The sequence below is a fragment of the Ruegeria sp. CF3 genome (assembly GCF_056537365.1).
Genome location: NZ_JBQFRK010000003.1, coordinates 230,687 through 284,761 on the forward strand (window position 1 = coordinate 230,687; position 54,075 = coordinate 284,761).

Consider the following 54,075-nt stretch of genomic DNA (forward strand, 5'->3'; position numbering starts at 1 on the left):
CATCTCGATATCTTCATCGGTCACGACTTTGCGCAAGTGCCGTGACATGCCCATTTCGATGTCTTCGATGCAAATCGTTCCGCGCGGAAGGTTGTCCAACATGCTGCCCTCATTCGAGATCGAAAGAGCAACAAAAGACCATCATCTGCCGCTCGTCGGCAACTTTATTACTTCGCAGTTGCAGAAAATCAAGTCTTTTTTGCTATCTCAGGCGACCAATCGAATAGGTTGGATTGATCTGTTCCTTCTCGTTATGAGCTTTCAACGCGTCTTCGTCTGGATGATGTGATGTTTTGGTTTCTGCGGCTGCCAAACCGCCGGTGATGAAGAGGGTATCAATGCCTTCCCCCATGCCTCCAGCGATATCTGTTTGCGGCCCGTCCCCTATGGCAAGTATTTCAGAATCCGACACATCAACCCCAATCGCCTGCAACCTGCGCCGGGCCAGATCGTAGATCGGCGGGTGTGGCTTACCGAAATATAGGCTTTCACCACCCATCTCGGTATAAAGTCGGGCCAAAGCACCTGCGCACCATTCGCGCGTTTCGCCTCGGTCCACCACGATGTCCGGATTTGCGCAGAGCAGTTTCATCCCTTTCTGCTTGGCATAAAGAAAGTCGGGCCGGTTCACATCTGGGTCCGCCATCGGGTCGAACGGGCCGCAACACACGATGCCTTCGGCCGCGTCCAGCGGAACGCGTTCAATGTGGATCGGATGATCCAGCAGTTTCAGGGGTTCAAAAAAACCGGCATCCCGCTGCCATTCCCCCATGAAGTAGACTTTTTCGCCAATCGCCCCGCGAAACATCGCTGAACGCGCCGAATCACCGCTGGTTGCAATCGTGTCATAGGAATCTGCCGGCACATTGAAATGTAAAAGCTGCTCGGCAACCCCGGCCCGAGGCTTGGGGGAATTGGTTACAAGAACCACCGTGCCACCACGTTGACGATAAGCTTGCAGCGCCGCTACCGCCTCTGGGTAGGCTGTGATCCCGTTGTGGACGCATCCCCACAAATCAACGAATAACGCTTTGTAGCGGTCAGAGATTTCAGCGAGTGAAGAAACGATCTGGGTCATGGCGCGCCTCGTGCAGCAGGGAATGCGAGATGTCAAAGCCTATGGCAGAGCGCGGGGGGATTGGCCAGAGGTGCAGCCCAAGGCGGAGCGGCCGAAATCAACCCCCCTTGTTCATCTGGCCAAAAATATCTCGGAGCGCGAGGCAGAGCCTCGCAAAAAAAAAGCGCCCGGTTTCGGGCGCCTTTGACAATCTAAATTCAAACCTTGAGGTTCGGAATGATCTGCTTTTTCCGGCTCATCACGCCGGGCAACACAACCGCGTCACCGTCCACGGTTGCGCCAAAGCTCTTCTCAGCGACACCTTTGACCAGATCATTTGGAACCAGCAGCGTTGCCTCTTCGTTCAGAATGTCGACCACGAACAGCAACACCTGATCAACGCCGTCTTCCTTGGCCACATCAGCCATCGAGCTTACGATGCTGTCCTTCCGATCCAGCACGACACCGGGGGCTGTGGTTTCCAGAACCGAGACCCGGAACTTGGTGCCGTCTACTTCGTATTCTTTGCTGTCCATGCGGATCAGTTCGGCGTCCGAGAATGACGATACATCCGATTTTGCTGCAAACATGTCGGCGGCGTAGGCCGAGATATCCAGACCAAGTTCAGCCGCCAGTTTCTCAGCCACGGCGCGGTCGTGTGCGGTGGTTGTGGGTGAGCGGAATTCCAGTGTGTCCGACAGGATGCAGGTCAGCGCGGCACCTTTGATCGCGTCGGGCATCTTGGCGGCGTCGTCACCCATTAGATCGACCATGATGGTTGCCGTGCAGGCCAGCGGGCGCACAGTGATGTCGATGGGGCCTTTGGTTTCAAGCCCGCCAACCAGTTTGTGGTGGTCGATTATGGCGCGGATATCTGCGCTGTTGATGCTGGCGGGCAGCTCGGCCGGATTGTTGGTGTCGACGATGACAACCGGTGCATCCTCGGCCACGTCCTCGATGATTTGCGGCTTGGGCAGGTCCCAACGCTCAAGCATAAAGGCGGCTTCGGTGTTGGGTTCGCCTAGCAAAACGGGCTGTGCCTGTTCACCTTTTACTTCGTTCAGATACCATGACCACAGGATCGGAGAGCCGGTGGAATCGGTGTCGGGAGATTTGTGGCCAAAAACTAGCGTTGTCATGTCTCGTGTCCTGAAGAATATGGATTTGCGCGCCTTATAGGGTGGTCAAACACGGTTGTCACCCGGAAGCAAACTTGCTGCGACCCTTGGTCTGAAAACCTAGAATTCAGCGCGTTCCAGTGTATATCCGGCTTGATGTAGCTGGTTCAGTAAGCCGTAGTCGTTGCTCAGATGTCCGGCCCCGACAGCGATCACCGCGGTCTGATCCTTCAGGTCCAGAATCTTCTCCATCCAGCTTGCATTGCGCTGCACCAGAAGCTGATCTTCGAAGCCTTTCCATTCGGCTTCAAACTCTTCTGGCGTCATCCCCGAGGCCTCAAGCCCTTGAAGCTTGGCAAGCTCAATGATCGCGGCGTGCTGCTCTTCGATATAGGCGTTGGCCATTGTGATCATCTGGTCGTCCCCAGCCTGCAGCGCCCCGGACAGACGGGTCAGAGAGGCCACTTGTTCTTCCAGCGGATGGCTGTCGAACATCGCGATCAAATCCTCGATCCGCTCTAGCGAGTACTGGGGTATCCCGTGTTGTTCGGCCAGTTCCGTCAGGCGCGTGTCCATGCCGCGATCAAAATCAGGGGTATTCATCAGGCAAGGCGGAATACCCAGCATCATACTGAGAAACCAGGGGCGCATCTTGGCCGCCATCCAGCCAGGAATGCCACGCTCGGCCAGAGTCGCGGACAGCGCTGTCCAATCTTCTTCCGACATCAGGTCAATCAAAGTGGGGCCAGACGTAATCAGGACCGGGCTGAAATCATCGGCCAGATCTTTTTCGAATGCGTCCATTTCGTCCTGTGTGACCTCGAAGAAAAACGCGTCGGCCTGACTCAGAACTGGCTCCAAGCGCTCGACCACGGGTGCCATGCGGGGGTCGCTGGTGTGGAGGGTGCCGATCAGGTGCAAGACGGTCCCGTCTTTTGTCGCGATCCAGTGGTTGCCCTCCGGAAACGGAATGTCACTGATTGTCTTCTCGAGATCAGCTTGACTTTCGGCCGACAGGTCAAGCCTAAGATCTCTCCCTTCGCAGGCCGCATGGGCGGTAATCGGAAGCAAAAGGCCGAGACAAAAGCTGAGCAAGCGCATATGGAACCTTCCGGAAATGGCGAATATGACTAAGACGTACTCCTGCCTTCTTGTCAGTTGCAATGTAGTTTGTCTTCAAACCGTGGCTGGCAATCCGCGCGAAACTACATAGCATAGCGTTATGAAGCTCGAGCAGGACCTTTACCCACCCATCAAAGCCTTGTTGGAACGTCAGGGTTATACCGTGAAAGGTGAAGTTGGCGCCGCCGACATTGTTGCTCTGCGAGACGGGCAGGAGCCGGTGATCGTTGAACTCAAGCTTCGCTTCAGCCTCGCGCTGTTTCACCAGGCCATCACTCGTCTGAAAATAACCGATCAGGTCTACATTGGGGTCTGTAAACCAAAAGGCCGAGCAGCGCGACGGGCGTTGAGGGATAATCTGGCGTTGTGCCGTCGCCTGGGGTTGGGTCTGATCACCGTGCGCTCTGATGGAACGGTCGAGGTTCAATGCGATCCCGGCCCATATGCGCCGCGCAAGGATAAGGTCAGGGCCAAACGGTTGCTGCGCGAGTTTGAACGGTTGCAAGGTGATCCCAATTCGGGTGGTGCAACCCGCCATGGGATCGTAACGGCCTATCGGCAAGATGCACTAAAATGCGCGGCCCATCTGGCAGAGAACGGAGCGGGCAAGGGGGCCGATGTCGCAAAGGCCACTGGCGTAAGTGCGGCGACACGTTTGATGTACGACAATCACTACGGCTGGTTCGAAAAAGTGGAAAAGGGCGTCTACGCGTTGTCTGAGGCTGGGCAAGAAGGTCTGAAACACTGGGCGTACAGCTGGGATCAGCCAGACTAGCTGCCTTGTTCTTGCCTGCTTATCGCGCCGGGCAAAAAAATCTTTCACATATTGTTGACTCGCTTCCTGCAACTCCCTAGCTATGCGTCGTTATCACTCATGAGACCCGAGTGCTAACGCCTCGTCAGTCGGCGAGGGGAGGATAACAAACTTTGAGCCCAAGGAGCTGCAAAGATGGCATTGAAACCGCTTCATGACCGTGTGCTGGTTCGTCGCGTAGAAAGCGAAGAGAAAACCGCAGGCGGACTGATCATTCCCGACAGCGCAAAAGAAAAGCCCAGCGAAGGCGAAGTCGTTGCAACCGGCGAAGGCGCGCGCAAGGACAGCGGCGAACTGATCGCGATGGCTGTAAAAGCTGGCGACAAGATCCTGTTCGGCAAATGGTCGGGCACCGAGGTTCAGGTCAACGGCGAAGAGCTGCTGATGATGAAAGAAAGCGACATCATGGGGATCATCGAGTAAGCGCACCTGCTTTCTCTGATCTTCATTTCAACAGATATTCTCAAGGAGAGACAACATGTCTGCAAAGGACGTCAAGTTTGACACCGATGCCCGTAACCGCATGCTGGCCGGTGTAAATGTTCTGGCCGATGCTGTTAAAGTGACCCTGGGCCCGAAAGGCCGCAACGTGGTTCTGGACAAATCCTTTGGCGCGCCGCGCATCACCAAAGACGGTGTTTCGGTTGCCAAGGAAATCGAACTGGAAGACAAGTTCGAAAACATGGGCGCGCAGATGGTGAAAGAAGTCGCCAGCCGCACCAATGACGAAGCCGGCGACGGCACCACCACCGCAACCGTTCTAGCCCAAGCCATCGTTCGCGAAGGTCTGAAGCAGGTTGCTGCTGGCCTGAACCCGATGGACCTGAAGCGCGGCATCGACCTGGCAACTGCCAAGGTTGTCGAAGGCATCAAAGACGCTTCGCGTGAAGTCAAAGACTCGGCAGAAGTTGCTCAGGTTGGCACCATCTCGGCCAACGGCGAAGCCGAAATCGGCCAGCAGATCGCAGACGCGATGCAGAAAGTTGGCAACGAAGGCGTTATCACCGTCGAAGAAAACAAAGGTCTGGAAACCGAGACCGATGTTGTCGAAGGTATGCAGTTCGACCGTGGCTACCTGTCGCCTTACTTCGTCACCAACGCAGACAAGATGATCGCAGAACTCGACGACTGCATGATCCTGCTGCACGAAAAGAAACTGTCCTCGCTGCAGCCGATGGTTCCGCTGCTCGAGCAGGTGATCCAGTCGCAAAAGCCGCTGCTGATCATTGCTGAGGATGTTGAAGGCGAAGCGCTGGCAACTCTGGTGGTCAACAAACTGCGCGGCGGCCTGAAAATTGCTGCTGTCAAAGCACCGGGCTTCGGCGATCGCCGCAAGGCCATGCTGCAGGACATCGCGATCCTGACCGGTGGTCAGGTCATCAGCGAAGATCTTGGCATGAAGCTCGAGTCCGTCACCATGGACATGCTGGGCACCGCCAAGAAAATCGAAATCACCAAAGACGAAACCACCATCGTCGACGGTGCTGGCGAGAAAGCCGAGATCGAGGCACGTGTTGCTCAGATCCGCACTCAGATCGAAGAAACTTCGTCGGACTACGACCGTGAGAAGCTGCAAGAGCGCGTTGCCAAACTGGCAGGCGGTGTTGCTGTTATCCGCGTCGGCGGCATGACCGAAGTTGAAGTGAAAGAGCGTAAGGACCGTGTCGACGATGCTCTGAACGCGACCCGCGCTGCCGTTCAGGAAGGCGTTGTTGTCGGCGGTGGTGTTGCTCTGGTTCAGGCCGGTAAAGCACTGGAAACTCTGGAAGGTGCAAACGCTGACCAGAACGCAGGTATCAACATCGTTCGTAAGGCAATCGAAGCGCCTTTACGCCAGATCGCCGAGAACGCTGGTGTCGACGGTGCGGTTGTTGCTGGCAAAGTTCGCGAAAGCGACGACGCAGCATTCGGCTTCAACGCCCAGACCGAAGAATATGGCGACATGTTCTCGTTCGGTGTGATCGACCCGGCCAAAGTTGTCCGTACCGCTCTGGAAGATGCGGCATCGGTTGCTGGCCTGCTGGTCACCACCGAAGCAATGGTTGCCGACAAGCCCGCCAAAGAAGGCGCGGCACCTGCCGGCGGCATGCCCGACATGGGCGGCATGGGCGGCATGATGTAAGCTGCTTTAGCCTTAGTGCTTAATAGCGGGGTCGCCTTTGGGCGGCCCCGGTTTTGTTTGGAATGTCTGTTGTGCATTCGTATCATTGGCGCTGGTAGGCTCTGGTCCGAGGAGGGTCGGGATTGGCTCGGCAATCGGGAATGTGAGTGTGCAAATCCCTTTGAAACGGCTATGCGGTTGATATGCGACTGTTTCTTCTGACCGCTTTAACCATGTGCGCCTTCGCCGCGAATTCGATCCTGAACCGCCTTGCTATCGACAGCGGCGCAAGTGATCCGGCGAGATTTGCCATCATCCGAGTTTTGGCTGGTGCCTTGGTTTTAACTGTATTGGTGGCGCTTCGGGGCAGCTCGATCCCTGTTTTTAATCGTCGACGTGTTGTTGGGGCCGGGTCACTGTCGCTTTATATGATCGGGTTTTCAGTAGCGTATCTGACGCTTGATGCAGGGCTCGGTGCGCTGATCCTGTTTGGGGTTGTGCAAATTACCATGTTTGCGATTGGTGCTATGACCGGTTCTGCACCCACTTTGAGACAGATATTGGGTGCCAGTATTGCGCTTGGTGGGCTGGCTTTTGTTCTTTGGCCTGCTGGGACGGTTCAGGTCGACCCGACAGGAGCCGGCTTAATGACGGCTGCCGGGGTCGGGTGGGCCATATATTCCATCGCGGGCCGGTCCGAACCAGATGCATTGTCGGGAACTGCAGCAAATTTCATCATGGCGTTGCCCGTCACGGGATTTGCCCTGTTCCTGCTGGGAAGCAATTGGCAAGTGTCTCCGCTTGGCTATGGGCTGGCTGCGCTTTCCGGAGGCGTCACGTCCGGTCTCGGCTATGCGCTATGGTACCGTGTCGTGCCACAGCTTTCACCGGCGGTGGCCGCGATCGTGCAACTCAGCGTTCCAGTTATCGCAATTGCTGCCGGGGTCATCCTGTTAGCCGAGATGGCAAGTCTAAGGCTTCTACTCGGCGCCGGATTTGTACTCGGCGGCATCGCACTGGCGGTGCTGCGCCGGAACCGTGGCTAGGGGTTCCCTCGGCCTGGGTTAGGCCTTATCTGGCGTGTATGAAATTTCTTGCTGTTCTCCTCTTGTGCCTTATGCCTGCGGTGGCCAATGCGAAATGCGTGGTCCTTCTGCACGGCCTCGCGCGCACAGAGGCCTCGTTTACCGTCATGGAGCAGCTTTTTCATGCGCATGGTTACACTGTGGTTCGTCCCGGTTACCCTTCGACAGACCTACCAATACCAGACCTCGCCAACCAGACTTTACCAGCTGCGTTCGCCGCCTGCGGGGAGGATACGGTTAACGTTGTAGCGCATTCGATGGGGGGCATTCTGCTGCGCTATTGGTTGCAGGACAATGACCCCGAGAATCTGGGACGCGTTGTCATGCTCGGACCTCCTAATCAGGGCAGCCAACTGGTGGACGAGCTTGGCGCCTGGGAGGTTTTCGGCTTTCTGAATGGCCCTGCAGGGCTTGCGTTGGGAACCGGACCAGAGGGTATTCCACGCCGCCTGCCGCCCGTGGACTTCGATTTGGGGGTGATTGCAGGCGAGAACTCATTGAACCCAGTGTTCTCGTCTCTGATCGATGGTCCAGATGACGGCAAGGTATCGATCGAAACCACAAAGGTTGAGGGTATGGCTGATCACATCGTTTTGCCGGTGACGCATACGTTCATGATGAACAACCCACGGGTCATGGCGCAGACCCTGCATTTCATCGAATTCGGACAGTTCGATCCACAAATCACCTGGCTTGACGGGGTGATGGATATCATCGACCAGATCTGCCTTGGGGAAGATTGCTCGGAACCGGACTCGGAGCCCACTCAATGAACTCATTGGAACTGACATTGACCGGCGCGAATGTTCTGTTGCCCGGCGAAGGGGTGTCGCGTGCTGAACTGACGATCGCCGAAGGTACCATTCAATCCGATATGGCAGGGCGGCAGATTGATTTGTCAGGATACCTCATCCTGCCTGGCATCATTGATTTGCATGGCGACGGTTTTGAACGTCACATCGCGCCCCGGCGCGGTGCCATGAAGCAGATGGCAGAGGGCATTTTATCGGTTGAAGCGGAACTAGCCGCGAATGGAATAACCACAGCTGTTCTGGCGCAGTTCCACAGTTGGGAAGGCGGCGTGCGCGGGCCCGAGTTTGCTGGTCAGGTTTTTGACGCCATCGCTGCGGTTCGGGATGATGTTGTAACCCAACTGATCCCTCAACTGCGCTTCGAAACCCATATGCTGGACGACTATGACGGGCTGCCCGAACGCATCGCGGATTGGCAGGTGCCTTATGTGGTTCTGAATGATCATCTACCTCATGACCGGCTGGCTGAGGGGCGAAAACCACCCCGCTTGACAGGGCAGGCACTGAAGGCGGGACGGAATCCCGAAGTGCATTTTGAGATGCTGAAGGCAATGCACAACCGCAGCGCCGAGGTGCCAGCAGCACTGGACAGCCTTTGCACTGTCCTTGCGAACCGAGGAATTCGGCTCGGCAGCCATGATGATACAACGCCGCAGGATCGTGCTGAGTGGCGCGAGCGCGGGGTGATGATCTCGGAATTTCCGGAAACGCTGGAAGCCGCCGAATGTGCCCGGGCGGGCGGAGATCACATCATCCTCGGCTCACCCAATGTTGTGCGGGGCGGCTCACATAAGGGAAATGCCAGCGCGGTGGATCTGATCTCGATGGGTTTGTGTGATGCATTGGCATCGGATTACCACTACCCCAGCCCGCGCCGCGCTGCGCTGATGTTGGTAAAATCTGGCCTGCTGGATATTGCGGGCGCCTGGGCGCTTGTCTCGTCCGGTCCCGCGCGGGTTTTAGGCCTGAAGGATCGCGGAACGCTACAGCCCGAATATCGTGCTGATCTGGTGATACTCGATGCGACAACCCACAAAGTGGCTGCCACACTGTCAGGCGGGTGTGTCAGCTATATGTCCGGTAGTATCGCAACACGTTTCTTGAGCTGATCCCGGCTTCATCTGGCTAAAAATACCTCCGCCGGAGGCATCGCGCGTAAGCGCGATTACCTCATCGCGAAATCCGGTTGAAATGCCCCATCTTGCGGCCGGCCTTGACCTCGGCCTTGCCATAGAGATGCAGTGCTACGTCCCGTTCGCGTGAAAGCTCGGGTACGCGGTCCATGTCATGCCCGATCAAATTCTCCATCACGACGTCCGAGTGGCGCTGACCGTCGCCCAAAGGCCAACCGGCCACGGCGCGAATATGTTGTTCAAACTGATCCACGGCGCAGCCGTTCTGGGTCCAGTGACCCGAGTTATGAACGCGCGGCGCGATTTCATTCACGATCAATCCTTGTGGCGTCACAAACAATTCGACACCCATGACGCCGACATAATCCAGCGCGTTGAGAATGTTGGCGGCCAGCAATACCGCATCTGTCCGCTGCGCCGGAGACAGGCGTGCCGGTATTGTGGTCGTGTGCAATATGCCATCGCGATGGACATTCTCGCCCGGATCGAAACAGGCAACTTGCCCGTCCAGACCGCGTGCTGCGATGACCGAAACCTCGTGGCTGAAGTCCACAAACCCTTCCAGTATGGACGGCGCGCCCGCCATATCAGCCAGTGCCGCCCCGGCATCTTCGGGTGCGCGCAGCCGGGCCTGACCTTTGCCGTCATAGCCGAAGCGTCGGGTTTTCAGGATAGCGGGGGTGCCAATGTCATCAATTGCGGCGCGCAGGCTGTCCAAATCGGAGATGTCTGCAAAGGGCGCGGTTTGCAGGCCTAAGCCTTGTAGAAATGTCTTTTCGGTCAAGCGGTCCTGACTGACCCGCAACGCCTCTCGACCCGGGTGAATGGGGCGGTGTGCCTCAAGCAGATCCAGCGCCTGGGTGGGGATGTTTTCAAACTCGTAGGTGATCACGTCGACCGACTCAGCAAAGGCCTTCAATGCGTCGGCGTCATCATAGGCTGCGGTCGTGACCTGATTTGCAACTTGACCGGCCGGAGGATTTGCGCCCGGCTCGAATATGTGGGACTTGAACCCCAACCGTGCAGCCGCGGTCGAGAGCATCCTGCCCAGTTGACCGCCCCCCAATATCCCGATTGTCGCACCGGGCGCAAGCATATCTGACATCGTCATGTCTCCAATCTCTTGCCAATGGCACTCAGTGCAGCACGCAAGGCATCATGCGCGCCCTCGGATTGCAAAATATCCGTCATCTGAAGGCTCAGTGTGCCCTCGGTCGCAAGCGCGTCACGCTCGGCTGCCAGTTGGCCCGCATGCTCTTTGTGCATTGATGTCAGAAACCCTGACACAAGCTGCGTGGTGTAGAATTCGGCCCGGTCTTTGTCACCGGTCTGATCAGCCAACCAGTCGGTGCCTGTTGCCATAAGGTCCAGGATACCTGGCACCATGGCGCAGATGGCAAAGTGGGCGTTCAACGCGGCCTCACTGGCAACTTTGACCACAGGATTTTCGGGCTCGAACAAATCTGCCAAGAGGCGATCGTTGCCGTAAGCGGCCAACGGGCAACCTCCTGTCTGAAGGAAACCCAGCGGAATCGTTTGCACAAAATCCGATGCCGGCGCGCACAGGCCGGATAGCTGCTCCTCAGAGACGGCGGCCATCACCGAAACAATCTTCTGATCTGCGCGAAAGCTTAGCGGGGCCAGAACGTCCTCGGCCACATGGGGGCGCAGGCAGAGAAACACGATCTCGGACGCATCAATCACGTCTTGCGGAGTGCCAACTTGGACCCCAAGTTCGGCCTGCAGGGCCGAGGATACCTGGGCATTGCGTTCTGTGACGTGAAGATCATGACCTTTTGCAGCCATCAGCCGCGCGATTGGCGCAGCGATGTGGCCTGTGCCGATGAAACCGATACGGCTCATTGCTGAGGTTCTTCCGGGATCGAAGCAGAGAGGGCCTCGCGCCAGGCGTCCAGCCGTTCCGCAAGCGCGGCATCCTGCAGCGCCAGAATGCCCGCGGCCATCAGGCCCGCATTGGCCCCGCCGGCCGAACCGATAGCCATGGTCGCAACCGGAAAACCTTTGGGCATCTGCACAATGGAATAGAGCGAATCTACGCCCGACAACGCGCGGGTTTGCACCGGAACGCCAATCACGGGCACACGTGTTTTCGACGCCATCATTCCGGGCAAATGCGCCGCGCCACCCGCGCCCGCGATAATGACCTGCAAGCCGCGCGACACGGCGGTTTTACCATAATCCCAGAGGCGATCCGGCGTGCGGTGGGCCGAGACGATCCGCGCCTCATAAGCGATGCCCAGCTCATCCAGAATATCGGCGGCCTCTTTCATCGTAGGCCAGTCCGACTGGCTGCCCATGATGATCCCTACTTTCACATCGCTCATCCGCTTACGCCCCTGCCATCGGAAAGAGCGCGCACTATAGCCAAATCCGCATATGTGGCAATGCGGTACGCGCGTCTCAGGCGATGATATCGGGGGTCAATCTGTCTTCGATCACACGGATGATGTCTTTCAGGCGCAGTTTCTGCTTTTTTAGCCGCTTGATCGTCAATTGGTCCGAGGTCCCCTTGGCCTGCAAGGCCTCGATCGCTTCGTCCAAATCACGGTGCTGGCGTCGAAAGACCTCTAATTCCACCCGCAGGACTTCATCGGTTTTCATCGAAAGATCGGTGGGTGCGTTCATGGACGACTCAGTGTTTCAAGTGGTGCTTCTAACACAAGATAGTGTGTCAGGGTTTATCCGGCCAGACCTTGTGGACATCCCTGTATCTTCCCATATTCTATATCACGCGGTTGCCGACATCGGGACCGCAGAATACGTCGCTTTGACAATGAAGGACGAAAATACGTGTCGAAACTTACCTTAGGCTCATACCCGCATCTTTTGGGGTTCGAGCAGTTGGAACGCCTTCTGGAACGGTCTGCAAAGGCCGGAAATGAAGGATACCCGCCCTATAATATCGAGCAGACCTCGGATTTTTCCTATCGCATCACCTTGGCAGTGGCCGGGTTCGCGGAAGAGGACCTGTCGATTACCATCGAGGATCGCCAGTTGGTGATCCGGGGCCGTCAGCGCGACGACAGCGAGGGGCGCATATTCCTGCACCGTGGCATCGCGGCGCGTCAATTCCAGCGCATGTTTGTGCTGGCTGACGGGGTCGAGGTGGGCGAGGCGATCATGGAAAACGGTCTGCTGCATGTGGACCTGACCCGCGCCGTGCCTGAAACCGTGGTTCAGACAATCAACATCAAGAAGGGGTAAGAGCAATGAATACACCGATTGAGATCAACGCCGAAGGCAATCGGATTGTCTATGTAAAGGCCGTTGATGTGGCAGACCTTCCGCAGGATCTGCGCGAGCAGGCAGGCGATCTGGATCAGCTGTATGCTGTCCACGATTCCGATGGGCAGCAACTGGCATTGGTGGCCGATCGCAAGCTGGCCTTTGTACTGGCACGCGAACATGACCTGTCCCCGGTGGCCGTTCACTAGGCCAGCAAACATTCCGCCGAATTGACGTGACATTTTCTGCCTCAGCGGTGATCGTGCCGCTGAATGAAACGCAGGAGTGCGCGATGAGCTGGTATGATTTCGATTGGGTGGATGCGTTCAGCGATCAGGCCTTTGGTGGCAACGGCTGCGCAGTTGTGCATGAGGGTGCAAGGCTGTCGGACGCGGTTTGCATGGCATATGTGCGCGAGACTTCTCTTGTTGAATGCACTTTTACCGGGCCATCCGATATCGCTGATATCCGGGTCCGGTACTTCCTGGCCAGCCGGGAAATCCCATTTGCCGGGCACCCGACCATAGCAACCGTTGCAGCGATGCGATCACGGGGGTTGTTTCAGGGTGATGCTCTGACGCTTGAGACCGGAGCAGGGATTGTATCGATCAAACTGAAAGGTGATGACATCGAAATGACGCAGGTCGCCCCGCAATTCGGCGATCATGTGCCCGCAGATCTGGTTGCCGCCGCCATCAGCCTGCCGGAAGAGGTGGTAATTTCTCCACCGCAGTTCGTTTCAACCGGTCTGCCCTTTTGCATTACGGTCCTGCGCGATCACGAGGCGCTGCGCGCTGCCAAGCTGGATGTTGCTTTGCTCAGTCATATTACCGAAAAGGCCGGTTTCTCGGGGTCGGACATGGCTGAACCGTTTCTTGTAGCACTGAAAGGCGCAACGACTACGGGCGACACATTCTCGCGCCTGATGATGGCGCCCCCCAGCCCGCCCGAGGACCCGTTCACCGGATCGGCCACCGGTGCGATGGCGGCCTATCTCTGGAAACACGGACTGATGGACAAAGAGACATTCATCGCCGAACAGGGCCATGACATGGGCCGCCCCGGTCAGGCGACCGTGACACGCGTTGGACCTTCGGATGCGATGACGGGGATCAAAGTTGCCGGGCGCGGCCATGTCCTGATGCGCGGGCAGGTGAATTTGCCCGACTGAACCAGACCCGCACCTGCGAAAAAGGCCCTCAGAAATCTGAGGGCCTTTGATGTATTTTTTCGTCTTAAGTGATCAGGATGCTGCAATCAGCCCCATGCTTTCCAGCTTAAGCAGAACCTGATGTGCGCAGTTGTCAACCTCGACATTCTCGGTCTCGACGCGCAGCTCTGGGTCTTCAGGGGCGTCGTAAGGGTCGGAAATCCCCGTGAACTCTTTGATCTTGCCCTCACGTGCCAGTTTGTACAGACCCTTGCGGTCTCGGCGCTCGCATTCTTCAATGCTGGTCGCGACATGCACCTCGCAAAATGCACCGAATTGTTCGATTTCTTCACGCACAGCACGACGGGTAGTTGCGTAAGGCGCGATAGGAGCACAGATGGCAATACCGCCGTTCTTGGTTATCTCAGACGCGACATAACCGATGCGGCGGATGTTCAGATCGCGATGTTCCTTCGAAAAGCCCAGTTCAGAAGACAGGTTCTTACGCACGATATCCCCGTCCAGCAAGGTAACCGGACGATCCCCGGTCTCCATCAGCTTGACCATCAAGGCGTTGGCAATGGTGGATTTGCCCGAGCCTGAAAAACCGGTGAAAAATACGGTGAATCCCTGTTGCGAGCGCGGCGGGAAGCGGTTGCGCAGTTCCTGAACAACTTCGGGGAACGAAAACCAATCCGGAATCTCCAGCCCTTCGCGCAGACGGCGGCGCAGTTCAGTTCCCGAGATGTTGAGGATCGTGACGTTGTCCTTGTCCAGGATCTCGTCATTCGGCTCGTATTGCGCGCGTTCCTGCACGTAGACCATATGTTTGAAATCGACCATCTCGACGCCGATTTCGTCCTGATATTTTCGGAACAAGTCTTGCGCATCATAGGGGCCGTAGAAATCCTCACCGGCAGAGTTTTTGCCCGGACCTGCGTGGTCACGACCGACGATGAAATGGGTGCAGCCGTGGTTTGCGCGGATCAACCCGTGCCAGACTGCCTCGCGCGGGCCAGCCATGCGCATCGCAAGGTTCAACAGCGACATCGACGTAGTCGAGGCCGGATATTTATCCAACACGGCTTCGTAGCAACGCACGCGGGTGAAATGATCCACATCGCCCGGTTTGGTCATGCCAACCACGGGATGGATCAGCAAGTTGGCCTGTGCTTCTTTTGCGGCACGGAAGGTCAATTCCTGATGCGCGCGATGCAAAGGATTGCGGGTCTGGAATGCCACGATACGGCGCCAGCCCACTTTGCGGAAATAGGCGCGCAACTCGTTCGGCGTGTCGCGGCGGGCTTTGAAATCGTAATGCACGGGCTGCTGGATGCCAGTGACCGGGCCGCCCAGATAAACTTTGCCCGCTACATTGTGCAGGTAATTCACAGCCGGGTGCGCATCATCATCAGCACCAAAGACCTTTTCCGCCTCACGCGCCTTGTCTGGTGTCCAGCGGTCGGTCACGGTCATGGTGCCGAGGATCACGCCTTCCTGATCGCGCAGGGCAATGTCCTGCCCCAGCTCGATCGATGCGGCAAAATCCTCGTCAACATCCAAGGTGATCGGCATTGGCCAAAGTGTTCCATCGGCGAGGCGCATGTTTTCGACCACGTTGTCATAGTCCGCTTCGCTCAGGAAACCTTTGAGCGGATTGAACCCGCCGTTCATAAGCAGTTCCAGATCGCAAATCTGCCGGGGCTTAAGATCCCAGCTGGTCAGATCAGCGGCTTCTATCTTCAGTTTCTGCGCAGACTCGTAGGAAACATACAGTTCAGAGATAGGGGCCAGATTGCTTAACATCGTCATCGGAAAACTCTTATCGCAGTTCTGTTTGCATTTGTTTCAAGGGTGTTTGCAGGGCATGTGCCTCGGCCTGAGGGTGAAGTCCATAGACTTGCAAAAACTAAGGATGAAATGCGTGGTTTTTTCTCGAAATGGAACGGTTTTCTGTTTTTTGTTTCATGTTATTGAAAAAATCCCGCCGCTCAGGCTCATTAGGCGCATTCTCAGGCAATCTGTTCCAGCGGTGAGGTTTGCGACTCAAGGTCGGCTGCGTGCCTGACGGGCAGGGCAGGGACGGGTTCAGAGACACCGCGCAGGCTGAATTCCCGCAGATCGCGGGGATCACATTGTAACCCAGCCGCGTCCAAAACCTTGTCCGATACAAGGAGCTCAACCCCCAGTGCTTTGGTTTCAGCCTCCAAACGGCTGGCAACATTTACAGCGTCTCCGATGATCGTGCGTGGCGCGTGTTTAGCCGCTCCGATTTCGCCCAGCACAAGATCACCAAGATGTAGACCCATACCAATGCGCACAGGTTGGCTGCCTTCTGCTTGGAGCTGCTGGTTGAAACGCTCCAATGCGTGTCCGATCCCAGCCGCCGCCCTCAGACCGGCACTTGCCGAACTTGCGGCGTTGGCTGTTTCGAACATCGCCAGCAACCCATCGCCCATGTATTTGTCGACAACCCCGCCTTGTGCCGTGATTGCTGGGACAATTGCGTCAAAGAAACGATTCAACAGAAAAACGATATCATACGGCAATTGCCCCGTTGTGCGGGCGGTGAACCCGCGCATGTCCAGAAACAGAACCGCCAGCTGCCGTTCTTGCCCCTGGCTCGCATGCGCACGATCACGCGCGCCGTCGGGGCGGAAAACACGAAATACAGTGAGCGGGTCGGACGGCCGCATCTGGCAGGCCAGGCGGGTCCCCTCTGGCGCGCTGATCGCTTTCAGGCTGCGGGCTTCAACTTCGGTTGGTGGGTGCAACTGATCGGCGCCATCTTCAACCACAACGCGACAGGTCGTGCAGCGCCCCTTGCCGCCACACAGCGCGGTATGTGGGATGCCGTTTGCGCGCGACATCTCCAAAAGGGTCATGCCTTTCTCCGAAACAACTTCTGGACCGTTGACATAGCGCACCCGCACCGAATGCCGCCGCCGCCAAAGCTTGCGCCCGAGATAGACCAAGCCTGTTAGTGCAAGCGCGGCCCAGAATACCCACTGCGCATAGTCTGTGACGGAAAACAAAGACTGAAACTCTTCTTGCGAAGGCCAGTTATAGTATTCGACATACTGTTCTCGTAGATCGGGGTCGGCAAAATCGGCCCAGATACGCCGCCCCTCGGTCAGAAGGCCTGCGAAGGCGAAGCCCGGTACAAAGACGGCGAGACCGATCAGATATGGAACCATCGCGCGCCACCATGTGGTCAACCGTAACCACATGTGTAGCCCAATACATCCGTGGACCCACACCAGCAGAAGTAATAGGCTTTGGAACCAGATCGCGGTGCTGGGCCACATCAGAATGATGATGTAACCCATTTCATCATTCACCCCAAAAATCTCATGCGCGTATCGGGTCTGAACCAAATGTGAGATAAGCTGCAGCGGGATCAACAGGCCAAGAATAACCTGAAGCGCGACGCTGAAAGGCATTCTGAGCGTCCGGCGCTGCGCGAGTGAGATAAGCGCCAGTCCCATGTGCATCAGCAATGCGCCATATATCACGACGCTGCCGATCTCATTACGGCTGACAGCTTTACGTCCGCCCTGCATCCCGTGCAGCAAATCAGTGTGAAACAGACCAAGGCCGATATTGATGAAATGAAAGAACGCAAAGACAAACAGCACGAGGCCGCTTGCGATTCTGAGCCGGCTCATCCATCCGCCGCGCCAAAGAACGTTTTCCAAAAGCTCACCTGTTCTTCGCGTTACTATGGTTGATCCTGATACGGTGCCGGGTGCCGGTCAAGATAGGCGCGGTCACCTTTCGGGGAACCAGTCGCAGGGGGCACCTGCGGTTTGTATCATCTGGTGTTCTGCGTTGAACAACACCAAATGGCTCAGTTTAGGACGCGAGCGCGAACTGTATAGCAGTCCATCCGCGCCGTATGTGCGGGCCCTGTCCGAAAATCGCCATGTTGGAGAGGGTATGCCGGTTGCCCGCATGTCTTGCCAGACGATCGAGGCAGAAGGTTGCCCCCGCAAATCCAATACTTGCGCCTTGGATATTTTCAAGCGATGGATCGTCCGTGGAGGGTCGCACTGCGAGACATAGCGCCGAATGGCGATCCCGGCCCCTTCAGCGCTAAGCGACGCATAAAGCGCGAATTGGCCAGAATGATGAAACCGTCCTTCGGGGGCACGGGCCGATGAAAGCGGGTCACCCGATTGGGTGCGGAGCAGAATTCTCCAGACGAGGCCGGAGAATTCTGTAATCATCTTAGTCGTTCTCCGCCAAGAATCGTTCTGCATCCAGCGCGGCCATGCAGCCCATACCGGCGCTTGTCACAGCCTGACGGTATACGTGGTCGGTCAGGTCTCCGGCAGCAAAAACTCCCGGAACCGAAGTTTGCGTCGTGCCCGGCTTGGTCACGACGTAGCCACCCATGTGGGTTTCCAGCGTATCTTTGACCAGCTCATTTGCCGGAGCGTGGCCGATAGCGACAAATACGCCTTTGCACGGAATCTCCGTGATTTCGCCGGTCTTTACATTCTTGACCTTGACGCCTTCCACACCCAGTGGGGCATCGGTTCCGATCACCTCATCCAGTTCGTGAAACCAAAGCGGCTCGATCTTTTCGTTCTTGAACAGCCGATCCTGAAGGATCTTTTCAGCTCGCAACTCATCGCGGCGGTGGATCAGAGTGACTTTGCTTGCGAAGTTGGTCAGGAACAGCGCTTCTTCTACGGCAGTATTTCCGCCGCCGATCACAACGATTTCCTGACCGCGATAGAAGAAGCCGTCACAGGTGGCACAGGCTGATACGCCAAACCCTTTAAATTTCTCTTCCGAGGGAATGCCTAACCACTTGGCTCGTGCGCCCGTTGCCAGAATCACCGCGTCAGCGGTGTAGACGGTGCCACTGTCGCCTTTGGCTGTGAAGGGACGCTCGCTTAGATCGAGATCGCTGATGATATCGCCGATCACTTCGCATCCCATTGCCTTGGCGTGGTCCTGCATCCGAACCATCAGGTCTGGACCCTGAACCTCGGTGTCACCCGGCCAGTTTTCCACCTCGGTTGTGGTGGTCAGCTGCCCACCGGGTTCGATACCCTGCACCAGGATCGGTTCCAACATGGCCCGGCTTGCATAAACGCCCGCGGTGTATCCTGCAGGTCCCGACCCGATGATCAGAACCTTGGTGTGTCGTGTTTCGGCCATGGTATCCTCACTCAAACTGCCTCGGCGGACATGTTGTCCGGTGCGGATCGATATAGCGACCGCAGGGCAGGGCTTAAAGCCCCTTCATATTGCAGGTCCGTGATGTGCCTAATGATTGGCTTTGCGGCCAATTATGTATCTGAAATAACGAAAATTGCGTGGCTGTGAAATATTATTGCGCCTCCCGGGGCTGCTGATATAACAACTGAAAAACTCAGGAGCATTCGATGGTCACGACCCGGTTGGATGAAATCGACCGCAAAATTCTTGCGGAACTGCAGGCCGATGGCCGTATGACCAATGTTGAGCTTGCCAAGCGCGTAGGAATATCCGCTCCTCCTTGCCTGCGACGGGTGCGGACGCTGGAAGATTCGGGGTACATTCGCGGCTATCATGCCGAGGTGAACGCCCGCGAGCTTGGGTTTGAAGTGCAGGTCTTTGCCATGGTCGGACTTGAAAGTCAGGCCGAATCCGAACTCAGCGCCTTTGAAGACCGGTGTCGGGAATGGCCATTGGTTCGCGAATGCCACATGCTGAATGGCGAGGTTGATTTCATCCTGAAATGCGTCGCACCGGATCTCAGCAGTTTTCAGCAATTTCTGACAGGCGAGTTGCTGACCACGCCAAACGTGGCCAGCGTCAAGACTTCGCTTGTTATCCGAGGCGCAAAAGACGAGCCAGGCGTACCATTTGACGTACTGGAAGACCGGATGAACCGGACGGCCTGAACCTACCTCTTGTTTGATCCACAGGACAGGGTGGCAGCATCGCTGCCAGTGCAAGGGTTAAAACCCAACTCAGTAAAATCTGCATGATGCCCCACGCTTGCAGTAATAGTTAACCAGTTCACGCTGTCATAGCGTCAATTTCACCATCTCCGGCTCTTGGCAAGAGCAACGGCCCAAAATCATTCAACGATTCGATATGTGAGAATAGATTCAAATAGATCGAACGCAAAGAGTGACTGATCATTCGAACTGCGTTGATGCCCGGATGATAGGTCTCGAATTGCAGGCCATCGACCCGAATCACGGAATGTCGGGCGACACAGATATGAAACAGCTCGACCGGAGTCGGTGGCAGCGTTTCAATGATACCCATTCCATCCTGAAACTCACTGACGGGTGTCAGCATGGGCTGCCCGCCGTTCAAATGACGCATATGCGTAGGCGTACCCAGCAGACGTGCGGCGGGGCCCGTGATAACGCCCGACATCGGTTTTTGCATCCCGAACGTGTCGGCCATGATCCGCGTCAGTGGCCGGGTTCGCCCGCGCGTATCCTCGCGTCCGGGTATCAGCGTGACAGACCCTTTCCAAAGCACGGTTTCCGATGATCCGTCCTGAGTGAGGACATCATCACCCGGCAGCAGATCTTCGATCGCCATCTGGCCTTGCGGCGTCTCGACCAACGATCCGCGCGTGAACGCACAAAATGCATCTTCAAACATCGGCAAAGCTGGCGCGATATGGCGTGTCTGTGAAATATCCCCGTTTTTCAGCAGACTGCACACTTCATAGCGTCGAAGCTGTGCTTTTTGTTTTGTCGCGGGACGAGGCGCATCGCGCAATAGCGCTGACGTCTCGACCGCGTTTCTGGCAGCGCGGGCCAGAGAATTTGGAATAGTCATGGTATTCCGTCCCCTCTAAATTCCGTCCGACGGCTTGAACCCCCGTGCAATATCGCCGGACGACCTTGTTCTTTGTCTGTAATCAGATGGGTAAACACAGGCCGGTCGCCGCGAATGCACAGCGCCGCATCAGAAAACACCAGTGTTTTGGTCAAGTTCTTGACCCCCCAGACAAACTCGTAAACCGCAGGCTGCAATTGCCTGCACACACACGCTCCGAACCCTGGTCGCAGTCCTGATTGCGACCCCACACACCGGACCGGAGCTTCATCCGGTATGCGTTTGCCCTCTGAGACCGGCAGCTGGTCTCTTGGGGTTGCTGTGTCAGCGTCGCGCCGCCAGACGGCGTGCAACTCTGACTGAGTGACTTGAAACCCGCTTCCAGGGCATTTCTGGTTCTTGATCCCTGACAGCCGCAAAAACGGCGCTGAGAAAGCGTGATTTCGATTTCATATCCATTGTCCTGCTTCGATAGGGCGGTCGCCCTGTTCCCGTTTATGAAGCCAATGTGACGCTGATTTGCGGCGCCTATAAGGCTGATCCGGGTTGAATTGAGGACAAATTGAAGGTTTCAGGTACCTCTTAGTTGCTTCCGCCCATGCCATGACGACCCCACTTGGGGTAACCGTCTGTGCATTGGCGAAAATTTGAGACGATTCTGACTCTGATAAACACAAGAAATGTGGCAGAAACTGGGCAAAGCTGCCTTAATCTGGGCCAGATTTACAACCTGATAGCGGAAATCAATCTGCCGTAGTCGGCCTCTTTGGCATGGGTCGATCGCCGGTATGAATAAAACCTGTCGGGGTCGGAATAAGTGCAGTGACGGACCCACTCGGCCTGGCCGATACCAGCTTCGCGCAGACGATGCAGGCCAAAGGCGGGCAGGTCGAAATGCATCCGGTCACCTTTGCCATTTGCAAAAAAACGCGCGTTCTCTGGCGTGTCAGCAAGGAAGTCGTCCAGAAACTCTGAGCCGACCTCGTAAGCGCGTTGTGAAATCGTGGGGCCGATTACGGCAACTGTGTTATCCCGGCTGGCTCCCAGCGCTTCCATCGCGTCCAGTGTTGATTCCAGCACACCATCCAACGCGCCGCGCCAACCGGCATGTGCGGCCCCGATCACATTTGCGTCAGGATCCGCGAACAGCACTGGCTGACAATCAGCGGTTAAGATTGTAAGCGCCAAACCCGGCGTTGATGTGACAACCGCGTCAGCTTTGGGTTTGTCACCAGTCATCGGACCATCGACTGCAATCACGGTCGGCGAATGCACTTGATGCACACCGATCATCGCCTCAGGTGCCACTTCCATCGCGTCGGCGACGCGCCGACGGTTCAAAGCTACGGCCTCAGTCAAATCTGTCGACCCGGTTCCGCAGTTGAGTCCTTCGAAGATACCAGAAGATGCGCCACCGCGGCGGCTGAAGAACCCGTGTCGTACGGGGGACAGCATGTCTGAGGTAATGATTTCCAGTGTCATGGTTCCAGTCCCGGTGGCGGCGTGGCGTTTGGCGGATAAAGGCCCAGTACTTTGAACAGGTTTCCCATTTCGTCGGGATGCGTCAACCGTCGATGTGCAGTGACCAGCGTCTCAAGCTGTGACCCGCTGAGAGGGGCGGCAAGCGATTGCGCGCGCGCAGTGATCCCGAGCCGTTCAAGAAACACCCCCTGCGGGGTCAGTTTTGTATATGCGCAGCCCGAAGCATGAGACGCCTTCGCCAAGACCTCAAAGTCGACATGTGTGGTCAGATCCGCCTGACCGGGCTGATCCAGGGGATCGACACGTTCATGCGCTTGCAACGCCTGCAATGTGTCGCCAAGCGAGCGCCAGTCACCATAATCGATGATCAGCGCGGCTCCGCCGTTACGAGCGATCTGCCCGGCAACAGAGTACATAATGGAACTGGCAGTAGCGCACAGTTCTACCAGATCTCCGTCCTGCGTATCCTCGACACGTTCGCTGAGCGCAGCTTGTGCCGATTGCGCACCAAGACCGAACGCAAGCGATGCACCATTTTTGCCAACTAACCTCTCGCGCCAACCTTCGCCTTCGCGCAGGAACTGGCGGATGGGCAGGGCATCAAAGAACTCGTTTGCCACCAGAAACAGAGGAAGATCTTCAAAATCAGAAATTGCCTCGATCCACTGAGGTTCATAGCCTTGCAGTGCCTTGGCTTGTACGTCGCGCAAAACAGGTGAAGCTTCGAGCAACGCGATCTCGGCCGCTTTGTGAAAGCCAGGCACCCTCTGAGTGGCGCGCAGGATGTCTGCCATCAGGGTGCCACGACCAGGGCCAAGCTCGGCCAGAACAATCCGTTCAGGTTTGCCTTGCTCCAGCCAGGATTGCGCCAAACACAACCCGATAAGCTCCCCGAACATCTGACTGATTTCAGGCGCTGTAATGAAATCGCCCTGAGCGCCCAGCGGATCGCGGGTTGTGTAGTATCCATGTTCCGGATGCATCAGACACTCGGTCATGTAGTCAGCGATGGTCATAGGGCCATCATTCTGGATGCGCAGGAGCAGACGATCCTTCAGGTTCATGATCTGCGTTTTGCCCGAATTGCGAACCAAAGGCCAAGTGCAATCATTGGTAGCGACAAGAGTTGCCCCATCGTCAATCCATATCCGCCAACATGCCACGCCAGCCCTAGCGGATTACCGGGCGATACAAATTGCGCATCGGGTTGACGGAAGAATTCGACAAAAAACCGCGATGCGCCGTAGCCAGCCAGAAATACGCCCATAACCAGACCTGGTTTTCGAAACGCGCCGCGCCGGTAGGCCAGCCATATCAGAATCGCCACGAGGACCAGACCCTCGAGTGCTGCCTCATACAGTTGCGAAGGGTGGCGAGCGCACATCCCGGCAACAACGCCGGGACAATCCTGGGCCGCAGTTCCGGGAAAGATCACCGCCCATGGCAATTCGCTGGGTCGACCCCAAAGCTCGGCATTAGTGAAATTCGCCAATCGTCCCAGCAACAACCCGGGCGGCACTGTGTAGGCAACCAGATCACCCAGCGAAAGAATCGGTATAGCGTGGCGCCTGCCGAACAGATACGTGGCGATCACCACGCCCAACAGGCCGCCATGGAATGCCATGCCACCCTGCCAAACCATCAGAATTTCCAGTGGATAAGCAAAATAATATGCGGGTTGATAGAAAAGGACGAACCCCAATCGACCACCAAGAATTACACCCAGTATGATCCAGGTGACCAAATCCTCAAGCTGATCGGGTTGCATCGGTGGTGTGTCATCAGCCCAAAGCACAGGCCGCCTAAGCGCCATCAGCGCCATGCGCCAGGCAATCAGGATGCCAACGATATAGGCCAGCGCATACCACCTGAGCGCAAACTCCATCCCGAACAGAGAGATCGAGAAAATTTCGGGTGACAGATCGGGGAAATTCAAAACAGCCTGCATGTGCGTCTCATTGCCCGGGGTTTGCGTGGCAAGTCAACCTTGAGCCCGGGCCAATCTTTACCCATATAGAGAGCAATCGCGAAATCGGAGAAAGCCCATGCAAACCCGTAACAAGATTCTGGACGATATGTCTCAACTGATGACCAATGCCATGGGTGTGGCGCAGGGGGCACGAGAAGAGGCCGAGAATGCGATGAAATCCATGATGGATCGCTGGCTGGCCGACCGGGACTTTGTAACCCGTGAAGAATTTGATGCTGTGCGTGCCATGGCGCAGAAAGCGCGCGAAGAGAACGGTGCACTTGAACAGCGAATTGCCGCGCTCGAGGCGAAGCTGGACAAATAACGTCCGCAGAAATTTAAGATTTTGGGTAAAAGCATCCGCCGCGCAATCCGGACTTGGATTGTGCGGTGTTGTGCATTTTGCCGCTCTGCAGAAATTTATCAAGACAAAGCTGCATCCAATGCCAATATTTTGATCGGCGTTGCCAACTGTCCACAACTTATTGCTGTTATCCCCAATAAATAGGGTTGCCAGAGCTGTGCTCACATCGCACCATATTTAGTACAGGCAGACTGGGGAAGCCCGGCTTGTAGAGCAGGCAACTAGCGCTGGGGCGCTGCCAGCCCCAAAATGCTAGAGATTAGTGAGGTGGCATTATGGCCCTTTCCGAGCAGTATCTCGAAGAAGACCTTCATCCGATCGACATTGTTGAACATCTTGCAGAACATCACGACTGGGATTTTGACCGGATCGGGGATGATCAGATTGCCATGGCTGTCGAAGGACAGTGGCGCACATATTCGATAACTTTGGCCTGGTCGAATTACGATGAAACGCTCCGCATGGTGTGTTCCTTTGAGATGGAGCCTCCGGCCGAGCGCGAAACCGAGCTTTATGAGCTACTGAACAAGATGAATGATCAGTGTTGGGCCGGGGCGTTTACCTACTGGGCCAATCAGAAATTGATGGTCTATCGCTATGGCTTGGTGCTGGCCGGTGGTCAGACGGCCAGCCCGGAACAGATCGATACCATGATCACCGCAGCGGTACTGAGCGCCGAGCGCTATTACCCCGCGATCCAACTGGTGACCTGGGGAAACCGAGACCCCGAAGAGGCGATGCAAGTCGCCATTGCAGAGGCCTACGGCCGCGCGTAAAGCTTTGCCCCGAACCATAGGGGAGGGGCAATCATGGATATCTCGCGAGTTGCGGAACAGGGGCTTGTGCTTCTGGGATGCGGCAAGATGGGCTCAGCGATGCTTGCAGGCTGGTTGGAACATGGCCTTCCTGCCGCATCGGTCTGGGTGATCGATCCATTTCCCTCGGATTGGCTGAAGGCGCAGGGCGTCAACATCAACACTCCTCTCCCCGAGGCACCCGCAGTTGTACTCGTAGCGGTCAAACCACAGATGATGGGCGAAGCCCTGCCAGCCATTCAAGCGCTGGGTAATGGTGACAGTCTTTTCATATCGGTCGCAGCGGGTACATCGCTGGCCACTTTCGAGAACGTCATTGGGGCAGATACGCCGATCATCCGTGCGATGCCAAATACGCCTGCGGCGGTTCGGCAGGGGATCACTGCGCTGATTGGGAATGCCAACACCTCGGACGCGGATATCCTACTGGCTGAAGACCTGCTTTCGGCCATTGGTGAGACGGTTCGATTGGATGATGAGACGCAGATGGATGCCGTCACCGGGGTCAGCGGTTCGGGCCCGGCCTATGTATTCCACCTGATCGAAACACTGGCGCAAGCTGGCGAAGCGCATGGTCTGCCACCGGAACTGGCGTTGAAGTTGGCCAAATCAACCGTCGCCGGGGCAGGAGCGTTGGCGATGGCCGCTGACGAACACCCCTCGCAATTGCGAGTTAACGTCACCTCTCCCAACGGCACCACTCAGGCCGCACTGGAGGTGTTGATGCATGAAGAAGAGGGTTTCCCAGACCTGCTACATCGTGCCGTCAAAGCTGCAACCGACCGATCTAAGGAGTTGTCTCGTGAGTGAGATTTCATTCGACGAATTTCTCAAAGTCGACATTCGTGTAGGTGAGGTGATACGCGCCGAGCCGTACCCGGAGGCCCGCAAGCCCGCGATCAAGCTGTGGGTCGATTTTGGCGATGAGATCGGTGAGCGCAAAACTTCAGCCCAGATCACCGCGCACTACGATCCGGCGACGCTGGTGGGCAAGCAGGTGATGGCCGTGGTCAACTTTCCCCCGCGCCAAATCGGTAAATTCATGTCCGAGGTTTTGGTGTTGGGTCTTCCCGACGAAAACGGTGAGATCGTGTTGATAGGCCCCGATGGCGCTGTGCCCATCGGTGGAAGGATGCATTGATGAAACTGCTGATTGCCCGACCGATGACTTCGGATGTGCAAGTGCGCGCCCGTGCCGAATTCGATGTGGAAATCCGCAGTGAAACCACGCCTCTGACGCATGAAGAAATGTTGCGGGCGCTGACTGAATTTGACGTCGTGGTCCCAACGTTGGGCGATCAGTTCGTGGCAGAGATCTTTGCTCAGGTGCCAGAGCCTCGCTGTAAACTGCTGGCAAATTTCGGAGTTGGTTACAATCATATCGACGTGGATGCCGCACATGCTGCCGGAGTCGCGGTTACCAACACGCCGGGTGCCGTCACCGATGCCACCGCCGATATTGCCATGACTCTGTTGCTGACGACGGCCCGCCGTGCAGGCGAGGGAGAACGGTTGGTCAGGTCAGGCCAGTGGCAGGGGTGGCATCCGACACAGATGCTGGGCCACCACGTGACCGGCAAAAAGGTGGGCATCGTTGGAATGGGCCGCATAGGACAGGCTATTGCTCGGAGGTGTCATTTCGGATTTGAAATGGCCGTCGCCTATCAATCACGCAGTCCAAAACAGCTGGACTTCCAAGCAGAGTACATCCCTGAACTCAATGCATTGGCTGCGGCAGTGGATTTTCTTGTCATAGCCGTCCCCGGAGGAGTTAAAACACGACACTTGGTCAACGCGCAGATTTTGGCTTCGATGAAGCCCTCTGGCATTGTGATAAACATTGCGCGCGGTGAAGTTGTGGACGAAGCCGCCTTAATCCAAGCGCTTCATGCGGGTCGGATTGCTGGCGCTGGGCTGGATGTCTACGAGTTGGAGCCCAAGGTGCCGCAGGCCCTGTGTGACATGGAAAATGTGACTCTGCTGCCCCACCTCGGCACCGCGACCGAAGAGGTGCGCACCGATATGGGTCAAATGGCATTGGACAACGTCGCGGCGTTCGTGGCCGGGCGAGCGCTGCCCAACCCGGTTTAGGAACCCACCGCCTCGCGCCAGTGTTTGCGGCAGAGCGAGACATAAGTCTCGTTCCCGCCAATCTGGACCTGCGCACCTTCAGTGATGGCGTTTCCGTTTTCATCCTGACGAATCACCATCGTCGCCTTGCGCCCGCATTCGCAGATGGTGCGTACTTCGCGCATCTCATCGGCCAGAGCCAACAATGCTGCCGACCCGGGGAATAGTTTACCCTGAAAATCCACCCGCAACCCGTAGGTCAACACTGGGACCTTCAGATCATCTACGGCGCGCGCAAGTTGCCAGACCTGCTCTTCCGAAAGAAACTGGGCTTCATCAATGAATACGCAGGCGATGCCTCCTTGTGTCAGGCGGTTTTCGATCATGGCAAACACATTGTCGTCGGGACGAAACCTGTCCGCTCGTTCCGAGATTCCGATTCTTGATGCGATCCGCCCCTCACCGGCGCGTCCGTCAATGGCGGCTGTCATCAGGTAGGTATCCATGCCGCGTTCGCGATAGTTATGCGAGGCCTGTAGCAACACGGTCGATTTGCCCGCGTTCATAGTCGAATAGTTGAAATAGAGCTTTGCCATGCCGTGGGTCTAATTCGCATGTGCTGCCTGGGCAAGACGTCTCATGGGGGTAAATCGACGCCACCATCGCTACAGCTGAGGTTGAGCAAATGCTCTTGGGGATGGATTACCTCGCCTTCGCGACAGCGGCGTCTTCGGCCTACAAGTGGCCTATACAATGCAAGGCTAAAATCCTGCCCCGCATACACTCTTTACCGGCTCGAACAGCCGCCACTCACTCACAAAATCCCTGCATATCTGAGGGATAGTCAATTATTGCCATTTCAATTATGAATCGAATATGGGAAATTTCCCTACCCTTTCCCCCAGCATGGACAGGCAGAGGGGGCAGGGCGCAGGTAACAAGGGTAGCAAAATGGCAGATATCGGGGCCTATCTGAAAAAGCATACCGAAGCATTGGTTAAGGATGTCGGAATCGAAGCAGCGTGCGAGATCACCGGGAAATCCAAAGCCACGCTTGGCAGGTACTATTCAGACAACGCAGAACATTCTGACCGGTTCATGCCGGTGGATGCTGTTGCCCGGTTGGAAAACGCGGCTGCCTATCCGCACGTGACTGCGGCATTGGCGGATTTGAAGAATATCACGCTTTCTTACGATGGACGAAACTCGGACAGCCCACGTACGGGCGGGGTAAATTCCGATGTCATTGCGCTGAGCCAACGTTTTGCCATGCTGATGACGGAATACCAGTCGGCGATAGAAGATGGCATCATCACGGTGAACGAGGCGAAGCGGCTGCTGAAAGAAACCAGTATGCTGCAACAGGTTCTGATCGAAATGAAGCTGCATCTGGAAGAGGAAAGCGTCAGTTAAGGTGTCATGTCCCTGTACTGAATTGTTGTGAATGCGCAAAATAAAGGCGGCCCATGTGCCGCCTTTTTGTTTGTCTGCCGGGCAGATTAATATTCAGCGTTCATCATTGTTGGCGTTCTTGCCGCGCCCGGGGCTTGCCCCCTCTGGTCCGTTGCCGCCACCGTTATTGCCTTTGGCACCGCCTTTGCCTGGCTTGTCACCACCGTCGTGGCCACCTTTACCACCGCCTTTGCCGGGCTTGTCACCACCGCCGTGACCGCCTTTACCACCGCCTTTGCCGGGCTTTTCACCACCGCCGTGACCGCCTTTGCCGCCGCCTTTGCCGGGTTTGTCACCTCCGCCGTGGCCACCTTTGCCACCGCCCTTACCGCCGCCATCGCCAGGACTGCTTCCACCATCACCCGGATCACCGTTGCCGCCGGAACTCCCGTCGCTGTTGCCTGAGCTACCGCCGCCGTTGCCCGAGCTTCCGTTTTCACTCGAGCCAACGGAATTGGAGGATGGATCTCTGCTGCGCTCTTCACCGGCATTGGTGTTGGAAATCGACGCAGTGGGCAGATCGCTCAACAACTGAGTCAGACCGGGGCATTGCGCCGAAGTGTTCTGCAGGATCGAAGCAAAATCAGAACGATTTTGCAGATGTGATACAAACCCTCGCGTTACCTGCGAACAGCTGCAGAGCGTGTCAAAATCGCCTTCATTGGCGGCAACACGCGCGGTGTTGACTGTACAGGTTTGCGGTTCTGCGATTGCCGCGCCGGTCGCCATGACCCCAATGAAAGGTGCGGCGACCAAGGCGGCCAGTCCAACGCGAGTATTATTTCCCATAACAGCGGGCTCCCATAACTACATCACTCGGATGCACAGGGCATCCGGGTTTCGATGTGTCGGTCAGAGATGAAGGAGCGGTTGAGCCCGTCTGAATAATTCTTGAGAAAGCGGTTTGGTCTTGCAGCGATTCCAGCAGCGCAGATAAGGCGCGCGCTTATTGATACCGTTTGACGATCACAGAACCCACCGAATACCCGGCCCCGAACGAGCAAATCAGGCCCACATCGCCCGCATCCAGATCATCGGAATGCTTTGAGAAGGCGATAATCGACCCGGCGGATGAGGTATTGGCGTAGTCTTGCAGAATGTTGGGTTGCTCACCCGGTTCTGGCTCACGCCCCAGAACCTTCTTACCGATGAAGTCGTTCATCGTCTTGTTGGCCTGATGCAGCCAGAGGCGTTTTAGATCATCACTACTGATGCCCTCTGCCTCCATGTGGTCGCTGATATGTTTGCTGACCATGGGCAGGACCTCTTTGAACACCTTGCGACCATTCTGCATGAACTGCATGTCGCGGCGATCCACCAGACCATCGGGGCGCGAACGGCGGAGGAAGCCGTTGTTGTTGCGGATATTGTTGGAAAACGCAGTTGCGCACCGGGTCGATACTATCTCGAAATGTGGGCCTTGGGCGTCTTCGATCCGCTCGATCAGAGTAGCGGTCGCGACATCGCCAAATATGAAATGGCAATCCCGGTCGCGCCACTCAAGATGACCCGAGCAGATCTCGGGGTTGACGACCAGCGCCGCTCGGACCGAGCCCGAGCGCACCATATCCGCCGCCGCCTGAATGCCGAATGTGGCCGAGGAACAGGCCACGTTCATGTCAAACCCGAATCCGCTGATCCCCAATGCCTGCTGAATCTCGATGGCAATTGCAGGATAGGCACGTTCATGGTTCGAAGCGGCGCAGATCACCAAATCGACATCCTCGGCGCTGCGCCCCGCTTGTGCTAGCGCCTTAAGGCACGCATCCACCGCCATCTCGGTCATGATCCCAGGCTCGTCGTCGCTACGCTGGCGCAGCGCGGGATGCATGATCTCGGGGTTCAAAACACCGGTCTTGTCCATCACATACCGGTTTTCGATCCCTGATGCCTTCAGGATGAACTCTTCCGAGGAATGCTGCATCGGTTCCATGTCGCCCGCTGCAATCGCATCCGCGTTTTCGACGTTCATCCGGTCGGCATAGGCATTGAACGCTTCCACCAGTTCGGCGTTGGTTATGATGTTTTCTGGTGTATAGACACCGGTCCCGGTGATGGCAGGAGTGTACATGGCTGGCCCTGAGTTCATGATCTGCACAAAATGCAGTCCCTATTCGTATTGATCAAGATGTGTTGACCCAAGGGAATGCATCGCCCCTCGCTTCATAACTTGAATAGTTCAAAATTCGAAGTATATTTCGCCGCGACTCGCACGGAAAAGAATCATGTCAGACGATATCAGCATGCGGTTAGGACGCCTCAGCCCTGAGATTCAGGCGATGATGGGGGTCTACGCGCTTTATTGGAAACTGGAAGAGAGCTTTGACAGCATCGAAACAGACCTGAGCCATCAGGAATGCCACATGCTAATCAAGCTCGATGTGCCCAAACGTATGGGAGTGCTGGCCGCAGATATGTTGACAGTGCCGTCAACGATTACGGCGACCGCCGATGCACTTGAACTGGCGGGGCACCTGACCCGACAGCGTGATCCTGAAGACCGTCGCGCCTGGCTTTTGGTGCTGACCGAACAGGGCGAAGAGGCCCGCAATATGCTGGTGGCCGTGGCGGGTGAGCTTTTCCACAGCGCATCGGGTCTGAACACCGAAGAAACCGCCGAGTTCGCACGGCTGGCTCACAAAATCCGTGACAACATTCTGAAAACCGGAATTCCCGAGGGATTGACGAAATGAAACTTCTGACCTCTGTTTGCCTCGCACTGTCCTTGTTGACTGCGCCTGCCATGGCGCAAGAGCCTGCCAAGCCTGTGAAACTGATGCAGGTAAGCGAAACCTCTCCCGGCTTTTCGCGCCAATTCTTTGGTCGGATCGCCGCTCGTCAGACCGTTGATCTGGCGTTTCAGGTCGCAGGGCAGATCGTTGAGATGCCTGTGACCGAAGGCTTTGTAATCCCAAAGGGTGAGTTGATTGCCCGCCTCGATCAGGAACCGTTCGAACTGCAGCGCGACCGGACGCGCTTGCAAAAAGATCAGGCGGATCGAACACTCGCCCGCCTGTCGCGTCTACGTGGAACCGCAGCCAGCCAGGTTGCCGTCGATGATGCCGAAACAGCTGCGCAACTGGCTGCGATTGCGGTTCGAGATGCAGAATATGAGTTGGAACATGCGACGCTGACCGCTCCGTTCGACGCGCTGGTTTCAAGCCGTGCAGTTGAGGCGTTTACAACTGTTTCTGCGGGTACTCCGATCGTGCGGATTCACGATATGTCTGAACTGCGTATTGAGGTGGATGTGCCCGAAATCCTATTTCAGCGGTCCGGACAGCAGGACGACATCACGATTACTGCCAAGTTCCCTGTCAGCGATGAGATCTTTCCGCTGGAAATAAGGGAATTCGATGCTGAATCCTCAAGCGTGGGCCAGACCTTTCGCATCCAGTTCGGTTTGACACCGCCCGAGGGATTGCAGATTCTTCCCGGTTCCTCCGTGACCGTCACGGTGCAGGTGCAGGATGAACGCACCGGTATCATCATCCCGCCAACGGCTGTAGTTGCTGATGCCAGCGGCGCGCTGGGCGTTCTGGTCTTCTCGCCGGCTGGCGCCGACGAAGGCACCGTCCGCCGGGTTCCCGTGACTGTAGAACCTACGCAGAGCGGCGATGTCCGCGTGCTGACCGGCCTGACCGATGGCGAAGAAATCGTCGTCGCGGGTGGGGGTGCATTGACCAATGGTCAAACCGTCCGCCGCTTTGTCGGCTTCTCGAACTGAGGGCGGTTTCATGAGCATCGCACGCGCTTCGATCGACCGGCCTCTCTATACGTGGCTGTTCATTCTGATTGCCCTGTTCGGCGGCATTTGGGGTTTCACGTCGCTAGGTCGCCTTGAAGACCCGGCCTTCACCATCAAACAAGCGGTGATCGCCACGCAATATCCCGGTGCGACTGCCGAACAGGTGGCGCTGGAGGTGTCAGAACCGTTGGAATCTGCTATTCAGCAGATGGGCGAGGTGGATGTCATCACCTCGGTCAACCAGCCGGGACAGTCGCTAATCGAGGTTGAGATTAAATCCACCTATGACGGCAGTGAGTTGCCCGACATCTGGACCCGTCTGCGCGCCAAGGTGCGCGATGCAGCACGCGGTCTGCCTTCGGGCGTGGGTGCGCCTTATGTGAATGACGGGTTCGGGGATGTGTTTGGCCTGTTCTATGCCGTTACGGCAGACGGGTTTTCTGACGCCGAGAAGCACGAACTGGCGACCTTCCTTCGCCGCGAATTGCTGACGGTAAGCGGTGTTGCAGATGTCGAGGTTCAGGGCTTGCCGGATGAGGCGATCTTTATTGAGCCGGACCTGTCGATCTCGGTCAATCAGAACGTCCCGCTGCAGGCGATCAACGAAGCTATCGCAAACGCAGACTCGGTCAACGCTTCGGGTTCGCTGCGATCCAGTAGTGACCGCACCACGATCTTGACGGCCGAGGGCTCGGACAGCGTATCGGCGATCGCCGGCCTGTCAGTTGGATCGCAGGGGCAGGTGATCAATCTGTTTGATATGTCAGATGTCTATCGCGGGCGGCAGAATGATCCCGATATCATGATCCGATTCAACGGCGCTGAAGCTTTCACGCTGGGTATCGCTGGGCTGGCCACTGAAAACATCGTCGAAGTCGGGCAGCGTGCAGATGCCAAACTGGCCGAACTGGATTCCGAAATCCCCTTTGGTGTCGAAATCCTGCCCATCTATCAGCAGCATGTTGTTGTCGATGAGGCCTCGAACGCCTTCCTGCTGAACCTCGCCATGTCAGTCAGCATCGTTGTTGCGGTTCTGGGCATTTTCATGGGCTGGCGCGCCGCAATTGTCGTTGGGTCCACCTTGTTGCTGACCGTTGTGGGTACTTTGCTCTTCATGTCGATGTTCTCGATCGAGATGGAACGGATCTCGCTGGGCGCTCTGATCATCGCCATGGGGATGCTGGTCGACAACGCCATCGTGGTGGCCGAAGGAATGCAGATTTCGATGTTGCGGGGAAAATCCTCGCGCGATGCTGCGGAAGAGGTTGCGTCAAAAACGCAGATCCCACTTCTGGGCGCGACGGTGATCGGGATCATGGCTTTTGCCGGGATCGGGCTCAGTCCTGACGCGACCGGGGAGTTCCTGTTCTCGTTATTTGCCGTGATCGGCATTTCACTACTGCTGAGCTGGGTTCTGGCCATCACGGTGACACCTTTGCTTGGGCACTATTTCTTCAAGCAGGGCAAAGAGGGTGAGGTGGATGCCTATGGCGGCACCCTGTTCCGCGTCTACAGTGCAATCCTGAACTGGGCGCTTCGGTTCCGATGGCTGGTAGTGGCCGGGTTGATCGGGGTCACAGTCGTCTGTTTTGCGGGCTTTGGACTGATGAAACAGCAATTCTTCCCAAACTCGAACACGCCGTTGTTCTTCGTGCACTACAAGCTGCCACAAGGCACGCCGATCGCCCGCACGGCGGAAGATATGGCCGTATTCGAGGACTGGCTGGCCGAACGTGATGACGTCGTCTCGGTTGCCACATTCGTCGGGCAGGGGGCCACGCGGTTCATGTTGACCTACGCTGCCGAGAAGCCAAACCCAAGCTATGGACATATGATCATCCGCACCGAGGCTTTGGACGATATTCCTGCCTTGCAAGCCGATCTTGAGGAGTTCGGTTCGGCCCAGTTCCCCGAAGGCGAGTTCCGCACCAAACGCCTGATTTTTGGTCCCGGTGGCGGCGATCCAATCCAGGCTCGGTTCTCGGGTAGTGATCCGGTTGTCCTGCGTCAACTGGCCGAAGAAGCGGTACAGCGCATGTCAGCCGCATCTCCGAATGCGCTACATGTGCATCACGACTGGCGTGAGCAGGAATTGGCCGTGCAGCCGATCTATGCCACGGAGCGCGCCCAAACAGCAGGCGTATCGCGCGAAGACATTGCAGCTACGTTGCAGTTTTCGACCGATGGCATCACGGGCGGCGTTTTGCGCGAGCGCGACCGCCAGATCCCGATCATCTTGCGCCGTCCGGCGGATGGGGACTATTCGATTGTCGATCAGGTGGTTTACTCCGATCAGTCGGAACGTTTCGTTCCAATCGAGCAGATGGTGGATGGCTTCGACTACAAGGCGCTCAATACGTTGGTTCACCGCCGTGACCGGGTGTTGACCATCACGGTTGGAGCGGACATCCCCCCTGACATGACCGCCGCGCAGGTCCACTCCGAAGTACGCAGTGCCATTGAAGCGATGGAACTGCCGATCGGCTATCGCATGGAATGGGGGGGCGAGTTCGAGGATTCAGGCGACGCGCAGGCCAGCCTTGGGCGGCAGTTGCCGCTGAGCTTGCTGATTATGGTGTTGATTTCCGTATTGCTGTTCAATGCTATCCGGCAACCGGTCATCATCTGGCTATTGGTCCCGATGTCCGTAAATGGCGTGGTTATCGGTCTGCTTGGAACAGGTCTGCCCTTCACCTTCACAGCGCTATTGGGGCTGTTAAGTCTCTCAGGCATGCTGATCAAGAACGGCATTGTACTTGTCGAAGAAATCGATCTGGTCCGCGCTACTGGTAAAGCCTTGCGTCCTGCGATTGTTGAAGCCTCTGTCTCGCGTCTGCGCCCGGTAATGTTGGCGGCGATCACGACGATTCTGGGGATGGCACCGCTTCTGACGGATGCGTTCTTTGTGTCCATGGCAGTCACGATCATGGGCGGTCTGGCCTTTGCCACGATCCTGACCATGGTTGCCGCACCTGTCTTCTACATGTTGTTTTTCAACCGTGAAGAAAAGCGACGTCTGGCTGCTGGTTGATCATCCGCCCGAATCCTCCTTTGGATCATAATGGTAATAAAAACAGGATAGCTTGTTGCCATCGGGGTCGCGCAGATAGGCCACATAGAATCCGGGCTCGTAATGGGGGCGGACACCAGGTTTGCCTTCATCTGCACCGCCGTTTTTCAAACCCGTGGCATGGAAACGCCGGACCTGATCGGCACTTCTGGCGGGAAAGGCGATCATCGTGCCATTGCCGGTACTGGCGGGGGCTCCGTCAAAAGGTTTGCAGATCCAAAACCCGGTGCCGCTGTCGGGGTCGGAACCCCATCCGGCCCAGCCATCAATCCAACCGGGCAGGCGCGGCTGGCCAAGAACCGCGAAGATCGCATCATAAAAGCGGATGGCACGAGGCAGGTCGTTGCTTCCGTATGTGGTGTAGAGGTCCATGAGCACTCCTTCCCCGCCCATCATGTGGGCGATGGGCAAGGAGGGGAAGAAAAAAGACCCCGGCCGAGGCCGGGGTCCATTCATTCATATCGTTGCCGGGGCTTAGCCCTGCAGCGATTTCACCTCAACATCGCCTTCGGCCTGCGCCTTGATCGCCAGCGCGGCGGCATAGCTTGCTGCGGCTGTGGTGTAATAGGGGATCTTGTCATACAGCGCGATCGACCGGATTGATCGGCTGTCTTCCACCGCCTGTGCGCCTTCGGTCGAGTTCATGACCAGCTGCACGCCGCCGTCCTTCATCAGGTCGGTCACATCCGGGCGGCCTTCGTACACTTTGTTGACCACGCCGCACGGCACACTTTCTTCAGTCAGCCAGGCTTGTGTGCCGCGGGTCGCAACAAGCTCAAAGCCTTGCTCAACCAGAACACGCGCTGCTTCGAGCATATCCGGCCCTTTGTCCGCATCCTTGATCGAGATAAACGCACGACCTGCGCTGGGCAGCACCATACCGGCCCCCATTTGTGCTTTCAGGAAAGCGCGCGGGAAGTCGCGATCCCAGCCCATGACTTCTCCGGTCGAACGCATTTCAGGGCCCAGGATGGTGTCAACGCCGGGGAAGCGGGCGAAAGGCAAAACGGCTTCTTTCACCGAGAACCACGGCATGTCGGGATCGGCCAGCGTCATCTGGTCGGCGATTTTGGTGTCATCGACCGTTTTGTAAGGGGGGCGTTTCGGGAAGTTCGCCAGTTTCTCACCGGCCATTACACGCGCAGCGATAGAGGCAATGGCGCTGTCAGTGGCTTTAGCCACAAAAGGCACGGTGCGGCTGGCACGAGGGTTGACCTCAATCAGGTAAATCTCGTCATCCTTGATGGCGAACTGCACGTTCATCAGGCCGACGACATTCAGCGCCTTGGCCAGCTTGAACGCCTGATCCTTAATCTCTTCGATGATCTCTTTCGACAGCGAATAAGGCGGCAGCGAACAGGCCGAGTCGCCCGAGTGCACGCCGGCCTCTTCGATGTGCTGCATGATGCCTGCAACATGCACGTCGTTACCGTCGCACAGCGCGTCCACGTCCAGTTCGACCGCACCGGCCAGATAGCTGTCCAGAAGAACCGGGCTGTCGCCGGATACCACTACGGCCTCATTGATGTAGCGGCGTAGCTGATCCATATCTCGCACGATTTCCATCGCGCGGCCGCCCAGAACATAGGAGGGGCGGATGACCAGCGGGAAGCCGATATCTTCGGCAATCTCCAGCGCCTTTTCGTCGGTCGAGGCGATGCCGTTCTTGGGCTGCTTCAGGCCCAGTTCATTGACCAGCGCCTGGAAACGCTCACGATCTTCAGCGAGGTCGATCGCGTCGGGCGTGGTACCGAGGATCGGGATACCTTCAGCCTCCAACGCATTGGCCAGTTTCAGCGGGGTCTGCCCGCCAAACTGAACGATCACTCCATGCAGCGTACCGGCTTCCTGTTCCTTCGTCAGGATTTCCATGACGTGTTCGAAGGTCAGCGGCTCGAAATACAAACGGTCCGAGGTGTCATAGTCCGTTGAGACCGTCTCGGGGTTGCAGTTGACCATGATGGTCTCATATCCGGCTTCGGTCAGCGCGAAACAGGCGTGGCAGCAGCAGTAATCGAACTCGATGCCCTGGCCGATCCGGTTCGGACCACCACCAAGGATGACGACCTTTTTGCGGTCGCTTGGACGTGCCTCGCATTCGACCTCACCCATCATCGGGGCTTCGTAGGTCGAATACATATAGGGGGTCTGCGCCTCGAACTCAGCCGCACAGGTGTCGATGCGTTTGAAGACGGCGTTCACACCCAGATTGCGGCGGGCGCGGCGAACATTGTCTTCGTCGCGGCCGGTCAGGTTGCCCAGACGCGCGTCGGTGAAGCCCAGCATTTTCAGCCTGCGGATACCGTCTTCGGTTACCGGCAAGCCGTCTTTACGCACGGTGCGCTCGGCCTCGATGATCTCGCGAATGCGAGCCAGGAACCATGGGTCGAACTTGGTGACACCGAAAATCTCATCGTCGGTCAGACCGTGACGCATAGACTGCGCGATTGTGCGCAGACGATCGGGGGTCTGCTGGCTGATTGCTTTGATCACGGCGGCCTTGTCGTCGGCTTCTTCCCATACTCCGACGTTCAGACCGGGGATTTCGATCTCATCAAAGCCTGTCAGACCCGACTCCATCGAGGCCAGAGCCTTTTGCATCGATTCGTGAATGGTGCGGCCGATGGACATGGCCTCACCCACCGACTTCATGGCGGTGGTCAGATAGGGTTCCGAACCGGGGAATTTCTCAAAGGCAAATTTCGGGATTTTGGTGACAACATAGTCGATGGTCGGCTCGAACGAGGCCGGGGTGACCTTGGTGATGTCATTGTCCAGCTCGTCCAGCGTGTACCCAACGGCCAGTTTTGCGGCGATCTTGGCAATCGGGAAACCGGTCGCCTTCGAGGCCAGCGCAGAAGAGCGCGATACACGCGGATTCATCTCGATCACTACCATGCGGCCATCTACCGGGTTGATCGCCCATTGCACGTTCGAGCCGCCGGTTTCGACGCCGATTTCGCGCAGCACGGCAATCGAGTGATTGCGCATGATCTGGTATTCTTTGTCGGTCAGCGTCAGGGCAGGGGCCACGGTGATCGAGTCACCGGTATGCACGCCCATCGGGTCGACGTTTTCGATGGAACACACGATGATGGCGTTGTCAGCGGTGTCGCGCACCACCTCCATCTCGTATTCTTTCCACCCCAGAAGACTTTCATCGATCAGGATCTGACCGACGGGGGACGCATCCATACCCGAGCGGCAAATATGGATATAATCCTCGCGGTTATATGCGACACCGCCGCCGGTGCCGCCCAGCGTAAAGGCGGGGCGGATGATGGCGGGCAAACCAACTGTTTCGAGGGTTTCAAGCGCCAGTGCCACACCGGCGTCGAGATCTTTCTTGCCGTTCTCATCCTTGGGGGCCGTCACGATCTCGGCCTTGGGGTTTTCGATGCCCAACCTATCCATCGCCTCGCGGAACAGGGCGCGGTCTTCGGCCATTTCGATCGCGTCTCGCTTGGCGCCGATCATCTCGACGTTGAACTTATCCAGCACGCCCATCTCTTCCAGCGCCAGCGAGGTGTTCAGGCCGGTCTGTCCGCCCATAGTGGGCAGTAGGGCATCGGGGCGTTCTTTTTCGATGATCTTGGCGACAACCTCGGGCGTGATCGGCTCGATATAGGTCGCATCGGCTAGTCCCGGGTCGGTCATGATCGTTGCCGGGTTCGAGTTCACCAGAATGACCCGATAGCCTTCCTCGCGCAGCGCCTTACACGCCTGAGCGCCGGAATAGTCGAACTCGCAGGCCTGACCGATAACAATGGGGCCTGCCCCGATGATCATGATCGACTGGATGTCGGTTCTTCTCGGCATGGCTTGGCCCCTTCAATTGTCCGCGAGTCAGGGCACCGCCCCAGCGCCCAAATTGTCCTGCGTTATAGGGACCGCGCGAAAAGGTGCAAGAGGTATCGGAAACGGGTTTGAAATTGCCGCTTTCCCCTCTTTCCCTTGGCGCGCTATTCTCTATACCGCGCAGCACGGCAAATGAGGATGCAATTGCGTATTCGTTTCGATCAAGGACCAGCTGGGCGCGGAACCCGGTTTGAGCGTCCGTCCCGGATTATCCGCGCGGATAACGCGGCGGAGGTGCCCCAGGCTCTGGCGGCGCTGGATCAGGCGCGCGCGGATGGGGCCTGGCTGGCAGGATACGCAAGTTATGAACTGGGCTACGTGCTGGAACCCCGTCTGGCAGACCGGCTGCCAGAAGGACGACGCCTGCCACTACTGTGTTTCGGTGTGTTTGACGCACCGGATCGCGTTGGACTGCCAAAGGCGTCGGGCAGTGTCACTGCGTTTCAGCCCCGCTGGGACGAGGCGCGATATACGCAGGCCTTTCGTACAGTGCATGAGGCGATTGGTGCGGGTGACATTTATCAGGCAAATCTGACCTTCCCAATTGATCTCGATGTAACCGGAGACAGCGTCGCGCTTTATGCGGCGCTTGCGGCTGGTCAACCCGTCGGCCACGGCGCCTTGGTTGAGCAGGAGGGGCTGCCTGATCTGCTGAGCCGCTCGCCCGAACTGTTTTTCCGAACCGACGCCGAGGGCCGGATCGAAACGCGCCCGATGAAGGGAACTCAACCGCGCAGCGAGGACCCGGTCGAAGACGAGCGTCGACGCGCTTTTCTGTCTTCGGATGAAAAGAACCGGGCCGAAAATCTGATGATCGTTGATCTGCTGCGCAACGATATTAGCCGGGTCGCGCTGGCCGGATCGGTGAAAGTACCCGAGCTGTTCAAGGTTGAGACCTATGCGACTGTTCATCAGATGGTCTCGCTTGTGCAGGCGCAGTTACACCTTGGCGTAGGCCTTTCGGATATTCTGACCGCCCTGTTCCCGTGCGGATCAATCACCGGAGCGCCAAAGATTCGAGCGATTGAGATCCTGTCCGAACTGGAACCTTGGCCTCGCGATGTTTATTGCGGAACCATCGGTTGGGCGGCCCCGGACGGTCGGTCGGAATTCAACGTGGCCATCCGGACCCTCATGGTTGACGGCGGCAAGGCGACCCTTAACGTAGGCGGCGGGCTGGTCTGGGACAGCACCGCGCCATCGGAATATGAGGAGGCGCTATGGAAAGCCCGCTTCGCCCACCAACTGAGCCTGATTTCCGTCTGATCGAAACTTTGGCCTACCGGCCGGGGCAGGGGTTCGTCAGGCTTGATCGTCATTTGGCCCGCATGGCGCGCACAGCACAGAAGTTCGGCATTGATTTTGACCGAACCGCCGCTTGGACGATTTTGGATGCGAGTTTGTGTGAGATTGCATTGCGCTGCCGTTTGACCTTGGACGCGGATGGCAAATTTGAACTGACGTCCGGAGAATTGGCTGCCAATCCGTCCGTCTGGCGTGTGGATTTGGCCAAACAGAGACTATCATCATCGGATATCTGGCTGGGTTACAAAACGACCCGACGAGCCGTCTATGACATGGCGCGGGCGGGCTTGCCGCTAAGAGTTGATGAGCTTTTGTTTTTGAACGAACGGGATGAGCTTTGCGAGGGCACTATCACGAACCTGTTCCTGACCATGCCCGATGGCAGACGACTGACGCCCTCACTGCGATGCGGATTGCTTCCCGGGGTTTTGCGCGAGGAATTGTTGGATAATAAAGAAGTTACCGAATCCGTTCTGACCTTGACCGATCTAAAAAACGCGCAATCTATCCACTGTGGAAATTCCCTTCGGGGGCTGATCCGTGCGGAGCTTGTGGCACCTTGAGCAAAAATACCGAATGGGTGGAGACCCCTGTTACCAACTCACGCCTCAGGATTGAGTTTGTGCTCTTCTTTGTGGCGGTTCCCATAGCCATCGCGACATTGTTCCCGCCAAACTGGATGTTCCCCTCGCTTTTTGCGTTTACCGGACTGGGCATACTGCTGCTGCAGGATACGCCCGGTTTTTCCTGGGCGGAGCTTCGGTATGGCTGGCGAAACTGGTCGTGGACCGAAGTCTTTGCATTTACCCTGTTCATGGCTGCCTTCTGTTCCGCCCTGGTGCTGTGGGCGCGACCGGATGCAGCCTTTGTTTTGCTGCTGCATCGGCCAGAGATGTTGATATTCATCTGTATCGGCTACCCGTTGTTGTCCGCTCTGCCACAAGAGCTGCTTTTTCGCTCTCTCTTTTTCCGACGCTATCACGCGATCCTACCTGAAGGGCGGGCCGCATACCTTTTGAACGCTGGCCTGTTTTCGCTTGCGCACCTCATGTACTGGAGCTGGGTCGTAGCCATCATGACTTTCTTCGGAGGCCTCCTGTTCACCTGGGCCTACCGCAAGCGCGGATCATTCTTTTACGCAGTTCTTCTGCACGCAATTGCCGGTAATATTATCTTTGCGGCAGGGCTGGGCGTCTATTTCTACTCGGGCAACGTGCAAAGGCCGTTTTGACGGCGCGACCCGCCTTGACTTTCCATGCCTGACGGGGTGTATCGGCGCGACGAATTCTGCGCCCGAAGGGATATGATCCATGCACGCCTATCGCAGCCACACCTGCGCCGCTCTGACCGCCGCCAATGTCGGTGAAACCGTCCGCCTGTCCGGTTGGGTGCATCGTGTCCGAGATCACGGCGGCGTACTGTTCATCGACCTGCGCGACCATTTCGGTGTGACCCAGGTTTTGTGCGACGGCGATAGTGCGGCATTTGCTGAACTGGAAAAGGTACGGTCCGAGTGGTGCATCCGCATCGACGGCACTGTTAAGGCCCGCGACGCTGATCTCATTAACCCGAAACTGCCGACAGGCGAGATCGAGGTTTATGTGCGTGAGCTGGAGGTTCTTGGTGCTGCCGACGAATTGCCGTTGATGGTGTTCGGCGATCAGGAATACCCCGAGGAAACACGTCTGCGCTATCGCTACCTCGACCTAAGACGCGAGGCGATGCAGCAAAACATGACCCTTCGCTCGGACGTTGTCGCATCTATGCGCCGCCGGATGTGGGATCAGGGATTCCGTGAATATCAGACACCGATCATCACCTCATCGTCGCCCGAAGGCGCACGCGACTTTCTGGTCCCCTCGCGACTACATCCGGGCAAGTTCTACGCCCTACCGCAGGCCCCGCAGCAATTCAAACAGCTGATCATGGTGTCGGGCTTCGACAAGTATTTCCAGATTGCACCCTGCTTCCGCGATGAAGACCCGCGTGCAGACCGATCGCCCACTGATTTCTATCAACTCGACCTAGAGATGTCGTTCGTCGAGCAGCAGGATGTGTTCGACACCATCCAGCCCGTGCTGACTGGTGTGTTCGAAGAGTTCGGGGGCGGGCGCAAGGTCGATCAGGAGTGGCCGCAGATTTCCTACAAGGACTCAGCCCTGTGGTACGGCACCGACAAGCCTGACCTGCGGAACCCCATTAAGATGCAAGTGGTCTCTGACCACTTCCGCGGTTCTGGCTTCGCGATTTTCGCGAAGCTGTTGGAGCAGGAAGGCACCGAAATCCGCGCTATCCCAGCGCCGAGCGGTGGCAGCCGCAAATTCTGTGACCGTATGAACGCATTTGCCCAGAAAGAAGGTCTGCCCGGTATGGGTTACATTTTCTGGCGTGATCAGGGCGAGGGTATGGAGGCCGCAGGTCCACTGGCCAAGAACATCGGCCCCGAACGCACCGAGGCGATCCGTCAGCAATTGGGTCTGGGCGTCGGTGATGCCGCGTTCTTCCTGGGTGGTAAGCCAAAAGCCTTTGAGAAGGTGGCCGGTAAGGCCCGTGACGTGATCGGAGATGAACTGAACCTCACCGAGAAAGACCGCTTTGCCTTTGCCTGGATCGTCGATTTCCCGATCTACGAGCAGGACGAAGAAACCGGTGCGATTGATTTCGAACACAACCCCTTCTCGATGCCGCAGGGCGGGATGGAAGCTTTGCAGGGCAACCCTCTGGACGTACGCGGGTACCAATATGATCTGGCCTGTAACGGCTACGAATTGGTTTCGGGTGCCATCCGGAACCACAAACCCGAGATCATGCTGAAAGCCTTTGAACTGGCGGGCTATGGTGAGGACGAAGTGAAGTCCCGCTTTGGCGCACTGTTCAATGCCTTCCACTACGGCGCCCCGCCGCACGGCGGCTGTGCCGCAGGGATCGACCGGATCGTGATGCTGCTGGCGGATGAGGCCAACATCCGCGAGGTCATGATGTTCCCGATGAACCAGCGCGCCGAAGACCTGATGATGGATGCGCCATCCGATCCGACCTCGGATCAGTTGATGGAACTGGGTCTCAGGATCATCCCGCAAGACTAAATCTAGCCGCCCGCCCTGAGCGGGCGGTTTACGTTTGGGGCAGTGCGATACAATCGGTGTATTTGCCGCGCCACGCAAATCTGAGTTGCGTGGTGGTCTCAAAACAAGCTCAACTCAATCCAGTGGATTTGCGGCATCCCGACGATTGCGGATGCTCTTGGCCGTCTGTCGTGTCAGGCGGTAGACCCAGATGCAAAGGATCGATGCGGTAATAAAGTAAGCGGTCAGCATCTCAGATCGCCTCTTGCCGTTCGAGCCGATCCTGAACCAGACCCGCAATCCGTGCGGCCTGGGCGGTGACCGGTGTCCCCCGCGCACGAGATTGGGCAAGGTCCCGGGCTGCTTCGGCAAGCACAGTATCTTCGGCGTCTCGCGCAACGCTTTGCAGGAATTGTACCGCATAATCCAATGTGCGCTGATCAGTGGGGCCGGTAAGCACGTCGGCGATATGGGCCATGTCGTCCCGATAGGCCAGCGGATCGGGCTGAACGATGTTGTCCCTGACGGAATCCAGACCTCCTGGGCGGCGATCTTCGGGCAGAAGTTCAAGTATCGAAGTCTGGAAATAAGCGACCGAGGTCAGGGGTTTGGCCAGAAACCCATCTGCACCTGCGCGTCTGGCGATAACCTGCATGCTGTCATCGCCAGACAGCCCGAGAATGACACCGATGCGGGGTACAGCGTAGGTCATTTCGGCTATCAGGTCAGCGCCGGACCCGTCTGGAAGACCCATATCGACGATCAGGACCGAGGGACGATAGATTTGCAGATGGCGCCGCGCTGATTTCAGACAATCCGCACGACGGATACGCGCACCGCTATGCAAGCACATCAATCGTATTGCATCGCATGCATAGCGGCTGTCTTCGACCACAAGGATTGTTTGGCCCAGCAGCGGTCGCATCTTGGTGGCCAGCGCTGGAGAGGCGAAAGGTCCCGAATCGTCCATGGCAGAACTCCTGTTTAGCAGATGCCTCACGCTAGGAACTTCTGGCTAATACAGGGTTAACGACGATTTGGCGCACTTGTCCTTTGGGTATACTGCCCCCATAACCGCTGCAACGCAGAAGGAAGGAGAGTCCCATGATTGGTCGCCTTAACCACGTAGCCATTGCTGTTCCCGACCTGGAGGCCGCATCGTCCCAGTATCGCAATGCGCTTGGCGCTAAAGTCGGCGCTCCACAGGATGAGCCGGATCATGGGGTCACCGTGGTCTTTATTGAACTACCCAACACCAAGATCGAATTGCTGTATCCGCTGGGTGAGAACAGCCCGATCAACGGGTTTCTGGAAAAGAACCCATCAGGCGGCATCCACCATGTCTGCTATGAGGTCGAGGATATCATCGCAGCCCGCGATCATCTGAAAGAGACCGGTGCGCGCGTTCTGGGATCGGGTGAACCCAAGATCGGAGCGCATGGCAAACCGGTGTTGTTCCTGCACCCGAAGGATTTCAACGGATGCCTCGTTGAGCTGGAGCAGGTCTGAAGTCGATGACCATTACCGCCGCTCTGGTTCTTTTCGCTGTAATTTGGTTTCTGACCTTGCTGATTGTTCTGCCTGTGCGCATCAAAACGCAGGGGGATCTTGGGGATATTGTTCCGGGCACTCATGCGGGTGCGCCGGAAGTCCATCACATGAAGAAGAAGCTGTGGATTACCACCGGGATATCGGTGGTGCTGTGGGCGATCATTGCAGGCATCATTATCTCCGGCGTAATCAGCGTGCGCGATTTCGATTGGCTGAACCAACTGGAGCCGCGCGAGTAGCTCAGGTTCGGCTACCCGACAGACCGTGATAAATGTGCGTGAAGGTCGCCGCTCCTAGGATCGGGATCAACAGGTTGACCAATGGCACAGAGAGCGGGACCGCCATAAGAATACCGGCGACCCAAATGGTTGTCGCGTGCTTTGCGCGCAGCTTTCGCGCCCCCTCGCGCCCCAGTCGGCGCATCGCAGCCAGGGTGAAATATTCTCTCCCCAGAAGAAACCCGTTCATACCCCAAAAGATAAACAACGCGAATGGCGTGAAGAGTGCATAGAGGATCAATGCCAACAGGTTGGCAACGATCAGTACTCCCAGAAAACTGAGCGTATCCCGTAGCGCATCGCCAAAGGGGATGCGCTGAGCCGGCGGCAGACCGGGGTAATGCTTATCCTCAACCGCCTGTGCGACCTCATCCAGAAACATCGAGGTGATGGCTGACGCAACGGGGACCATCAGAAACACCGACAGCACCATCATCAGCAGGAATGATGACACGCTGAGCAGGTCGTTCAGCCATGTCACCTCACCCAGTATTGGCAAGGTGGCCTGATCGCCGACCAGCGCGTTGATCAGCCACAAAAAGCCGGCATAGGCAGCCACCAACAACGCGAATGTCAGGCCAACACCCAACAGAAGTACCTTGCGGAATCTTGGGTCGCCGATCTGTCCCAGCGCCTGTAGAAACGACTGGATGATGATCATTCGGAAACCCATTGGGTTAGTGCCTCCACATTGGGGCGCGGTCGTTCGGGAGGGGTCGTACCTTCGGTTGCGATATGGATAAAGCCTGCAATCTTCTCGTTTTCGGCCAAGCCAAGCCCCTGTTCGCAAAACTCGCGATCATGCGATTGCCAGCCGGACAACCAATTGGCCCCCCAACCTGCGGCCAGCGCTGCGTTCAGCAGAGCCAGACATACCGCACCCGCTGAATAGGTCTGTTCAATTGCCGGTATCTTGTCGGAAGGTTTCTGCACCTCAATAACAGCAACCGCCAAATGGCCCATTTCGAATTGGCTGCGCGCCTTGGCGATATCTTCGGGCGATTTTCCCAAGGCGAGACCACAAGTTTCTGTAAGATCTGCAAGGCGTTGCATGGCCCCATGCTCGACAACAACAAAACGCCAGGGTTCCAGCTTTCCATGGTCCGGGCTGCGCGCTGCAGCAGTCAGCAGCGGCCTCAGCTCTTCCCGGGTCGGGGCCGGGGCTACCAGTGTTTTGGCCGGACGAGACCGGCGCGCGTGCAGAAAATCCAGCGCAGCTTGGTTCTTCAGGGTCATATGTTAACTTCCTTCACATGGCAGTCTGTATGTCGGAGGCATGCCGTTCTCTTTCAAGGGCAAACTGCTCATCAAAAGGCGACAAATTCAATCTGAATTGCTGCTTGTGATCAGACGCAAGATCCAAAAGGAACCATTAGTCTTTGGTGCTCTCGGACTCACGTATCTGATAAACGCCCTCGGGCAAATCCAGCGCAGCGGCCAGATCGCGTACCTGCTCTGGTGACAGGGTAATCTTCTGAATCTGATCGGTCCGCGGGTCCAACTGCTCAAGTGTGACGCATTCAGCGAAGTTGTTGATGACGACATCCTCTTGCAAAGGCTTTGCGCCTTCGTCCACCAGCGTAATCACCGTCGAGTCGAATTCGTGTTCAATTGAAAACATATGTGCAGAGTGCAGGGCATAAGATCGCAATGCAACCCGCTGCAAGCTGTAATCGGCTGTGGCCCGGCCTTAAATGCCGCGCTATGCTTGTCTGCCGACAGAGTGACCGAAAGGAATGTGAATGCGCCGTCTTGCCCTGTTGCTGGTGATGCTGTTGGCGGCTTGCGATATGTCGCCTGTTATCGCGATCCCGGCCGATCAATGGCAGCCATCGTCATCAGAACAAAATGACAGGGCGCGCGTATTCGAGCAGGTCAGCCGGGCTGTCGGAACGACCGCAAGCCGGGAATGCCGCCGCCAATCGAGGACTGCCAATTGTGATTTTGTGATTTTGGTTGATCTCTCGTCAAAGGCCCCAGCGAATGCGTTTCAGACCTTGGACAAGGATGGGCGGCCGCTAGTCGTTTTTACACAGCCGATGATCGATGCAACGCAGAACGCGGACGAGATGGCCTTTGTCATGAGCCATGAGGCAGCCCACCATATTTTGGGTCACATCGCCCGGCAGGCGCAGAACGCCAAAGAGAGCGCGCGGATATTCGGTGAACTCGCGCGCAATCAGGGCGCGGACGATGCAGGGATTGAGCGCGCACAGGCGCTGGGTGCTGAGGTCGGGGTGCAGAACTACACGCGTGAGTTCGAATTGGAAGCGGATCGTCTGGGGACACAGATCACTTACGCGGCGGGGTATAATCCGCTGGTCGGGATGGCTTTCTTCCAACGCATTCCTGATCCGGGTGATCGTTTCCTTGCCACGCACCCTCCCAATGCCCAGCGGGTCGAAGTTGTGTTGCAAACGGCGCGGGAACTGGGATTACGATAATGGTCAACTTAACCCGATTGGGTGTCGTTCTCAGTGATCGCGGGTCGAAATATGCTGTGACGGGCGCGGGGGTCACCAGTCGTGCTGATGTCGATGCGGTACTGGCGGAACTGAAATCCGACAAGGCATATGCGAAGGCAGCTCACAACACTTGGGCGGCCATCTTGCCAAACGGTGCGCTCAAGGCTGATGACGGAGAGTCTGGCGCGGCAATGGTCATTTTGCGGATGATGGAGCGGGCCGAGCTGACGGATCACGTAATCATCGTGACACGCTGGTACGGTGGCAAGAAGCTGGGCGGGGACCGCTTTCGCCGCGTGCAGGACGCCACGCGGGCCTATCTGGACCAGCTGGCAACCGGGCATTGACCTGAGTCAAGGGCACTGTGCGGGGCATGCGTTACTCTTTCCATAGAGTGAATGGAAAAGGAAACCGCATGTCTGATCGTGAAACGCTGCGACGTCACGCCGACCTTGTAGATCGGATGGCCACGACGCTGGGCGTAGATTTGCAAGAAGTTGCCATCGAAGGGGCCTTACAGTTCGACGAAATCTCGGACGCGGTATTGCGGTGTACGGAATGCCCGAATCCGGGCCATTGCAAGGCCTTTCTGGCCAAGAACCTGACAGCGCCCGACACACCTGAATACTGCCGCAATCACGAGCTGCTGAACAGGCTCAAGCCGTAACGCCAAAGGGGGGTACCGTGCCACGACTTGGACGGATCATGACCCATCTTCGCCTTGTATTGCGAATGGCACAGGCGACGGGAGCCGACCTTGCCACCGCACATCGCGACGGGCACCTGAGCCACCAGGAATGGGCAGATATGGTTCAGCTCTGCCGCGGGTGCGAATGGGCGCGGGCATGCCCAGACTGGTTGAACGAGAACGAAACGGCGGAAAGCGCGCCCTGCACCTGCCCAAACCGGCACAGGTTCGCCACCTTGAGGGTCAGCAAACAAAGGTGATCAAATGGACCGAACATCACTGGGCGAGATCGAAAAACACTTTTGGCTGACACGCTCGGTCGCGCGATCCTTAGGGATTTCTCTGACCGAAGCAATGGCCGAAGGGAAACTGACACCTGCCGACTACGCTCAGATGGTGACCCGATGCCGGGGCGCAATATGCGACGAACGTTGTCAGATATGGCTTGCCGCACAACAAGGAATGGCTGAGAAAGCACCTGATTTTTGTGCCAATGCTCAGGTTTTGAACGACTTGACCTGACCTTCAGAGCTTATTGTGCGTTCCGTCGCATAACGGCGGGTTGGCGCAGTGCTTACAGCCACAAAAAAACACCTTTTTGCTGGCCTCAGCCGTATATTTTACGGGTTCGAACGACGTATCTTTGTGCGAACCGTCGCAAAATGGTTGCCGCTTGGACTTGCCACAGGCGCACCAGAAATAGGTTTTTCCTTCGGTCACTTCGACCGGATAGGGCGATTTCTGGGCGATGATCGGGGCGTCTGACATGTGGCTACTCCGTCTTTGGCTGATGTCGAAGTCAAAGTTTAGGGCTCTTTGTCAAAAAAGGTAGACTGCGAATGAAAACCCGCCTTCCAGCGTGGTTTCGCCTTTATTCACGAATGCGTTATCGATTCGGTTGCCATATGAAATTCTTGGTCCTATTCTGATACCGGCCCCGAAAAACTGGGCAATATCAGAAAAGTAATAGAGGATTGATGGACATGAAACTGAAATTTGCTGCTATCTGCGCCACGGCCGTTGTATTGACTGCGTGCTCGCAGCAAGAGGAACCGACCCCGGTTTACATCCAGCCCGACTATGACAAGTTTGGTACACCCAGTTGCTCGGCAGGCTATGAACTGGCCACAACCGAAGCAGGCCAGACCGTATGTAACCCGGTCACCCAATAAGTATTAAGCAGGCGGTTCTGATCGCAGGGCCGCCTGCGCACCTCTAAAAAGAACACCGCCCTCGAGGCGGTTTTTTCTTGCCTTTCTGCTGTGGGTCGCGGACGTCTTCTTGCAGGACGACTGATCGGAAACCCCATGCGCAAATTCTTTGACCACCTAAAGGATCGTACCCGCTGGAGCTGGCAGGGCCTGGCTGCAACCTGGCGGCAAGAGTATTCGTTTCGTGGGTGGGTTTGGGCCAACCTGATTTCGGCTTTATTGGCGCTTGCACTCCCTCTAGGTACGGCAGAACGGGCGCTGATCCTTGCTTTGGGCATTCTGGTCTTGGTGACCGAGTTATTTAATACGGCCATCGAGCGTGCCGTCGATCACACCTCGACCGAGCACCACGCGTTGGCGGGGCAAGCCAAGGATGCAGCAAGTGCAGCGGTGGCGTTGTCTGCAGTCGCTGCCGGAGTGGCGTGGATCGTGATTTTGATCGGCTTGTTCTAGGGACAGACGCCTTTCGTTACGCCAAGGGGTGCAAACGCCCCCACAAGTCGTATTCTCCGGCCTCATCCACCTCGACCGTGACGATATCCCCGGGTTTCAGGCCTTCGAAGCCTTCGTCGATAAACAAGTTGCCATCGATTTCTGGAGCATCGGCCTTAGTGCGGCAGGTCGCGGCCTCTTCATCCACCTCGTCTACGATGACATCGAGTTTTTGGCCAACCTTTGCTGCCAGCTTGGCCTCAGAAATGGCCTGAGCTTTCTCCATGAAACGCTCCCATCGCTCTTGCTTGACCTCGACCGGGACGTGATCCGGCAGGTCGTTCGAGCGGGCGCCATCGACATTTTCGTACTGGAAACAGCCGACACGATCCAACTGCGCTTCGTCCATCCAGTCCAGGAGCGTCTGGAACTCTGCCTCGGTTTCGCCGGGGTAGCCGACGATGAACGTGGACCGCAAAGTGATATCCGGACAAATAGCGCGCCAGTTGGCAATCTCGTCCAGAGTTTTTGCCCCGGCGGCAGGGCGGGCCATACGTTTCAGAACATCGGGATGCGCATGTTGGAATGGAATGTCGAGATACGGCAGCACATTGCTACCCGCATCTGCCATCAGCGGGATCAAATCGCGCACATGGGGGTAGGGATAGACGTAATGAAGCCTGACCCACGCATCGAATTGGCCGAGTTCCCGTGCCAGATCGGTGATATGGCTGCGCACCTCCCGATCTTTCCATGGGTTCACGTCATACTTACGATCCAGCCCATAGGCCGAGGTATCCTGTGAGATCACAAGCAGTTCGCGCACACCGCTGTCGACAAGTTTCTCAGCCTCGCGCAGCACTGCATGGGCCGGGCGGCTTGCGAGTTTACCGCGCATGTCGGGGATGATGCAAAACTTGCACTTATGATTACAGCCCTCGGAAATCTTGAGATAGCTATAGTGGCGCGGGGTAAGTTTGACGCCCGAAGCGGGCAGCAGATCGACATAAGGGTTTGGATCGGGTGGTACGGCTGCATGTACTGCGTCCAGCACCCGTTCGTACTGATGCGGTCCTGTAACCGCCAGAATGCGCGGATGGTGTTCCCGGATATAGTCAGGCTCAGCCCCCAAACAGCCGGTCACAATGACCTTGCCGTTTTCAACCAATGCCTCGCCAATTGCGTCCAGCGACTCGGCCTTGGCGCTGTCCAGAAACCCGCAGGTATTCACAATAACGGCATCAGCACCCGTGTAGTCCGGCGAAATGCCGTACCCCTCGGCCCGCAACCGGGTCAGGATGCGTTCGCTGTCAACCAGCGCTTTTGGACAACCCAGCGACACCATTCCAAGGGTCGGTTGGCCACGGCGGGGCGTCTCGGCGATCCGGGCCTCTGGGGCTAGATCGGGGCGGAGGTTCGGTGGGTTCGTGCTCATGGCCGGGCATATAGAGGGGAAAGCTTCCCCTTGCAAATCCCGCCCGCTCGGGGCTGACTTGAAACAGAGCAGAAAGGCCGGAAAGGCAGACCCATGAAGTGGCTCATTCGTTTTCTATTTCTCATAGTTGCAGCCTTCGGGCTGGTCATTGGTGCCTTGCTGCTGATGCCAGGCGAAAAACTGGCGACAATACTTGCTGAACAAGTAAAGGCGCAAACAGGCCGCGATCTCGCGTTGACCGGTGACGTCAAACTGTCATTTTGGCCGGTATTGGGGATGGAAACCGGCCCTGTGACATTTGGCAATGCGCCTTGGGCCGGGCCGGAACCGATGCTAAGCGCCCAAAGCCTCGCGGTTGGGGTCGATGCCTCGGCGTTGTTGTCTGGGAATATCCGGATCAAACGGGTGTTGGCCGATAGCCCGGTTCTACGCCTTGAACGCGCCGATGGGCGCGGCAACTGGGAGCTGCATCAGCCAGGTAACTCCTCGCAAACGGGCGCTACGGCGCAAGCCGTTGAAAGCCGACCCATCACGCTCGAGCGGTTGGAACTTACCAATGCGCGCCTAATCTATCTTGAGAATGGCGCGGTTAGTATGGATTTTGCCGATGTCGATCTTTCGGCCCGCTGGCCTGACGTGACGGCCCCAATGGAAATGCAAGCCAGTATGTCCGTCCCCGGAGGCAGCGTCGCAGTGGACCTTATCATCCCCGACTTGCCCGCATTTTCCAGCGGCGCTGTCACGCCGTTGCAGCTGAGCCTAACCGCGCCTGGCGGAGATATTCAGTTCTCGGGCCGGGTGAATCTGGCCGGCGAAATGGATGGCAAGACGACGGTCACGGCCAAGGACACCCGAAGGATGCTGGCCGCGTTTGGTCACGGAGGAGTCACCGTGCCCGAGGGACTAGGACAGGTCGCGAGCGTATCCGGGCAGATGACCTATACCCGGGACGGGCGGATTTCATTGCGCAACATGATCGCGGTTCTGGATCAAAACCGGCTTGAGGGCGAAGCTGATATCCAGATTTCAAATCCGCCCCAGATGACTGCGCGTCTGAACGCAGGCGATCTCGACTTATCGAAGGTAAGCGGAGGCAACGCTTCTGACGGCACCTCAGATACGGAAGGGTGGTCAAAAGCCCCAATTGATGCGTCGTTTCTGGCGCTGGCAAATGGCAAGATCCGCTTGCAAGCGACCTCGATTGCGGTTCCGGGTATGACCTTTGGGAAAAGTGATCTGACACTCAGCCTTGATCGGTCGCGGGTTGTATTGCAGATGCACCCGGCCTCGCTGTTCTCGGGGCAATTGAATGGCCAGGTGGTCGCCAATAATCGCAACGGTCTGTCGGTTGGTGGAAATCTGAAAGCCGCCAATATCGATATCAACGAGGCGCTCGAAACGCTGGGGGATATCAAACGGCTTTCGGGCACCGGTTCAGGCAATCTTGAATTTCTGGGCGTTGGACAGAGCGAAGATCAGATCATGCGATCGCTCAGCGGCAAAGGAGATATCGAGGTCGGGCGGGGCGTTATCTCGGGGCTGGATCTTGACCGCCTTATGGGGCGAGGAAAGGGATCGGGTGGTACGACCGTATTCAACAGCCTTACGGCCAGCTTTACGATGAAGAATGGCGACTTGACCAACAAGGACCTGTTGATGCAGCTGGATAATTTCCGGGCGGACGGTACGGGCCGCATTGGCTTAGGAGCTCGCGATATCGATTATCTGTTTACACCAGTCGCCCTGCGCGCCAACTCAGGGCAGGGGATATCGGTACCCGTCCGAATTAAAGGTCCGTGGAGCGACCCGTCGATCAAGCCGGACCTTACCAAAGTCATTGAGGCGGCAGCCGAAGGCAAAGTTAAAGAACTGGAAGACGACGCAAAGAAGAAGGTTTTGGAAAAGGTTGGTAAGGAATTGGATACCACGGTGACGGATTCCGATCACATCGAAGACGCGCTGAAGAACAAGCTTGAGGATGAGGCCAAGAAAGGCCTGCTCAAGTTGTTTGGCGGGGATTGATCTAAGCGCGATAACAAAGGGCGCCGAAACGGGAGCCCTTCATTGTGTCATTTAGATTGTCTGATCGTATTCGCCCACGCCGGGTTCAGTTCGAATGACGGCGTCGATATCTGCGAAGATCGCGCGCATTTCATCCTCGCTTTCGCTGCTTTCGCAGACGACGACCAGATTGGGTGTATTGGATGACGCGCGAACGAGGCCCCAACTGCCATTATCCAAAATGACGCGGGCTCCATTGACGGTCACTACCTCTTTGATAGCCCGCCCTGCGAAGTGTTCGCCGGCGTCGGCTTTGGCAACCAATTTGCCGACCAGGCGCTGCAGGATATCGTATTTCTCCGTATCCGCTGCGTACG

The 54,075-nt window shown here is 57.0% G+C and carries 61 protein-coding genes (2 of these 61 only partly in view); 33 read left to right on the forward strand and 28 right to left on the reverse strand.

Going from position 1 to position 54,075, the window contains the following annotated elements; genetic code table 11:
• The 4 genes from ACR0KC_RS12725 to ACR0KC_RS12740 form a co-directional block, all read right to left on the reverse strand.
• Window positions 1-102, reverse strand: the start of a protein-coding gene (locus ACR0KC_RS12725; protein ID WP_074736482.1) for a MaoC family dehydratase. It extends 342 nt beyond the left edge of the window; 102 of the gene's 444 nt are visible here — the first part of the coding sequence; it begins with the start codon at window positions 100-102; the stop codon falls past the left edge of the window.
• A 100-nt stretch (window positions 103-202) separates the two neighbouring features.
• A complete protein-coding gene (locus ACR0KC_RS12730) occupies window positions 203-1,078 on the reverse strand; it encodes a TIGR01459 family HAD-type hydrolase (protein WP_170392423.1) in 876 nt (291 codons plus the stop codon).
• Window positions 1,079-1,275: 197 nt separating this feature from the next.
• Complete coding sequence (locus ACR0KC_RS12735) at window positions 1,276-2,196, reverse strand: manganese-dependent inorganic pyrophosphatase (RefSeq protein ID WP_480706886.1); 921 nt, start codon at window positions 2,194-2,196, stop codon at window positions 1,276-1,278.
• 99 nt (window positions 2,197-2,295) lie between these two features.
• Window positions 2,296-3,276 carry a TraB/GumN family protein gene (locus tag ACR0KC_RS12740; RefSeq protein WP_223116850.1) on the reverse strand — a complete coding sequence of 327 codons (981 nt, stop codon included), beginning with the start codon at window positions 3,274-3,276 and terminating at the stop codon, window positions 2,296-2,298.
• A 121-nt stretch (window positions 3,277-3,397) separates the two neighbouring features.
• Here ACR0KC_RS12740 and ACR0KC_RS12745 point away from each other — a divergent pair, with 121 nt between their 5' ends.
• The 6 genes from ACR0KC_RS12745 to ACR0KC_RS12770 all read left to right on the forward strand — a co-directional run bounded on the left by ACR0KC_RS12745 (window position 3,398) and on the right by ACR0KC_RS12770 (window position 9,218).
• Window positions 3,398-4,072, forward strand: a complete 675-nt coding sequence (locus ACR0KC_RS12745; RefSeq protein ID WP_223116849.1) for a DUF2161 domain-containing phosphodiesterase — start codon at window positions 3,398-3,400, stop codon at window positions 4,070-4,072.
• A 174-nt stretch (window positions 4,073-4,246) separates the two neighbouring features.
• A complete protein-coding gene (gene groES, locus ACR0KC_RS12750; protein WP_010441779.1) occupies window positions 4,247-4,534 on the forward strand; it encodes a co-chaperone GroES in 288 nt (95 codons plus the stop codon).
• Window positions 4,535-4,589: 55 nt separating this feature from the next.
• Window positions 4,590-6,233 carry a chaperonin GroEL gene (gene groL, locus ACR0KC_RS12755; protein WP_170392413.1) on the forward strand — a complete coding sequence of 548 codons (1,644 nt, stop codon included), beginning with the start codon at window positions 4,590-4,592 and terminating at the stop codon, window positions 6,231-6,233.
• A 182-nt stretch (window positions 6,234-6,415) separates the two neighbouring features.
• Window positions 6,416-7,258, forward strand: coding sequence for a DMT family transporter (locus ACR0KC_RS12760; RefSeq protein ID WP_480706884.1), 843 nt, complete (start codon window positions 6,416-6,418; stop codon window positions 7,256-7,258).
• Window positions 7,259-7,296: 38 nt separating this feature from the next.
• On the forward strand, window positions 7,297-8,070 hold the full coding sequence (locus tag ACR0KC_RS12765) for an alpha/beta fold hydrolase (protein ID WP_170512508.1): 774 nt from the start codon (window positions 7,297-7,299) through the stop codon (window positions 8,068-8,070).
• A complete protein-coding gene (locus tag ACR0KC_RS12770) occupies window positions 8,067-9,218 on the forward strand; it encodes an alpha-D-ribose 1-methylphosphonate 5-triphosphate diphosphatase (RefSeq protein WP_480706882.1) in 1,152 nt (383 codons plus the stop codon). The genes ACR0KC_RS12765 and ACR0KC_RS12770 overlap by 4 nt, the downstream gene beginning before the upstream one ends.
• A gap of 61 nt (window positions 9,219-9,279) precedes the next feature.
• On the opposite strand, the gene ACR0KC_RS12775 is transcribed toward ACR0KC_RS12770, so the two are convergent.
• The 4 genes from ACR0KC_RS12775 to ACR0KC_RS12790 all read right to left on the reverse strand — a co-directional run bounded on the left by ACR0KC_RS12775 (window position 9,280) and on the right by ACR0KC_RS12790 (window position 11,888).
• The gene (locus tag ACR0KC_RS12775; RefSeq protein WP_480771927.1) at window positions 9,280-10,347 is read right to left on the reverse strand and encodes a 5-(carboxyamino)imidazole ribonucleotide synthase; all 1,068 of its coding nucleotides are present in this window, start codon (window positions 10,345-10,347) and stop codon (window positions 9,280-9,282) included.
• 2 nt (window positions 10,348-10,349) lie between these two features.
• Complete coding sequence (locus ACR0KC_RS12780; RefSeq protein ID WP_480771928.1) at window positions 10,350-11,105, reverse strand: NAD(P)-binding domain-containing protein; 756 nt, start codon at window positions 11,103-11,105, stop codon at window positions 10,350-10,352.
• Entirely contained in the window at window positions 11,102-11,587 is a 486-nt protein-coding gene (gene purE / locus ACR0KC_RS12785; RefSeq protein WP_170392399.1) for a 5-(carboxyamino)imidazole ribonucleotide mutase, read from the reverse strand. The genes ACR0KC_RS12780 and purE overlap by 4 nt, the downstream gene beginning before the upstream one ends.
• A 76-nt stretch (window positions 11,588-11,663) precedes the next feature.
• Window positions 11,664-11,888 carry a YdcH family protein gene (locus ACR0KC_RS12790; RefSeq protein WP_480771929.1) on the reverse strand — a complete coding sequence of 75 codons (225 nt, stop codon included), beginning with the start codon at window positions 11,886-11,888 and terminating at the stop codon, window positions 11,664-11,666.
• Between the two features lie 165 nt (window positions 11,889-12,053).
• On the opposite strand from ACR0KC_RS12790, the gene ACR0KC_RS12795 reads away from it, so the two are divergent.
• From ACR0KC_RS12795 to ACR0KC_RS12805, 3 genes are all read left to right on the forward strand, one after another.
• On the forward strand, window positions 12,054-12,467 hold the full coding sequence (locus ACR0KC_RS12795) for an Hsp20 family protein (RefSeq protein WP_010441788.1): 414 nt from the start codon (window positions 12,054-12,056) through the stop codon (window positions 12,465-12,467).
• A gap of 5 nt (window positions 12,468-12,472) precedes the next feature.
• Complete coding sequence (locus ACR0KC_RS12800) at window positions 12,473-12,697, forward strand: DUF1150 family protein (protein ID WP_170392397.1); 225 nt, start codon at window positions 12,473-12,475, stop codon at window positions 12,695-12,697.
• 83 nt (window positions 12,698-12,780) lie between these two features.
• Window positions 12,781-13,659 (forward strand): PhzF family phenazine biosynthesis protein, encoded by an 879-nt coding sequence (locus ACR0KC_RS12805; protein ID WP_480706878.1) that lies wholly within the window; start codon window positions 12,781-12,783, stop codon window positions 13,657-13,659.
• A 72-nt stretch (window positions 13,660-13,731) separates the two neighbouring features.
• Here the strand turns inward: ACR0KC_RS12805 and ACR0KC_RS12810 are convergent, their stop codons facing one another.
• The 4 genes from ACR0KC_RS12810 to trxB form a co-directional block, all read right to left on the reverse strand.
• Complete coding sequence (locus tag ACR0KC_RS12810) at window positions 13,732-15,450, reverse strand: bifunctional sulfate adenylyltransferase/adenylylsulfate kinase (RefSeq protein WP_170801983.1); 1,719 nt, start codon at window positions 15,448-15,450, stop codon at window positions 13,732-13,734.
• A 200-nt stretch (window positions 15,451-15,650) separates the two neighbouring features.
• Window positions 15,651-17,306, reverse strand: coding sequence for an adenylate/guanylate cyclase domain-containing protein (locus tag ACR0KC_RS12815; RefSeq protein WP_480706876.1), 1,656 nt, complete (start codon window positions 17,304-17,306; stop codon window positions 15,651-15,653).
• Window positions 17,307-17,408: 102 nt separating this feature from the next.
• Entirely contained in the window at window positions 17,409-17,867 is a 459-nt protein-coding gene (locus ACR0KC_RS12820; protein ID WP_480771930.1) for an RES family NAD+ phosphorylase, read from the reverse strand.
• Between the two features lies 1 nt (window position 17,868).
• Window positions 17,869-18,810: a thioredoxin-disulfide reductase gene (gene trxB, locus ACR0KC_RS12825; protein ID WP_170401816.1), complete on the reverse strand. Its 942-nt coding sequence runs from the start codon at window positions 18,808-18,810 to the stop codon at window positions 17,869-17,871.
• A 227-nt stretch (window positions 18,811-19,037) separates the two neighbouring features.
• Here trxB and ACR0KC_RS12830 point away from each other — a divergent pair, with 227 nt between their 5' ends.
• On the forward strand, window positions 19,038-19,538 hold the full coding sequence (locus ACR0KC_RS12830) for an Lrp/AsnC family transcriptional regulator (protein WP_170392385.1): 501 nt from the start codon (window positions 19,038-19,040) through the stop codon (window positions 19,536-19,538).
• A gap of 118 nt (window positions 19,539-19,656) precedes the next feature.
• Here ACR0KC_RS12830 and ACR0KC_RS12835 read toward each other — a convergent pair whose 3' ends face one another.
• From ACR0KC_RS12835 to lgt, 4 genes are all read right to left on the reverse strand, one after another.
• Window positions 19,657-20,439, reverse strand: coding sequence for a Hint domain-containing protein (locus ACR0KC_RS12835; RefSeq protein ID WP_170392383.1), 783 nt, complete (start codon window positions 20,437-20,439; stop codon window positions 19,657-19,659).
• Window positions 20,440-21,162: 723 nt separating this feature from the next.
• Window positions 21,163-21,921, reverse strand: coding sequence for a peptidoglycan editing factor PgeF (gene pgeF, locus ACR0KC_RS12840; protein ID WP_480614963.1), 759 nt, complete (start codon window positions 21,919-21,921; stop codon window positions 21,163-21,165).
• The gene (locus tag ACR0KC_RS12845) at window positions 21,918-22,985 is read right to left on the reverse strand and encodes a class I SAM-dependent methyltransferase (RefSeq protein WP_480771931.1); all 1,068 of its coding nucleotides are present in this window, start codon (window positions 22,983-22,985) and stop codon (window positions 21,918-21,920) included. Before ACR0KC_RS12845 ends, pgeF begins: the two co-directional genes overlap by 4 nt.
• Window positions 22,982-23,869 carry a prolipoprotein diacylglyceryl transferase gene (lgt, locus tag ACR0KC_RS12850; RefSeq protein WP_480771932.1) on the reverse strand — a complete coding sequence of 296 codons (888 nt, stop codon included), beginning with the start codon at window positions 23,867-23,869 and terminating at the stop codon, window positions 22,982-22,984. The genes ACR0KC_RS12845 and lgt overlap by 4 nt, the downstream gene beginning before the upstream one ends.
• Window positions 23,870-23,966: 97 nt before the next feature.
• Between lgt and ACR0KC_RS12855 the strand changes: the two genes are divergently transcribed.
• From ACR0KC_RS12855 to ACR0KC_RS12875, 5 genes are all read left to right on the forward strand, one after another.
• Window positions 23,967-24,215, forward strand: coding sequence for an accessory factor UbiK family protein (locus ACR0KC_RS12855; RefSeq protein ID WP_170512483.1), 249 nt, complete (start codon window positions 23,967-23,969; stop codon window positions 24,213-24,215).
• A gap of 314 nt (window positions 24,216-24,529) precedes the next feature.
• Entirely contained in the window at window positions 24,530-25,030 is a 501-nt protein-coding gene (locus tag ACR0KC_RS12860) for a type III secretion system chaperone family protein (RefSeq protein ID WP_010441802.1), read from the forward strand.
• A gap of 33 nt (window positions 25,031-25,063) precedes the next feature.
• A complete protein-coding gene (gene proC, locus ACR0KC_RS12865; protein ID WP_480706871.1) occupies window positions 25,064-25,879 on the forward strand; it encodes a pyrroline-5-carboxylate reductase in 816 nt (271 codons plus the stop codon).
• Window positions 25,872-26,210 carry a tRNA-binding protein gene (locus ACR0KC_RS12870; RefSeq protein WP_170392371.1) on the forward strand — a complete coding sequence of 113 codons (339 nt, stop codon included), beginning with the start codon at window positions 25,872-25,874 and terminating at the stop codon, window positions 26,208-26,210. Before proC ends, ACR0KC_RS12870 begins: the two co-directional genes overlap by 8 nt.
• Entirely contained in the window at window positions 26,210-27,160 is a 951-nt protein-coding gene (locus tag ACR0KC_RS12875) for a 2-hydroxyacid dehydrogenase (RefSeq protein ID WP_480706869.1), read from the forward strand. The genes ACR0KC_RS12870 and ACR0KC_RS12875 overlap by 1 nt, the downstream gene beginning before the upstream one ends.
• Here ACR0KC_RS12875 and ACR0KC_RS12880 read toward each other — a convergent pair.
• A complete protein-coding gene (locus ACR0KC_RS12880) occupies window positions 27,157-27,735 on the reverse strand; it encodes a thymidine kinase (protein WP_480706867.1) in 579 nt (192 codons plus the stop codon). The genes ACR0KC_RS12875 and ACR0KC_RS12880 overlap by 4 nt on opposite strands.
• Before the next feature lie 355 nt (window positions 27,736-28,090).
• Between ACR0KC_RS12880 and ACR0KC_RS12885 the strand changes: the two genes are divergently transcribed.
• Window positions 28,091-28,552, forward strand: a complete 462-nt coding sequence (locus ACR0KC_RS12885; protein WP_170392365.1) for a hypothetical protein — start codon at window positions 28,091-28,093, stop codon at window positions 28,550-28,552.
• 93 nt (window positions 28,553-28,645) lie between these two features.
• Here ACR0KC_RS12885 and ACR0KC_RS12890 read toward each other — a convergent pair whose 3' ends face one another.
• Both ACR0KC_RS12890 and ACR0KC_RS12895 read right to left on the reverse strand, forming a co-directional pair.
• Window positions 28,646-29,380, reverse strand: coding sequence for a hypothetical protein (locus ACR0KC_RS12890; RefSeq protein WP_480706865.1), 735 nt, complete (start codon window positions 29,378-29,380; stop codon window positions 28,646-28,648).
• A 157-nt stretch (window positions 29,381-29,537) separates the two neighbouring features.
• Window positions 29,538-30,662, reverse strand: a complete 1,125-nt coding sequence (locus tag ACR0KC_RS12895; RefSeq protein ID WP_170594595.1) for a beta-ketoacyl-ACP synthase III — start codon at window positions 30,660-30,662, stop codon at window positions 29,538-29,540.
• 154 nt (window positions 30,663-30,816) lie between these two features.
• Between ACR0KC_RS12895 and ACR0KC_RS12900 the strand changes: the two genes are divergently transcribed.
• From ACR0KC_RS12900 to ACR0KC_RS12910, 3 genes are read left to right on the forward strand one after another with little or no spacing between them, the layout of a single operon-like run.
• Entirely contained in the window at window positions 30,817-31,284 is a 468-nt protein-coding gene (locus ACR0KC_RS12900; RefSeq protein WP_170420601.1) for a MarR family winged helix-turn-helix transcriptional regulator, read from the forward strand.
• Window positions 31,281-32,318, forward strand: coding sequence for an efflux RND transporter periplasmic adaptor subunit (locus ACR0KC_RS12905; RefSeq protein WP_223116841.1), 1,038 nt, complete (start codon window positions 31,281-31,283; stop codon window positions 32,316-32,318). The genes ACR0KC_RS12900 and ACR0KC_RS12905 overlap by 4 nt, the downstream gene beginning before the upstream one ends.
• A 10-nt stretch (window positions 32,319-32,328) precedes the next feature.
• Complete coding sequence (locus ACR0KC_RS12910; RefSeq protein ID WP_480791133.1) at window positions 32,329-35,370, forward strand: efflux RND transporter permease subunit; 3,042 nt, start codon at window positions 32,329-32,331, stop codon at window positions 35,368-35,370.
• Here the strand turns inward: ACR0KC_RS12910 and ACR0KC_RS12915 are convergent, their stop codons facing one another.
• Entirely contained in the window at window positions 35,371-35,781 is a 411-nt protein-coding gene (locus tag ACR0KC_RS12915; RefSeq protein WP_170401773.1) for a VOC family protein, read from the reverse strand.
• 102 nt (window positions 35,782-35,883) lie between these two features.
• Window positions 35,884-39,228 carry a carbamoyl-phosphate synthase large subunit gene (gene carB, locus ACR0KC_RS12920; protein ID WP_480771934.1) on the reverse strand — a complete coding sequence of 1,115 codons (3,345 nt, stop codon included), beginning with the start codon at window positions 39,226-39,228 and terminating at the stop codon, window positions 35,884-35,886.
• Window positions 39,229-39,405: 177 nt separating this feature from the next.
• On the opposite strand from carB, the gene ACR0KC_RS12925 reads away from it, so the two are divergent.
• The 4 genes from ACR0KC_RS12925 to aspS all read left to right on the forward strand — a co-directional run bounded on the left by ACR0KC_RS12925 (window position 39,406) and on the right by aspS (window position 43,658).
• Window positions 39,406-40,533, forward strand: a complete 1,128-nt coding sequence (locus tag ACR0KC_RS12925) for an aminodeoxychorismate synthase component I (RefSeq protein ID WP_480706985.1) — start codon at window positions 39,406-39,408, stop codon at window positions 40,531-40,533.
• Window positions 40,488-41,135, forward strand: coding sequence for an aminotransferase class IV family protein (locus tag ACR0KC_RS12930; RefSeq protein ID WP_480706857.1), 648 nt, complete (start codon window positions 40,488-40,490; stop codon window positions 41,133-41,135). The genes ACR0KC_RS12925 and ACR0KC_RS12930 overlap by 46 nt, the downstream gene beginning before the upstream one ends.
• Entirely contained in the window at window positions 41,132-41,803 is a 672-nt protein-coding gene (locus ACR0KC_RS12935) for a CPBP family glutamic-type intramembrane protease (RefSeq protein ID WP_170801969.1), read from the forward strand. The genes ACR0KC_RS12930 and ACR0KC_RS12935 overlap by 4 nt, the downstream gene beginning before the upstream one ends.
• A 79-nt stretch (window positions 41,804-41,882) precedes the next feature.
• Entirely contained in the window at window positions 41,883-43,658 is a 1,776-nt protein-coding gene (gene aspS / locus ACR0KC_RS12940) for an aspartate--tRNA ligase (RefSeq protein ID WP_480771935.1), read from the forward strand.
• A 232-nt stretch (window positions 43,659-43,890) separates the two neighbouring features.
• On the opposite strand, the gene ACR0KC_RS12945 is transcribed toward aspS, so the two are convergent.
• Window positions 43,891-44,607 carry a response regulator gene (locus tag ACR0KC_RS12945; RefSeq protein WP_480771936.1) on the reverse strand — a complete coding sequence of 239 codons (717 nt, stop codon included), beginning with the start codon at window positions 44,605-44,607 and terminating at the stop codon, window positions 43,891-43,893.
• Window positions 44,608-44,741: 134 nt separating this feature from the next.
• On the opposite strand from ACR0KC_RS12945, the gene mce reads away from it, so the two are divergent.
• Both mce and ACR0KC_RS12955 read left to right on the forward strand, forming a co-directional pair.
• Window positions 44,742-45,146, forward strand: a complete 405-nt coding sequence (gene mce / locus ACR0KC_RS12950; protein ID WP_170401757.1) for a methylmalonyl-CoA epimerase — start codon at window positions 44,742-44,744, stop codon at window positions 45,144-45,146.
• A 5-nt stretch (window positions 45,147-45,151) separates the two neighbouring features.
• The gene (locus ACR0KC_RS12955) at window positions 45,152-45,427 is read left to right on the forward strand and encodes a DUF1467 family protein (protein ID WP_170392343.1); all 276 of its coding nucleotides are present in this window, start codon (window positions 45,152-45,154) and stop codon (window positions 45,425-45,427) included.
• Between the two features lies 1 nt (window position 45,428).
• On the opposite strand, the gene ACR0KC_RS12960 is transcribed toward ACR0KC_RS12955, so the two are convergent.
• The 3 genes from ACR0KC_RS12960 to ACR0KC_RS12970 all read right to left on the reverse strand — a co-directional run bounded on the left by ACR0KC_RS12960 (window position 45,429) and on the right by ACR0KC_RS12970 (window position 47,087).
• On the reverse strand, window positions 45,429-46,127 hold the full coding sequence (locus ACR0KC_RS12960; RefSeq protein WP_170401754.1) for an EI24 domain-containing protein: 699 nt from the start codon (window positions 46,125-46,127) through the stop codon (window positions 45,429-45,431).
• Window positions 46,124-46,702 (reverse strand): nitroreductase family protein, encoded by a 579-nt coding sequence (locus ACR0KC_RS12965; RefSeq protein WP_170661835.1) that lies wholly within the window; start codon window positions 46,700-46,702, stop codon window positions 46,124-46,126. The genes ACR0KC_RS12960 and ACR0KC_RS12965 overlap by 4 nt, the downstream gene beginning before the upstream one ends.
• A gap of 136 nt (window positions 46,703-46,838) precedes the next feature.
• Complete coding sequence (locus ACR0KC_RS12970; protein ID WP_170392337.1) at window positions 46,839-47,087, reverse strand: hypothetical protein; 249 nt, start codon at window positions 47,085-47,087, stop codon at window positions 46,839-46,841.
• A gap of 121 nt (window positions 47,088-47,208) precedes the next feature.
• On the opposite strand from ACR0KC_RS12970, the gene ACR0KC_RS12975 reads away from it, so the two are divergent.
• The 5 genes from ACR0KC_RS12975 to ACR0KC_RS12995 all read left to right on the forward strand — a co-directional run bounded on the left by ACR0KC_RS12975 (window position 47,209) and on the right by ACR0KC_RS12995 (window position 49,141).
• Entirely contained in the window at window positions 47,209-47,910 is a 702-nt protein-coding gene (locus ACR0KC_RS12975; RefSeq protein ID WP_480706851.1) for a M48 family metallopeptidase, read from the forward strand.
• Window positions 47,910-48,278 (forward strand): YigZ family protein, encoded by a 369-nt coding sequence (locus ACR0KC_RS12980; RefSeq protein WP_480706849.1) that lies wholly within the window; start codon window positions 47,910-47,912, stop codon window positions 48,276-48,278. The genes ACR0KC_RS12975 and ACR0KC_RS12980 overlap by 1 nt, the downstream gene beginning before the upstream one ends.
• Window positions 48,279-48,346: 68 nt before the next feature.
• A complete protein-coding gene (locus tag ACR0KC_RS12985) occupies window positions 48,347-48,598 on the forward strand; it encodes a DUF6455 family protein (RefSeq protein WP_170420623.1) in 252 nt (83 codons plus the stop codon).
• A gap of 17 nt (window positions 48,599-48,615) precedes the next feature.
• Entirely contained in the window at window positions 48,616-48,879 is a 264-nt protein-coding gene (locus tag ACR0KC_RS12990; protein ID WP_480706847.1) for a DUF6455 family protein, read from the forward strand.
• A gap of 4 nt (window positions 48,880-48,883) precedes the next feature.
• Window positions 48,884-49,141: a DUF6455 family protein gene (locus tag ACR0KC_RS12995; RefSeq protein WP_170512454.1), complete on the forward strand. Its 258-nt coding sequence runs from the start codon at window positions 48,884-48,886 to the stop codon at window positions 49,139-49,141.
• Between the two features lie 3 nt (window positions 49,142-49,144).
• Here the strand turns inward: ACR0KC_RS12995 and ACR0KC_RS13000 are convergent, their stop codons facing one another.
• Window positions 49,145-49,387 (reverse strand): CDGSH iron-sulfur domain-containing protein, encoded by a 243-nt coding sequence (locus ACR0KC_RS13000; RefSeq protein ID WP_010441831.1) that lies wholly within the window; start codon window positions 49,385-49,387, stop codon window positions 49,145-49,147.
• A gap of 215 nt (window positions 49,388-49,602) precedes the next feature.
• Between ACR0KC_RS13000 and ACR0KC_RS13005 the strand changes: the two genes are divergently transcribed.
• Window positions 49,603-49,791, forward strand: coding sequence for a hypothetical protein (locus ACR0KC_RS13005; protein ID WP_255611743.1), 189 nt, complete (start codon window positions 49,603-49,605; stop codon window positions 49,789-49,791).
• A 135-nt stretch (window positions 49,792-49,926) separates the two neighbouring features.
• On the forward strand, window positions 49,927-50,283 hold the full coding sequence (locus tag ACR0KC_RS13010) for a diacylglycerol kinase (RefSeq protein WP_480706845.1): 357 nt from the start codon (window positions 49,927-49,929) through the stop codon (window positions 50,281-50,283).
• Between the two features lie 16 nt (window positions 50,284-50,299).
• Here the strand turns inward: ACR0KC_RS13010 and rimO are convergent, their stop codons facing one another.
• Window positions 50,300-51,697 carry a 30S ribosomal protein S12 methylthiotransferase RimO gene (gene rimO / locus ACR0KC_RS13015; RefSeq protein ID WP_480706843.1) on the reverse strand — a complete coding sequence of 466 codons (1,398 nt, stop codon included), beginning with the start codon at window positions 51,695-51,697 and terminating at the stop codon, window positions 50,300-50,302.
• A gap of 93 nt (window positions 51,698-51,790) precedes the next feature.
• Between rimO and ACR0KC_RS13020 the strand changes: the two genes are divergently transcribed.
• Window positions 51,791-53,719, forward strand: a complete 1,929-nt coding sequence (locus tag ACR0KC_RS13020) for an AsmA family protein (RefSeq protein ID WP_480791135.1) — start codon at window positions 51,791-51,793, stop codon at window positions 53,717-53,719.
• Between the two features lie 51 nt (window positions 53,720-53,770).
• Here the strand turns inward: ACR0KC_RS13020 and ACR0KC_RS13025 are convergent, their stop codons facing one another.
• Window positions 53,771-54,075, reverse strand: partial view of a phosphomannomutase/phosphoglucomutase gene (locus tag ACR0KC_RS13025; protein WP_170609471.1) — the 3' end only. It continues 1,192 nt past the right edge of the window; 305 of the gene's 1,497 nt are visible here — the last part of the coding sequence; its start codon lies beyond the right edge, outside the window — the gene reads right to left on this strand; it ends in the stop codon at window positions 53,771-53,773.

Bases quoted from the DNA above. Each gene is read 5' to 3' on its own strand.
- ACR0KC_RS12730 (WP_170392423.1), bottom strand. From the start codon at position 1,078: ATGACCCAGATCGTTTCTTCACTCGCTGAAATCTCTGACCGCTACAAA.
- ACR0KC_RS12775 (WP_480771927.1), bottom strand. From the start codon at position 10,347: ATGTCAGATATGCTTGCGCCCGGTGCGACAATCGGGATATTGGGGGGC.
- ACR0KC_RS12780 (WP_480771928.1), bottom strand. From the start codon at position 11,105: ATGAGCCGTATCGGTTTCATCGGCACAGGCCACATCGCTGCGCCAATC.
- ACR0KC_RS12885 (WP_170392365.1), top strand. From the start codon at position 28,091: ATGGCAGATATCGGGGCCTATCTGAAAAAGCATACCGAAGCATTGGTT.
- ACR0KC_RS13020 (WP_480791135.1), top strand. From the start codon at position 51,791: ATGAAGTGGCTCATTCGTTTTCTATTTCTCATAGTTGCAGCCTTCGGG.
- aspS (WP_480771935.1), top strand. From the start codon at position 41,883: ATGCACGCCTATCGCAGCCACACCTGCGCCGCTCTGACCGCCGCCAAT.
- ACR0KC_RS12800 (WP_170392397.1), top strand. From the start codon at position 12,473: ATGAATACACCGATTGAGATCAACGCCGAAGGCAATCGGATTGTCTAT.
- pgeF (WP_480614963.1), bottom strand. From the start codon at position 21,921: ATGACACTGGAAATCATTACCTCAGACATGCTGTCCCCCGTACGACAC.
- ACR0KC_RS12810 (WP_170801983.1), bottom strand. From the start codon at position 15,450: ATGACGATGTTAAGCAATCTGGCCCCTATCTCTGAACTGTATGTTTCC.
- ACR0KC_RS12945 (WP_480771936.1), bottom strand. From the start codon at position 44,607: ATGGACGATTCGGGACCTTTCGCCTCTCCAGCGCTGGCCACCAAGATG.
- ACR0KC_RS13005 (WP_255611743.1), top strand. From the start codon at position 49,603: ATGAAACTGAAATTTGCTGCTATCTGCGCCACGGCCGTTGTATTGACT.
- ACR0KC_RS12805 (WP_480706878.1), top strand. From the start codon at position 12,781: ATGAGCTGGTATGATTTCGATTGGGTGGATGCGTTCAGCGATCAGGCC.
- ACR0KC_RS12930 (WP_480706857.1), top strand. From the start codon at position 40,488: ATGGAAAGCCCGCTTCGCCCACCAACTGAGCCTGATTTCCGTCTGATC.
- ACR0KC_RS12760 (WP_480706884.1), top strand. From the start codon at position 6,416: ATGCGACTGTTTCTTCTGACCGCTTTAACCATGTGCGCCTTCGCCGCG.
- ACR0KC_RS12900 (WP_170420601.1), top strand. From the start codon at position 30,817: ATGTCAGACGATATCAGCATGCGGTTAGGACGCCTCAGCCCTGAGATT.
- ACR0KC_RS12970 (WP_170392337.1), bottom strand. From the start codon at position 47,087: ATGTTTTCAATTGAACACGAATTCGACTCGACGGTGATTACGCTGGTG.
- groES (WP_010441779.1), top strand. From the start codon at position 4,247: ATGGCATTGAAACCGCTTCATGACCGTGTGCTGGTTCGTCGCGTAGAA.
- ACR0KC_RS12895 (WP_170594595.1), bottom strand. From the start codon at position 30,662: ATGTACACTCCTGCCATCACCGGGACCGGTGTCTATACACCAGAAAAC.
- ACR0KC_RS12955 (WP_170392343.1), top strand. From the start codon at position 45,152: ATGACCATTACCGCCGCTCTGGTTCTTTTCGCTGTAATTTGGTTTCTG.
- ACR0KC_RS12985 (WP_170420623.1), top strand. From the start codon at position 48,347: ATGTCTGATCGTGAAACGCTGCGACGTCACGCCGACCTTGTAGATCGG.
- ACR0KC_RS12770 (WP_480706882.1), top strand. From the start codon at position 8,067: ATGAACTCATTGGAACTGACATTGACCGGCGCGAATGTTCTGTTGCCC.
- ACR0KC_RS12790 (WP_480771929.1), bottom strand. From the start codon at position 11,888: ATGAACGCACCCACCGATCTTTCGATGAAAACCGATGAAGTCCTGCGG.
- ACR0KC_RS12875 (WP_480706869.1), top strand. From the start codon at position 26,210: ATGAAACTGCTGATTGCCCGACCGATGACTTCGGATGTGCAAGTGCGC.
- ACR0KC_RS12880 (WP_480706867.1), bottom strand. From the start codon at position 27,735: ATGGCAAAGCTCTATTTCAACTATTCGACTATGAACGCGGGCAAATCG.
- ACR0KC_RS12845 (WP_480771931.1), bottom strand. From the start codon at position 22,985: ATGAACCTGAAGGATCGTCTGCTCCTGCGCATCCAGAATGATGGCCCT.
- ACR0KC_RS12910 (WP_480791133.1), top strand. From the start codon at position 32,329: ATGAGCATCGCACGCGCTTCGATCGACCGGCCTCTCTATACGTGGCTG.
- trxB (WP_170401816.1), bottom strand. From the start codon at position 18,810: ATGGCCGAAACACGACACACCAAGGTTCTGATCATCGGGTCGGGACCT.
- ACR0KC_RS12820 (WP_480771930.1), bottom strand. From the start codon at position 17,867: ATGATTACAGAATTCTCCGGCCTCGTCTGGAGAATTCTGCTCCGCACC.
- ACR0KC_RS12830 (WP_170392385.1), top strand. From the start codon at position 19,038: ATGGTCACGACCCGGTTGGATGAAATCGACCGCAAAATTCTTGCGGAA.
- rimO (WP_480706843.1), bottom strand. From the start codon at position 51,697: ATGAGCACGAACCCACCGAACCTCCGCCCCGATCTAGCCCCAGAGGCC.
- lgt (WP_480771932.1), bottom strand. From the start codon at position 23,869: ATGCAGGCTGTTTTGAATTTCCCCGATCTGTCACCCGAAATTTTCTCG.
- purE (WP_170392399.1), bottom strand. From the start codon at position 11,587: ATGAGCGATGTGAAAGTAGGGATCATCATGGGCAGCCAGTCGGACTGG.
- ACR0KC_RS12995 (WP_170512454.1), top strand. From the start codon at position 48,884: ATGGACCGAACATCACTGGGCGAGATCGAAAAACACTTTTGGCTGACA.
- carB (WP_480771934.1), bottom strand. From the start codon at position 39,228: ATGCCGAGAAGAACCGACATCCAGTCGATCATGATCATCGGGGCAGGC.
- ACR0KC_RS12905 (WP_223116841.1), top strand. From the start codon at position 31,281: ATGAAACTTCTGACCTCTGTTTGCCTCGCACTGTCCTTGTTGACTGCG.
- ACR0KC_RS12965 (WP_170661835.1), bottom strand. From the start codon at position 46,702: ATGACCCTGAAGAACCAAGCTGCGCTGGATTTTCTGCACGCGCGCCGG.
- ACR0KC_RS12855 (WP_170512483.1), top strand. From the start codon at position 23,967: ATGCAAACCCGTAACAAGATTCTGGACGATATGTCTCAACTGATGACC.
- proC (WP_480706871.1), top strand. From the start codon at position 25,064: ATGGATATCTCGCGAGTTGCGGAACAGGGGCTTGTGCTTCTGGGATGC.
- ACR0KC_RS12860 (WP_010441802.1), top strand. From the start codon at position 24,530: ATGGCCCTTTCCGAGCAGTATCTCGAAGAAGACCTTCATCCGATCGAC.
- ACR0KC_RS12815 (WP_480706876.1), bottom strand. From the start codon at position 17,306: ATGAGCCGGCTCAGAATCGCAAGCGGCCTCGTGCTGTTTGTCTTTGCG.
- ACR0KC_RS12765 (WP_170512508.1), top strand. From the start codon at position 7,297: ATGAAATTTCTTGCTGTTCTCCTCTTGTGCCTTATGCCTGCGGTGGCC.
- ACR0KC_RS12975 (WP_480706851.1), top strand. From the start codon at position 47,209: ATGCGCCGTCTTGCCCTGTTGCTGGTGATGCTGTTGGCGGCTTGCGAT.
- ACR0KC_RS12835 (WP_170392383.1), bottom strand. From the start codon at position 20,439: ATGACTATTCCAAATTCTCTGGCCCGCGCTGCCAGAAACGCGGTCGAG.
- ACR0KC_RS12745 (WP_223116849.1), top strand. From the start codon at position 3,398: ATGAAGCTCGAGCAGGACCTTTACCCACCCATCAAAGCCTTGTTGGAA.
- ACR0KC_RS12960 (WP_170401754.1), bottom strand. From the start codon at position 46,127: ATGATCATCATCCAGTCGTTTCTACAGGCGCTGGGACAGATCGGCGAC.
- ACR0KC_RS12925 (WP_480706985.1), top strand. From the start codon at position 39,406: ATGCAATTGCGTATTCGTTTCGATCAAGGACCAGCTGGGCGCGGAACC.
- mce (WP_170401757.1), top strand. From the start codon at position 44,742: ATGATTGGTCGCCTTAACCACGTAGCCATTGCTGTTCCCGACCTGGAG.
- ACR0KC_RS12980 (WP_480706849.1), top strand. From the start codon at position 47,910: ATGGTCAACTTAACCCGATTGGGTGTCGTTCTCAGTGATCGCGGGTCG.
- ACR0KC_RS12740 (WP_223116850.1), bottom strand. From the start codon at position 3,276: ATGCGCTTGCTCAGCTTTTGTCTCGGCCTTTTGCTTCCGATTACCGCC.
- ACR0KC_RS12890 (WP_480706865.1), bottom strand. From the start codon at position 29,380: ATGGGAAATAATACTCGCGTTGGACTGGCCGCCTTGGTCGCCGCACCT.
- groL (WP_170392413.1), top strand. From the start codon at position 4,590: ATGTCTGCAAAGGACGTCAAGTTTGACACCGATGCCCGTAACCGCATG.
- ACR0KC_RS12915 (WP_170401773.1), bottom strand. From the start codon at position 35,781: ATGGACCTCTACACCACATACGGAAGCAACGACCTGCCTCGTGCCATC.
- ACR0KC_RS13000 (WP_010441831.1), bottom strand. From the start codon at position 49,387: ATGTCAGACGCCCCGATCATCGCCCAGAAATCGCCCTATCCGGTCGAA.
- ACR0KC_RS12735 (WP_480706886.1), bottom strand. From the start codon at position 2,196: ATGACAACGCTAGTTTTTGGCCACAAATCTCCCGACACCGATTCCACC.
- ACR0KC_RS13010 (WP_480706845.1), top strand. From the start codon at position 49,927: ATGCGCAAATTCTTTGACCACCTAAAGGATCGTACCCGCTGGAGCTGG.